Source organism: Leifsonia sp. fls2-241-R2A-40a (genome assembly GCF_030209575.1).
In the GTDB taxonomy this organism is placed as follows: Bacteria; Actinomycetota; Actinomycetes; order Actinomycetales; family Microbacteriaceae; genus Leifsonia.
Genome location: NZ_JARVRS010000001.1, coordinates 2,640,767 through 2,696,838, shown reverse-complemented (window position 1 = coordinate 2,696,838; position 56,072 = coordinate 2,640,767). Strand labels below are relative to the sequence as shown.

Annotated in this window: 57 protein-coding genes (2 of these 57 running past the window's edge); 27 read left to right on the top strand and 30 right to left on the bottom strand. The window is 70.3% G+C overall.

Features of this window, described 5'->3' with window-relative positions; genetic code table 11:
* Positions 1-821, bottom strand: the 5' portion of a protein-coding gene (locus QRN40_RS13375) for an ABC transporter substrate-binding protein (protein WP_285116171.1). Its footprint begins 484 nt before the window's first position; 821 of the gene's 1,305 nt are visible here — the first part of the coding sequence; the start codon lies at positions 819-821; the stop codon falls past the left edge of the window.
* A 330-nt stretch (positions 822-1,151) separates the two neighbouring features.
* Positions 1,152-2,183, bottom strand: a complete 1,032-nt coding sequence (locus QRN40_RS13370) for a LacI family DNA-binding transcriptional regulator (protein WP_285116170.1) — start codon at positions 2,181-2,183, stop codon at positions 1,152-1,154.
* A 156-nt stretch (positions 2,184-2,339) separates the two neighbouring features.
* Here QRN40_RS13370 and QRN40_RS13365 point away from each other — a divergent pair, with 156 nt between their 5' ends.
* Positions 2,340-3,755, top strand: coding sequence for an NAD(P)/FAD-dependent oxidoreductase (locus QRN40_RS13365; RefSeq protein ID WP_285116169.1), 1,416 nt, complete (start codon positions 2,340-2,342; stop codon positions 3,753-3,755).
* A 111-nt stretch (positions 3,756-3,866) separates the two neighbouring features.
* Here the strand turns inward: QRN40_RS13365 and QRN40_RS13360 are convergent, their stop codons facing one another.
* On the bottom strand, positions 3,867-5,474 hold the full coding sequence (locus tag QRN40_RS13360) for a PucR family transcriptional regulator (RefSeq protein ID WP_285116168.1): 1,608 nt from the start codon (positions 5,472-5,474) through the stop codon (positions 3,867-3,869).
* Positions 5,475-5,625: 151 nt separating this feature from the next.
* Here QRN40_RS13360 and QRN40_RS13355 point away from each other — a divergent pair, with 151 nt between their 5' ends.
* The 4 genes from QRN40_RS13355 (at position 5,626) to QRN40_RS13340 (ending at position 10,893) form a co-directional block, all read left to right on the top strand.
* Positions 5,626-7,122: a CoA-acylating methylmalonate-semialdehyde dehydrogenase gene (locus QRN40_RS13355; protein WP_285116167.1), complete on the top strand. Its 1,497-nt coding sequence runs from the start codon at positions 5,626-5,628 to the stop codon at positions 7,120-7,122.
* Between the two features lie 16 nt (positions 7,123-7,138).
* Positions 7,139-8,560, top strand: coding sequence for an aspartate aminotransferase family protein (locus QRN40_RS13350; RefSeq protein ID WP_285116166.1), 1,422 nt, complete (start codon positions 7,139-7,141; stop codon positions 8,558-8,560).
* Between the two features lie 111 nt (positions 8,561-8,671).
* On the top strand, positions 8,672-9,889 hold the full coding sequence (locus QRN40_RS13345) for an NYN domain-containing protein (protein ID WP_285116165.1): 1,218 nt from the start codon (positions 8,672-8,674) through the stop codon (positions 9,887-9,889).
* A gap of 68 nt (positions 9,890-9,957) precedes the next feature.
* The gene (locus tag QRN40_RS13340) at positions 9,958-10,893 is read left to right on the top strand and encodes an NADP-dependent oxidoreductase (RefSeq protein ID WP_285116164.1); all 936 of its coding nucleotides are present in this window, start codon (positions 9,958-9,960) and stop codon (positions 10,891-10,893) included.
* Position 10,894: 1 nt separating this feature from the next.
* Here QRN40_RS13340 and QRN40_RS13335 read toward each other — a convergent pair whose 3' ends face one another.
* Positions 10,895-11,218 carry a DUF7882 family protein gene (locus QRN40_RS13335; RefSeq protein WP_285116163.1) on the bottom strand — a complete coding sequence of 108 codons (324 nt, stop codon included), beginning with the start codon at positions 11,216-11,218 and terminating at the stop codon, positions 10,895-10,897.
* Position 11,219: 1 nt separating this feature from the next.
* Complete coding sequence (locus QRN40_RS13330) at positions 11,220-11,597, bottom strand: DUF7882 family protein (protein WP_285116162.1); 378 nt, start codon at positions 11,595-11,597, stop codon at positions 11,220-11,222.
* An 86-nt stretch (positions 11,598-11,683) separates the two neighbouring features.
* Between QRN40_RS13330 and QRN40_RS13325 the strand changes: the two genes are divergently transcribed.
* The 4 genes from QRN40_RS13325 (at position 11,684) to QRN40_RS13310 (ending at position 15,213) form a co-directional block, all read left to right on the top strand.
* Positions 11,684-11,929: a hypothetical protein gene (locus tag QRN40_RS13325; RefSeq protein ID WP_285116161.1), complete on the top strand. Its 246-nt coding sequence runs from the start codon at positions 11,684-11,686 to the stop codon at positions 11,927-11,929.
* Between the two features lie 48 nt (positions 11,930-11,977).
* The gene (locus QRN40_RS13320; RefSeq protein ID WP_285116160.1) at positions 11,978-13,387 is read left to right on the top strand and encodes an MFS transporter; all 1,410 of its coding nucleotides are present in this window, start codon (positions 11,978-11,980) and stop codon (positions 13,385-13,387) included.
* A 62-nt stretch (positions 13,388-13,449) separates the two neighbouring features.
* The gene (locus QRN40_RS13315; RefSeq protein ID WP_285116159.1) at positions 13,450-14,136 is read left to right on the top strand and encodes an MgtC/SapB family protein; all 687 of its coding nucleotides are present in this window, start codon (positions 13,450-13,452) and stop codon (positions 14,134-14,136) included.
* Positions 14,137-14,550: 414 nt separating this feature from the next.
* Positions 14,551-15,213: an alpha/beta hydrolase family protein gene (locus QRN40_RS13310; RefSeq protein ID WP_285116158.1), complete on the top strand. Its 663-nt coding sequence runs from the start codon at positions 14,551-14,553 to the stop codon at positions 15,211-15,213.
* Positions 15,214-15,241: 28 nt separating this feature from the next.
* Here QRN40_RS13310 and QRN40_RS13305 read toward each other — a convergent pair whose 3' ends face one another.
* Entirely contained in the window at positions 15,242-15,703 is a 462-nt protein-coding gene (locus QRN40_RS13305; RefSeq protein WP_285116157.1) for a DUF8821 family protein, read from the bottom strand.
* Between the two features lie 110 nt (positions 15,704-15,813).
* Between QRN40_RS13305 and QRN40_RS13300 the strand changes: the two genes are divergently transcribed.
* Complete coding sequence (locus QRN40_RS13300) at positions 15,814-16,359, top strand: sugar O-acetyltransferase (RefSeq protein ID WP_285116156.1); 546 nt, start codon at positions 15,814-15,816, stop codon at positions 16,357-16,359.
* 207 nt (positions 16,360-16,566) lie between these two features.
* Here QRN40_RS13300 and QRN40_RS13295 read toward each other — a convergent pair whose 3' ends face one another.
* The 3 genes from QRN40_RS13295 to QRN40_RS13285 form a co-directional block, all read right to left on the bottom strand.
* Positions 16,567-18,198 (bottom strand): cell wall-binding repeat-containing protein, encoded by a 1,632-nt coding sequence (locus QRN40_RS13295; RefSeq protein WP_285116155.1) that lies wholly within the window; start codon positions 18,196-18,198, stop codon positions 16,567-16,569.
* Positions 18,199-18,800: 602 nt separating this feature from the next.
* Complete coding sequence (gene ychF, locus QRN40_RS13290) at positions 18,801-19,874, bottom strand: redox-regulated ATPase YchF (RefSeq protein WP_285116153.1); 1,074 nt, start codon at positions 19,872-19,874, stop codon at positions 18,801-18,803.
* A gap of 55 nt (positions 19,875-19,929) precedes the next feature.
* On the bottom strand, positions 19,930-20,676 hold the full coding sequence (locus QRN40_RS13285) for a class I SAM-dependent methyltransferase (RefSeq protein WP_285116152.1): 747 nt from the start codon (positions 20,674-20,676) through the stop codon (positions 19,930-19,932).
* Positions 20,677-20,859: 183 nt separating this feature from the next.
* On the opposite strand from QRN40_RS13285, the gene QRN40_RS13280 reads away from it, so the two are divergent.
* Both QRN40_RS13280 and QRN40_RS13275 read left to right on the top strand, forming a co-directional pair.
* On the top strand, positions 20,860-21,441 hold the full coding sequence (locus QRN40_RS13280; protein WP_285116151.1) for an exonuclease domain-containing protein: 582 nt from the start codon (positions 20,860-20,862) through the stop codon (positions 21,439-21,441).
* 160 nt (positions 21,442-21,601) lie between these two features.
* Positions 21,602-22,999 (top strand): DNA recombination protein RmuC, encoded by a 1,398-nt coding sequence (locus QRN40_RS13275; protein ID WP_285116150.1) that lies wholly within the window; start codon positions 21,602-21,604, stop codon positions 22,997-22,999.
* A gap of 24 nt (positions 23,000-23,023) precedes the next feature.
* On the opposite strand, the gene glpX is transcribed toward QRN40_RS13275, so the two are convergent.
* Positions 23,024-24,025, bottom strand: a complete 1,002-nt coding sequence (gene glpX / locus QRN40_RS13270) for a class II fructose-bisphosphatase (RefSeq protein WP_285116149.1) — start codon at positions 24,023-24,025, stop codon at positions 23,024-23,026.
* A 238-nt stretch (positions 24,026-24,263) separates the two neighbouring features.
* Between glpX and fbaA the strand changes: the two genes are divergently transcribed.
* Positions 24,264-25,289 carry a class II fructose-bisphosphate aldolase gene (gene fbaA, locus QRN40_RS13265; RefSeq protein WP_285116148.1) on the top strand — a complete coding sequence of 342 codons (1,026 nt, stop codon included), beginning with the start codon at positions 24,264-24,266 and terminating at the stop codon, positions 25,287-25,289.
* A 20-nt stretch (positions 25,290-25,309) separates the two neighbouring features.
* Positions 25,310-25,948: a DUF6264 family protein gene (locus QRN40_RS13260; RefSeq protein WP_285116147.1), complete on the top strand. Its 639-nt coding sequence runs from the start codon at positions 25,310-25,312 to the stop codon at positions 25,946-25,948.
* A gap of 3 nt (positions 25,949-25,951) precedes the next feature.
* On the opposite strand, the gene QRN40_RS13255 is transcribed toward QRN40_RS13260, so the two are convergent.
* Positions 25,952-26,983, bottom strand: a complete 1,032-nt coding sequence (locus QRN40_RS13255) for a 4-hydroxy-3-methylbut-2-enyl diphosphate reductase (RefSeq protein WP_285117493.1) — start codon at positions 26,981-26,983, stop codon at positions 25,952-25,954.
* Between the two features lie 73 nt (positions 26,984-27,056).
* Here QRN40_RS13255 and xseA point away from each other — a divergent pair, with 73 nt between their 5' ends.
* The 5 genes from xseA to QRN40_RS13230 are packed head-to-tail and all read left to right on the top strand — an operon-like array spanning position 27,057 to position 31,335.
* Positions 27,057-28,343 (top strand): exodeoxyribonuclease VII large subunit, encoded by a 1,287-nt coding sequence (gene xseA / locus QRN40_RS13250; RefSeq protein ID WP_285116146.1) that lies wholly within the window; start codon positions 27,057-27,059, stop codon positions 28,341-28,343.
* Position 28,344: 1 nt separating this feature from the next.
* Complete coding sequence (locus QRN40_RS13245) at positions 28,345-28,602, top strand: exodeoxyribonuclease VII small subunit (RefSeq protein WP_285116145.1); 258 nt, start codon at positions 28,345-28,347, stop codon at positions 28,600-28,602.
* On the top strand, positions 28,599-29,261 hold the full coding sequence (locus QRN40_RS13240) for a DUF4245 domain-containing protein (RefSeq protein WP_285116144.1): 663 nt from the start codon (positions 28,599-28,601) through the stop codon (positions 29,259-29,261). The genes QRN40_RS13245 and QRN40_RS13240 overlap by 4 nt, the downstream gene beginning before the upstream one ends.
* 35 nt (positions 29,262-29,296) lie before the next feature.
* Positions 29,297-29,893: a carbonic anhydrase gene (locus tag QRN40_RS13235; RefSeq protein ID WP_285117492.1), complete on the top strand. Its 597-nt coding sequence runs from the start codon at positions 29,297-29,299 to the stop codon at positions 29,891-29,893.
* A gap of 35 nt (positions 29,894-29,928) precedes the next feature.
* Positions 29,929-31,335, top strand: coding sequence for a class II fumarate hydratase (locus QRN40_RS13230; protein ID WP_285116142.1), 1,407 nt, complete (start codon positions 29,929-29,931; stop codon positions 31,333-31,335).
* A gap of 142 nt (positions 31,336-31,477) precedes the next feature.
* Here QRN40_RS13230 and phoH2 read toward each other — a convergent pair whose 3' ends face one another.
* The 3 genes from phoH2 to QRN40_RS13215 form a co-directional block, all read right to left on the bottom strand.
* Positions 31,478-32,842, bottom strand: a complete 1,365-nt coding sequence (gene phoH2 / locus QRN40_RS13225; RefSeq protein WP_285117491.1) for an RNA 5'-3' helicase PhoH2 — start codon at positions 32,840-32,842, stop codon at positions 31,478-31,480.
* A 204-nt stretch (positions 32,843-33,046) separates the two neighbouring features.
* Positions 33,047-34,165: an aminotransferase class V-fold PLP-dependent enzyme gene (locus QRN40_RS13220; RefSeq protein ID WP_285116141.1), complete on the bottom strand. Its 1,119-nt coding sequence runs from the start codon at positions 34,163-34,165 to the stop codon at positions 33,047-33,049.
* Between the two features lie 44 nt (positions 34,166-34,209).
* Positions 34,210-34,995 (bottom strand): isoprenyl transferase, encoded by a 786-nt coding sequence (locus QRN40_RS13215; protein WP_285116140.1) that lies wholly within the window; start codon positions 34,993-34,995, stop codon positions 34,210-34,212.
* A 72-nt stretch (positions 34,996-35,067) separates the two neighbouring features.
* Between QRN40_RS13215 and trhA the strand changes: the two genes are divergently transcribed.
* The gene (gene trhA / locus QRN40_RS13210) at positions 35,068-35,913 is read left to right on the top strand and encodes a PAQR family membrane homeostasis protein TrhA (RefSeq protein ID WP_285116139.1); all 846 of its coding nucleotides are present in this window, start codon (positions 35,068-35,070) and stop codon (positions 35,911-35,913) included.
* A gap of 6 nt (positions 35,914-35,919) precedes the next feature.
* On the opposite strand, the gene QRN40_RS13205 is transcribed toward trhA, so the two are convergent.
* Entirely contained in the window at positions 35,920-36,372 is a 453-nt protein-coding gene (locus tag QRN40_RS13205) for an Lrp/AsnC family transcriptional regulator (protein ID WP_285116138.1), read from the bottom strand.
* Positions 36,373-36,468: 96 nt separating this feature from the next.
* Between QRN40_RS13205 and QRN40_RS13200 the strand changes: the two genes are divergently transcribed.
* On the top strand, positions 36,469-37,095 hold the full coding sequence (locus QRN40_RS13200; protein WP_285116137.1) for a LysE family translocator: 627 nt from the start codon (positions 36,469-36,471) through the stop codon (positions 37,093-37,095).
* A gap of 18 nt (positions 37,096-37,113) precedes the next feature.
* Here QRN40_RS13200 and QRN40_RS13195 read toward each other — a convergent pair whose 3' ends face one another.
* Positions 37,114-37,380 carry a hypothetical protein gene (locus tag QRN40_RS13195; protein WP_285116136.1) on the bottom strand — a complete coding sequence of 89 codons (267 nt, stop codon included), beginning with the start codon at positions 37,378-37,380 and terminating at the stop codon, positions 37,114-37,116.
* A 182-nt stretch (positions 37,381-37,562) separates the two neighbouring features.
* Here QRN40_RS13195 and QRN40_RS13190 point away from each other — a divergent pair, with 182 nt between their 5' ends.
* Complete coding sequence (locus QRN40_RS13190; protein WP_285116135.1) at positions 37,563-37,964, top strand: DUF4307 domain-containing protein; 402 nt, start codon at positions 37,563-37,565, stop codon at positions 37,962-37,964.
* A 124-nt stretch (positions 37,965-38,088) separates the two neighbouring features.
* Positions 38,089-38,580, top strand: coding sequence for a transcription elongation factor GreA (greA, locus tag QRN40_RS13185; RefSeq protein ID WP_285116134.1), 492 nt, complete (start codon positions 38,089-38,091; stop codon positions 38,578-38,580).
* 100 nt (positions 38,581-38,680) lie between these two features.
* On the opposite strand, the gene ilvA is transcribed toward greA, so the two are convergent.
* The 7 genes from ilvA to QRN40_RS13150 all read right to left on the bottom strand — a co-directional run bounded on the left by ilvA (position 38,681) and on the right by QRN40_RS13150 (position 45,940).
* Positions 38,681-39,940: a threonine ammonia-lyase gene (gene ilvA, locus QRN40_RS13180; RefSeq protein ID WP_285116133.1), complete on the bottom strand. Its 1,260-nt coding sequence runs from the start codon at positions 39,938-39,940 to the stop codon at positions 38,681-38,683.
* A gap of 50 nt (positions 39,941-39,990) precedes the next feature.
* Positions 39,991-41,259, bottom strand: a complete 1,269-nt coding sequence (locus QRN40_RS13175) for an AI-2E family transporter (RefSeq protein WP_285116132.1) — start codon at positions 41,257-41,259, stop codon at positions 39,991-39,993.
* A gap of 63 nt (positions 41,260-41,322) precedes the next feature.
* The gene (locus QRN40_RS13170; protein WP_285116130.1) at positions 41,323-41,922 is read right to left on the bottom strand and encodes a hypothetical protein; all 600 of its coding nucleotides are present in this window, start codon (positions 41,920-41,922) and stop codon (positions 41,323-41,325) included.
* A gap of 20 nt (positions 41,923-41,942) precedes the next feature.
* Positions 41,943-43,016, bottom strand: coding sequence for an ABC transporter ATP-binding protein (locus tag QRN40_RS13165; RefSeq protein WP_285116129.1), 1,074 nt, complete (start codon positions 43,014-43,016; stop codon positions 41,943-41,945).
* Between the two features lies 1 nt (position 43,017).
* Positions 43,018-43,833, bottom strand: coding sequence for an ABC transporter permease (locus tag QRN40_RS13160; RefSeq protein WP_285116128.1), 816 nt, complete (start codon positions 43,831-43,833; stop codon positions 43,018-43,020).
* Entirely contained in the window at positions 43,830-44,825 is a 996-nt protein-coding gene (locus tag QRN40_RS13155) for an ABC transporter permease (RefSeq protein ID WP_285116127.1), read from the bottom strand. Before QRN40_RS13155 ends, QRN40_RS13160 begins: the two co-directional genes overlap by 4 nt.
* On the bottom strand, positions 44,804-45,940 hold the full coding sequence (locus QRN40_RS13150) for an ABC transporter substrate-binding protein (protein WP_285117490.1): 1,137 nt from the start codon (positions 45,938-45,940) through the stop codon (positions 44,804-44,806). Before QRN40_RS13150 ends, QRN40_RS13155 begins: the two co-directional genes overlap by 22 nt.
* Positions 45,941-46,081: 141 nt before the next feature.
* Between QRN40_RS13150 and QRN40_RS13145 the strand changes: the two genes are divergently transcribed.
* Positions 46,082-47,287: a winged helix-turn-helix domain-containing protein gene (locus tag QRN40_RS13145; protein WP_285116125.1), complete on the top strand. Its 1,206-nt coding sequence runs from the start codon at positions 46,082-46,084 to the stop codon at positions 47,285-47,287.
* 20 nt (positions 47,288-47,307) lie between these two features.
* On the top strand, positions 47,308-47,760 hold the full coding sequence (locus tag QRN40_RS13140) for a hypothetical protein (protein ID WP_285116123.1): 453 nt from the start codon (positions 47,308-47,310) through the stop codon (positions 47,758-47,760).
* A 59-nt stretch (positions 47,761-47,819) separates the two neighbouring features.
* Here the strand turns inward: QRN40_RS13140 and QRN40_RS13135 are convergent, their stop codons facing one another.
* From QRN40_RS13135 to QRN40_RS13125, 3 genes are read right to left on the bottom strand one after another with little or no spacing between them, the layout of a single operon-like run.
* On the bottom strand, positions 47,820-48,554 hold the full coding sequence (locus QRN40_RS13135; RefSeq protein ID WP_285116122.1) for an ABC transporter permease: 735 nt from the start codon (positions 48,552-48,554) through the stop codon (positions 47,820-47,822).
* Positions 48,551-49,357, bottom strand: coding sequence for an ABC transporter ATP-binding protein (locus QRN40_RS13130; protein ID WP_502878939.1), 807 nt, complete (start codon positions 49,355-49,357; stop codon positions 48,551-48,553). The genes QRN40_RS13135 and QRN40_RS13130 overlap by 4 nt, the downstream gene beginning before the upstream one ends.
* A 36-nt stretch (positions 49,358-49,393) precedes the next feature.
* Positions 49,394-50,020, bottom strand: coding sequence for a TetR/AcrR family transcriptional regulator (locus QRN40_RS13125; protein WP_285116120.1), 627 nt, complete (start codon positions 50,018-50,020; stop codon positions 49,394-49,396).
* A 165-nt stretch (positions 50,021-50,185) separates the two neighbouring features.
* Here QRN40_RS13125 and QRN40_RS13120 point away from each other — a divergent pair, with 165 nt between their 5' ends.
* Together QRN40_RS13120 and QRN40_RS13115 are read left to right on the top strand one after the other, a co-directional pair.
* A complete protein-coding gene (locus tag QRN40_RS13120) occupies positions 50,186-50,752 on the top strand; it encodes a LemA family protein (RefSeq protein WP_285116119.1) in 567 nt (188 codons plus the stop codon).
* Positions 50,753-50,759: 7 nt separating this feature from the next.
* Positions 50,760-51,644 carry a M48 family metalloprotease gene (locus QRN40_RS13115; RefSeq protein ID WP_285116118.1) on the top strand — a complete coding sequence of 295 codons (885 nt, stop codon included), beginning with the start codon at positions 50,760-50,762 and terminating at the stop codon, positions 51,642-51,644.
* 13 nt (positions 51,645-51,657) lie between these two features.
* Here QRN40_RS13115 and QRN40_RS13110 read toward each other — a convergent pair whose 3' ends face one another.
* The 4 genes in view from QRN40_RS13110 to QRN40_RS13095 are tightly spaced (each overlapping or abutting the next) and all read right to left on the bottom strand, a layout consistent with a single transcriptional unit that may run on beyond the window.
* Positions 51,658-52,971 (bottom strand): D-arabinono-1,4-lactone oxidase, encoded by a 1,314-nt coding sequence (locus tag QRN40_RS13110; RefSeq protein ID WP_285116117.1) that lies wholly within the window; start codon positions 52,969-52,971, stop codon positions 51,658-51,660.
* On the bottom strand, positions 52,968-54,266 hold the full coding sequence (locus tag QRN40_RS13105; protein WP_285116116.1) for a type III PLP-dependent enzyme domain-containing protein: 1,299 nt from the start codon (positions 54,264-54,266) through the stop codon (positions 52,968-52,970). The genes QRN40_RS13110 and QRN40_RS13105 overlap by 4 nt, the downstream gene beginning before the upstream one ends.
* Positions 54,266-55,522, bottom strand: a complete 1,257-nt coding sequence (locus QRN40_RS13100; RefSeq protein ID WP_285116114.1) for an MFS transporter — start codon at positions 55,520-55,522, stop codon at positions 54,266-54,268. Before QRN40_RS13100 ends, QRN40_RS13105 begins: the two co-directional genes overlap by 1 nt.
* Positions 55,519-56,072, bottom strand: the 3' portion of a protein-coding gene (locus tag QRN40_RS13095) for a TetR/AcrR family transcriptional regulator (RefSeq protein ID WP_285116113.1). 82 nt of this gene lie beyond the right edge of the window; 554 of the gene's 636 nt are visible here — the last part of the coding sequence; the start codon falls outside the window, past its right edge; its stop codon occupies positions 55,519-55,521. Before QRN40_RS13095 ends, QRN40_RS13100 begins: the two co-directional genes overlap by 4 nt.

Genomic DNA, 56,072 nt, shown 5'->3' with positions numbered 1-56,072 from the left:
AGGATCATCGCGACCTTGCCGGTGGCGAAGTCGTTGACCGCCTGGACACCGTTGTCGTACTGAGCGTTCGACGGGTTGACGACCTTGTCGGTCTGCATCAGGTCGAGGTAGCGCTTGATGCCGTCGATGTTCGCCTGGCTGTCGAACGTCGGGTTGCCCTTCTTGTCGAACCACTCGCCGCCGTTCTGGGCCGAGTTGATGAACGCGAAGTGGACGTTCTCGGTGTAGCTGCCCGCTGCGAGCGAGAAGCCGTACTGCGAGCCGTTGGTGAGCTTCTTCGCGTCGGTGACCAGTTCCTCCCACGTCGTCGGGGGCTGCACGCCGGCGTCGGAGAACATCTTCTTGTTGTAGTAGAGGCCGTAGGCGAGACCGTAGAGCGGGACGCTGGTGACCGGCTTGCCCTCGGCGCCGCCGGTGGCGAGCGCGGCCTTGACGAACTTGTCGCTGCCGCCGATCGCCTTCATGTTGGCGTCGTCGAAGGGCAGGAACGCGCCGGTCGCCTGCAGGGAGGCGGCCCAGGTGTTTCCGATGTTCAGGACGTCCGGGCCCTGGCCCGACGTGACGGCGGTCTGGATGCGCGTCTGCAGGTCGTTCCAGCCGATGACCTCGAGCTTGACCTTGATGCCGGTCTGCTTGGTGAAGTCGTCCAGGACGGGGGTGAGGACCTGCTTGTCGTTGTCGAGGCTCGTTCCCTGGTTGCTGGCCCAGTAGGTGAGCGTCGCCCCGCTGGACGACCCTCCGGATCCCGAGCTGCTGCAGCCCGCGACCACGAGCGAGACCGCAGCGGCGACTGCCGCGACGGCAATGGCGCGTTTCCTCATTGTGACTCCTTCGTCTCTTGATGGGGGGCGATCCCGGCTCTGGTGCGAGAGCCGAGCGCGGGAGCGCCACGCTGAGCCTAACTTAACCGGTTCAGGTGTCAATCCTTGACTTCGCCTCGTCCGAGGGTATACCGGCTCGTCCGCCTGCCCGGCGGCTTTCGATAACGCTTCGGCGACGTTCCCGCCCCGCGGGATTCGTCACGAATCGGCGGCATTCGTGACGAATGTGCGCGATTCGTGACGAATGACGGCCCGGCCTCCCGTGGTGGCGGAAGGCGCGTCAGCGGGCGGCGCGTCAGCGGGCAGCGCAGGTCAGCGGGCAGCGGCGCGTCAGCGCGCGGCGGGCTGCGGCGCGCGGAGGCTCGTGGCGCGCGGCACGAGCCGGCTCGGCCGGGCGCGCCGGTCGAACGCGGGCTTGCCGGCCAGCTGGTCCAGCAGGAGGCGCGTCGACCTCCGGCCCTGCTCCTCCGGGTACCGGTCGAGGGCGGTGATGGGACGCGTCCCCAGCCGGCAGAGCAGGGAGTCGTCCCAGCTGACGATCGCCACATCCTCGCGCCCGGCGTGGGTGAGCGCCGTCTGGGCGCCGAGCGCCAGCAGGTCGTTGGACGTGAGCACCCCGGTGATCGACGGATCGTCGCCCACCACCGACGCGGCGATCCGCTCCCCCGCCTCCATCGAGTAGTCCGACGGGGCGAAGACGAACTCCAGCCCGAGCTCACGCCCGTGGTCGGCGACCGAGTCGCGGCGGTCCTTCTCGTGCTCGAACTCGGCGGGACCCGCGATGTGCAGTGCGCGCCGGTGGCCGAGCGAGGCGAGGTGCCCGACCAGCAGACCCGCGTCCGCCCGGGCGTTGTAGAGCAGCACCTTCCCGGGCGCGATGGTCTCGCGGTTGCCGTGCAGCACGTAGGCGAGCCCGAGCTCCTCCAGCAGCTGCGGGCGCGGGTCCTCGAACGTGATGTCGAACAACATCACTCCGTCCACCCGGGCCTCGGCGCTCCAGCGCCGGTACGCCGCGACCTCCTGGCCGGTGTCCGCCCCGACCATCCGGAGCAGCAGCGACTGGCCCGTCTCCGAGAGTTCGCTCTCGACGCCCGCAAGCAGGCTCATGTAGTACGGCTCGGCGCCGAGCAGCCCCGGATCCCGCCGCAGGACGATGCCGATCGTGTCCGAGCGCGCACGCGACAGTGCCCGCGCGGACGAGCTGGGATGCCATCCCAGCTGCTCGGCGAGGGCCAGCACCCGCTCCCGCGTCTCCTCGCTCACACCCGGCAGCCCGTTGAGCGCGTACGAGACCGACGCCTTCGACAGCCCCAGCTGGTCGGCCAGCCCCGCGATCGTCACGCGCCCCGCTCCGTTGCTCACGGCCGCCTCCCTTCCTTGGTGCGCGGCCAACATTACTTGTTCGCGCGCTCGGCGTACCTCGAGCATCGTGCATCCCGAACCGGCGCCGGACGGAATGCACGGAGCGTCCCGGCTTTCCCGACGAACGGGTGCGGGCGCGTCCGGCAGAATGTGGCCGTGAGCCCATCCCGGACCAGCACCGTCTTCGAGCGGCGACGACCCGACGACGCGGTCGTCCGACACGCCCTCGCCCCCGCCCGCCAGGCGGTGTTCTGGACGGAGGACGCGCCCGGCGACCACTACCCCCGGCTCCGCGGCGACGTCAGCTGCGACCTGGCCGTGGTCGGCGGCGGCTACACCGGGTTGTGGACGGCGCTGCTGGCGAAGCGCGAGGACCCGTCGGCCCGGGTCGTCCTCGTCGAGGGGCGGAGGATCGGATGGGCTGCCTCCGGGCGCAACGGCGGCTTCGCCGAGGCCAGCCTCACCCACGGCGACGAGAACGGCCGTTCCCGCTGGCCCAGCGAGTTCGACGTCCTGCAGCGGCTCGGGATGCAGAACCTCGACGAGATAGAGGCGACCGTCGCCGAGCTGGGGCTCGACGCGGAGTTCGAGCGCAACGGCGGCCTGGATGTCGCCACCGAGCCGCACCAGGTGGAGTGGCTCCGCGAGGCGGCGGGCCCGGACGCGACCTTCCTCGACCGGGATGCGGTGCAGTCGCTCGTCCACTCCCCCAGCTATGAGGCCGGACTGCTGCGCCACAGGGATTCGGCCCTCGTCCACCCGGCGAAGCTCGCGCGGGCACTGGCACGCGCCTGCGTGGAGGCGGGCGTCGAGATATTCGAGCGCAGCCCGGTGGAGGGCATCGGCGACGGGACGGAACTGGAGACCCCGACCGGGACCCTCCGCTCGCAGCGCACGGCGCTCGCGACGAACGTGTTCCCCAGCCTGCTGCGCCGGAACCGCCTCGCAACCGTCCCCGTGTACGACTACGTCCTGATGTCGGAGCCGCTCAGCGCATCACGGCGGGAGTCGATCGGCTGGATGGGGCGGCAGGGCATCGGCGACTCGGCGAACCAGTTCCATTACTACCGGCTGACCGCCGACGACCGCATCCTCTTCGGCGGCTACGACGCGGTGTACCACTACGGCGGCCGCGTCCGCTCCGCGTACGAGGACCGTCCGGAGACCTTCCGGCAGCTTGCGAGCCACTTCTTCACGACCTTCCCGCAGCTCGAGGGCCTGACGTTCACGCACCGGTGGGCCGGCGCGATCGACACCTGCAGCCGGTTCTGCGCGTTCTTCGGTTCGGCGCGCGAGGGACGCGTCGCGTACGCCGCGGGCTACACCGGCCTGGGCGTCGCCGCGACGCACTTCGGCGCGAAGGTGATGCTCGACCTGCTCGCCGGTCGGACGACCGAACGGACCGAGCTGGAGATGGTGCGCAGCCGCCCGATCCCGTTCCCGCCGGAGCCGGCGGCATCCCTCGGCATCAACCTCACCCGGTGGTCGCTCGACCAGGCCGACCACCGGTCCGGGCACCGCAACGCCTTCCTGCGCACGCTGGATGCGGTCGGCCTCGGCTTCGACTCCTGACGGCCGCGGCCTCTCCCAAGCTGCTGACGGAAGATTTGCGCCAAATCGTGGTTCTGCGGGGCGCAGAACCACGATTTGGCGCAAATCGAGAAACGGGACGGACGCCGGCGGTCAGCGGGAGGACGTCCGACCGCGCGCCAGAACGGCCGCGTGGAGCGCCGCGACGGTCTCGCCTTCGTCCAGGTCCATCCCGAGCAGCTCTTCGATGAGGGCGATGCGCTGGTAGAAGACCGACCGGGACAGATGGCTCGCGGCGGCGGCGCGGGTGCGGTTGCCGGGGTGGCTGAGGTACGCCCGGAGCACCTCCACCAGGTCGCCGCCGGTCGCGAGGTCGTGCTCGATGAGCGGGCGCAGCATCTGCTCCGTGTGCTCCAGCATCCGCGGGTCGTTGCCCAGGGCGTTGACCAGCCGGAGCAGCGGACGGTGCTGCACGCGCTGCACCACCGGCCGGCGGCCGAGGCGCGCCTCGGGGGGTGTGGGCGCTCCCGTCGCCAGTTCGACCGCCTCCTCCAGCGACGACAGCAGCCCGGTGATCCCGCGCGCGTCCGACCCCACGGCGACGACGGTCGCCGGGTCGTCGAGCCGAACGGATCCGGCGGCTTCGGCGATCGCCTGGAACACCGCGTCGTCGAGCCGGGCACCCGGGCGGCCGGAGACCGCGACCACGAGCGTCCCCGCCTGCTCGGGATGCCGCCCGGCGACCGCATCCACACCCGCCGACCGCGCCGCCTCGACCGCGCGCGCCGTAGCCGGCACCGGCAGCGTCCCGGACCGCAGGCGCACGGCCGCCCCGGCGACCGGACGCCCGACGATGGGGAGCCCGACCGCCTCGAAGCGGGCCGTGATGCCGCCGTCCCCCGAGAACCGGCGACCCAGCAGGGCCGCGAGCAGCGCATCGTGGCTGCGCCGCGTCCACTCGTCCTCGTCGCGATCGGACAGCCGGCTGAGCGCGAGCGCCACCGCCGCCTGCTCGAGCACGTTCGTCCGGCCGGCGGGATGCGGCTCCCCGGGAAGCCCGACGAGCCGGCCCCAGCGCATCCCCCTCGCTTCGACCGGCACGATCGTCCAGTCGCCGTCCCCCGACCGGTGCGCTGCGCGGGAGCGCTGCTCCCAGCCGCTGAGCTCCGCGCCGCGGGTCTCCGCCTCGCCGAGCTCCCCGGCGGCGGCGATCACACGGTGGCTGGTGTCCTCCAGCACGACCGGCGAGCCGAGGACGCGCGCCGCCTGCTCCACGATGAAGTCGGCCGGGCTCCCGCGCAGGCTGAGGTCGGTGAACAGGGCGTGGATGTCGTCCCGCGCGCGCAGCGCGGCCATCTGCTCGGCGATGATCCGGGAGTGCACGGCCTCCGTGATCGCCACGAAGCGCGCCTCCCGGTGCAGCACCGCGAACGGCAGCCCGGCCGCCGCGAACTCGTCGACGAGCGCGGCCGGAGCAGCGGGCATCGGCGGTCCCAGCTCGAGCACGAGGCCGGCGATCTCCGCCTCGATCAGCACCCGTCCGAGTCGCCGGAGGGCCGCGTCCTCAGCGGGCCAGCCGACGCCCGTCGCGAGCAGCAGTTCGCCGCCCGAACCGAGCCGTGCCGCCTCCGCGGTCTCGGCGACGTGCACCCAGCGCACGGGCGCATCCAGCCGGTCCCGGCCGGTCACGACCTCGGGCAGCGCGCCCGCGACCGGCTCCATCCGCAGCACCTCGCGGATCGTCGGAAGCACGGATGTCACCGGCGCCGACGCTTCCGGACGGACTGTTCGACCCGTGGCCGGGTCCCGACGATCTGCCATCGCTCGCGCCCCTCCGCTCTGTGATCATGGGGATGTAAGCCTACTGTCACCGCCGGGCAGAACGTCCGGCGAAACCGCGAGGAGGATCCCCGTGGCCCTGATCCGCCACTTCATCGCCGGCGAGGAGACGCCCGCCGAGCACACCCTGGAGCTCCGCACCGGCCCGGTCTTCAACCCGGCCACCGGCGAGCGCCAGCACGACGTCGCCCTCGCCGACGCCGCCCAGACGGAACGGGCCATCGCGGCCGCGCGCGCCGCCTTTCCGGCCTGGCGCGCCACCAGTCTGACCAAGCGCGCCGACGTCTTCTTCCGCCTCCGCCACCTGCTGACCGAGCGCCGGGACGAGCTCGCCGCCATCGTCACCAGCGAGCACGGCAAGGTGCTCTCGGACGCTGCGGGCGAGATCGGACGCGGCCTCGAGAACGTCGAGTTCGCCTCCGGCCTCATCGACAAGCTGAAGGGCGAGTTCAGCGAGCAGGTCTCGAGCGGCATCGACGTGCACAGCGTCAAGCAGCCGGTCGGCGTGGTCGGCTGCATCACCCCGTTCAACTTCCCCGTGATGGTCCCGCTGTGGATGGTCGCCAGCGCCATCGCGTGCGGCAACACCGTCGTGCTGAAGCCGAGCGAGAAGGACCCGAGCGCCTCCGTCTTCCTCGCGCAGCTGTTCCGCGAGGCCGGCCTGCCCGACGGCGTGCTGAACGTCGTGCACGGCGACAAGGAGGCGGTGGACGCCATCCTCGACTCCCCCGACGTCTCCGCCGTCTCGTTCGTCGGCTCGACCCCGATCGCCCGCTCGATCTACCAGCGCGCCTCCGGCAACGGCAAGCGCGTGCAGGCCCTCGGCGGCGCCAAGAACCACATGGTGGTGCTGGCCGACGCCGACATCGACGCCGCCGCGGACGCCGCCGTCTCGGCCGCCTACGGCTCCGCCGGCGAGCGCTGCATGGCCGTGAGCGTGCTGGTCGCGGTCGGCGACGTTGGCGACCGGCTGGTTCCCGCCATCCAATCGCGACTGGATGCTCTGCGCATCGGCCCCGGTACGGATGCGTCGAGCGAGATGGGCCCGCTGATCACGCGCGAGCACCGCGACAAGGTCGCCTCCTACGTGACCGGCGCGGCCGCCGAAGGAGCGACGGTCGTCGAGGACGGCACCCAGCGCACCTTCGACGGCGACGGCTTCTTCGTCGGCGTCAGCCTGCTCGACCATGTGAAGCCCGGGATGAAGGCGTACGACGACGAGATCTTCGGGCCTGTGCTGTCGGTCGTGCGCGTCGACACCTTCGACGAGGCGATCGAGCTCATCAACGACAACCCGTACGGCAACGGCGTGGCGCTGTTCACCCGCGACGGCGGCGCCGCCCGCCGCTTCGAGTTCGAGGTCGAGGTCGGGATGGTCGGCATCAACGTCCCCATCCCGGTGCCGGTCGGTGCGTACTCGTTCGGCGGCTGGAAGAACTCGCTGTTCGGTGACTCGCACATCTACGGTCCCGAGTCGTTCCACTTCTACACGCGGAGCAAGGTGGTCACCACGCGGTGGCCCGACCCGGTGCACTCGCGCATCGAGCTCTCGTTCCCCGGCAACTCCTGATCGAAGGCGCAGAGAAATGACCGACACCATCCAGACCGCCGCAGACTCGCGGACGGGCTACGTCGATCGGAACGGCGTCGAGCACGCGTTCGGCGACGCTGCGGCCGAGCGGCAGGTGCGCAGCGACGACCGCACCCACGTCTTCCACTCGTGGAGTGCGCAGGCGAAGATCGACCCGCTCCCGATCGCCGCCGGCGAAGGCTCGACCTTCTGGGACTACGAGGGCAACGCCTACCTCGACTTCAGCTCCCAGCTGGTCAACCTGAACCTCGGCCACCAGCATCCGGACCTCGTCGCGGCCATCCAGCAGCAGGCGGGGCGGCTCACGACCATCCAGCCGTCGATGGCGAACGACGTGCGCGGGGAGCTGGCCCGCCGCATCGCCGACGTCGCACCCGGCACCCTGAACAAGGTGTTCTTCACCAACGGCGGAGCGGATGCGAACGAGTACGCCGTCCGCCTCGCGCGCCGGGTGACCGGGCGTCAGAAGGTCCTGTCGATGTACCGCTCGTATCACGGCGGCACCGCGACCGCGATCGCGCTCACCGGCGACCCGCGGCGGTGGGCCAACGAGCCGAGCGACCCGTCCGTGGCGCACTTCTTCGGGCCGTACTCCTACCGCAGCGCCTTCCACTCGACGACGCCCGAGGAGGAGACGCAGCGCGCCCTCGAGCACCTCGAGAACGTGATCGTGCTGGAGGGCGCCACCACCGTCGCGGCGATCATCGCCGAGACGATCGTCGGGACGAACGGTGTGCTCGTTCCGCCGCCGGGCTATCTCGCCGGCGTCCGCGAGCTGTGCGACCGCTACGGGATCGTGTACATCGCCGACGAGGTCATGGTCGGCTTCGGCCGGGTCGGCGAGTGGTTCGCGGTGGATGCGTTCGGTGTGGTCCCCGACCTCATCACCTTCGCCAAGGGCGTCAACTCGGGCTACGTGCCGCTCGGCGGCGTCGTCATCTCCGACGAGATCGCGTCGTACTTCGACGACGTGGCGTTCCAGGGCGGGCTGACCTACTCCGGGCACCCGCTCGCGTGCGCGGCCGGGGTCGCCACGTTCGAGGTCTTCGAGCGCGACGGCGTGCTGGAGCGGGTGCGAGACCTGGGCTCGCGCGTCGTCGAGCCGGAGCTGCGCTCGTGGCTCGACCGGCATCCTTCGCTGGGCGAGGTGCGCGGACGGGGCTTGTTCTGGGCGCTCGAGCTGGTGCGGGACCGCGACACGCGCGAACCGCTCGTCCCGTTCAACGCGGCGGGATCGGATGCGGCGCCGATGGCGGAGGTCGCGGCGGCGTGCAAAGCGGCCGGGGTGTGGCCCTTCACGCACTTCAACCGGGTGCACGTCGCGCCTCCGCTGGTCATCTCCGAGGACGAGCTGCGGCGCGGGCTGGCGGCGATCGACGCGGCTCTGAACGTTGCCGATCGCTACGTCCGCGGCTGACCGTCCGCGCCGGGATCGGCGTGTGCGCGCGGCGTCGTCCACAGCCTCCGGGTCCTCCCCATCCCGCGCCCGCCCGACTCCACCGAGGCGGGCGCGGGATATCGTGGCAGCATGAGTGAACCCGGAGACGGCCGCGTCGCTGTCTACATCGACTTCGACAACATCGTCATCTCGCGCTACGACCAGGTGCACGGTCGCGGCACGTACATGCGCGACCGCCCGAAGTCGAGCTCCAGCCAGCCGAAGACGGGATTCGCCGAGAAGCTGGCCGAAGCGCGCGTCGACCTCGGCGCGGTGATCGACTTCGCCTCGTCCTTCGGCACGCTGGTCCTCACCCGCGCCTACGCCGACTGGTCGTCGGCGGTCAACGCCGAGTACCGCGGCCAGCTGGTCGGCCGGGCGGTCGACCTCGTGCAGCTGTTCCCGGCTGCCGCGTACGCGAAGAACGGCGCCGACATCCGGCTCGCCGTCGACGCAGTGGAGGACGCCTTCCGTCTCCCCGAACTCACGCACGTCGTGATCGTGGCGGGCGACTCGGACTACGTGCCGCTGGCCCAGCGGGTGAAGCGGCTCGGCCGGTACGTCATCGGGATCGGCGTGGCCGGATCCACCGCGAAGTCTCTCGCCGCAGCGTGCGACGAGTTCGTCAGCTACGACGACCTGCCCGGGGTCGCCCGGGACGAGGCCGCCGACGCCGAGGAGCTGGAGATCGGCGAGGTCGAGGGCAGTGACGCCGAGGTCGTCGCTGCGCACGGCAACGCCGCGACCGCTACCGCGGCACCCGCCCGCAGCCGCTCGCGGCGAGGAGCGAAGGCGGCGGCTGCCGCCGAAGGTTCCGCTGCAGATGGAGCCGCCGCCGGCGCCGTAGCCGATGGAGCTGCCGTGACCGGCGTCGGCGACTCCGGCGATGCGGCCGCGGCCGGCGAGGTGGCAGGCGGCGACGAGACACCGGAACCCGCCGAGCGCCCCAAGCGCGGCGGCCGCCGGCGGTCCGCGGCAGCGGACGTCGACACCGACGAGGAGGAGCAGGCGGAGGACCCGCAGCACGTCGCGACGCGCCTGCTCGCGCGCGCCATGCAGCTGGGCCACGAGAAGGACGACTCTCCGTGGCTGCACAGCTCGACCGTCAAAGGCCAGATGAAGCGGATGGACCCGTCCTTCAGCGAGAAGGCACTCGGCTACCGGTCGTTCAGCGACTTCATCAAGTCGCGCAGCGACCTGGTGGAGCTCGACGACAGTTCGACCGCGCAGATGCTCCGCCTCGCCCCCACTCGGCCGCGGCGGGCACGGCACAGCGGCCGGGCCACGGATCGGGTCTCCGCTTCGTGAGGCGGCGCACTTCTTGAGCCGGCACACTTCTTGAGCCCGCACACAGCCGGCCGGAGTTGACTGCGGCCATGGCACGACAGTGGAGAGCGACGCGGTGGGGTGGACCGGAGACGTGGGAGTTCGCGGAGGTCGAGACACCTGAACCCCGGCAGGGAGAGGTCACCGTCGCGGTTCGCGCCGCGGGTGTGAACCCGGCGGACTACAAGCACGTGTCGGCTCCGCGCCCCGGTCTGGAGCTACCCGTGCCGATCGGCTACGAGGTCGCCGGCGTCATCACCGCGATCGGGCCCGACACCGAGATCGCTTCCGGAGGGGGCGCGGTGGGTGACGCCGTGGTGGCGTACCGCATCCAGGGCGGGTATGCGACCGAGGTCACGGTCGCGACCAAGGATGTGTTCGCCAAGCCCGAGCGGCTCGCCGACGAGGAGGCCGCGAACCTCCTCCTGGTGGGAACGACGGCGGCTCAGATGCTGGACGTGACGCACGTGCGCGCCAGCGAGACGATCCTCGTGCACGGGGCGTCCGGTGCCGTCGGCGTGAGCATCCTGCAGCAGGCGGCGGAACTCGGGGTCCGGGTGATCGGCACAGCGGCGGAGCAGAGTTTCGCGCGGGTGCGCCGGTTCGGCGGAGTGCCGATCGCGTATGGACCGGGCCTAGCCGAGCGCGCCGTCGAGGCCGCCCAGGGGCCGATCGCTGCGGCGCTCGACACCGTGGGCACCTCCGAAGCGATCGACGTCTCGCTGCAGCTGGTCCCCGACCGTCGGCGCATCGTGACCATCGTCGACGCCCAGCGCGCCGAGCAGGAGGGAATCCTCGCGGTCTTCGGGGCGCAGCCGGAAAGCCAGGCGTTCCGCGACGCGGCCCGGGGTCGCCTGCTCGAGCTCTCCGGCAGCGGTCGGCTGCAGGTTCCGATCGCCCGCACGTATCCACTGGCGGAGGCGCAGGAAGCGCTGGCCTTCCTGGCGGACGGGCACCCGGGCGGAAAGCTCGCGCTGCTCCCCTAGCTCAGGCGCCGGGATGCAGTCCTTCTGCCTCCTGCTCGGAGATGATCACCATGCCCCCGGTGCGCTGGCTGGACTGCAGGAGTGCCTCCATCCACCGCTCGTTCAGCTTCGCGGGCCGGCTGCTGCTGAACACGAAGGCCATCGGGACTTCGCGGCTGATCCAGAGACTGACACGGCCGCCGCCCAGTTCCGCCGGGAACTGCCAGTTCAGCAGGAAGCTCTCGTGCCTCCGCAGCTTGGTGACGAGCGCCATCTTGACGTGCGCAAGCGTGCGGTCGTCGAAGTCGTACTTCTGGGACGAGTAGCCGTAGATGAGCGTGCCCACCTCATGCCCCGTTCTGACGCTTCCCGTTCTTCGCCTTGCTCTCGCGGTAGCTGCCCTGCGGCATCTCTTCGCGGATCTCCGCGCGCAGCTCATCCTCCAGCATCAGCCCCGAGTTGCTGTTCGCACGCTCGCTGAGGATGGTCAGCCAGTCCCGGTTCAGCTCCGGCAGCACGGGCTTCGCGAATACGAACTGCAGGGAGATCGACGGGTCCAGCCAGATCGACCGCAGTATCGCCTCCGGGCCGGCCGTCCGGTCCATCCAGATCAGCAGGAAGCCCTCCCGGCGGCGCAACTTCGTCTGGATGACCGCCTGCAGGTGCGCGAGCACCCGGTCGTCGAACGTGAAGCCGTCCGCACCGTCGTAGATCAGCGTTCCCACGCGACTCCCTCCCTGGTGTCAACACTTTCTCGGAACGACCGCGCGCCGTCAAGTCAGCAGTGCGTGCACCGCCGTAAAGTCCGAACATGGACGCTCTCACGCGAACCATCAAAGCGGCCCTCCTCTACGAGGACGGCCGGACTCTGGACAGCGTCGTCGTCGTTCCCCTGATCGGTGGATGCCCGCCGGGCGAGATCCGCGTCGCCACCACGTTCGCTGGAGCCCTGGCCTACGACGTGTACGAGCTGGCCGACGAGCAGGAGTACTCGTCCATGCCCGCCTACCCCTACCGCTCGACCGTCCCGGTCACCACGGACGACCTCCGCGACTGAACCGAAGGCGCGACGGCCGTCCGCTCCCGCGCGGGTAGCGTTGCCTGAGTGACTCCCCCCGCCGATCCCCGACGCCCGCGCACCGGCGCCGCGGTGGCCGTGCTCAGCCTCGGCACGCTCCTCAATCCGCTGAACTCGTCGATGATCGCTGTGGCTCTGGTGCCGCTGCAGCACGACTTCGGCGTGGATGTGACCGCGGTCACCTGGGTGATCACCTCCTTCTACCTGGCGTCCGCCGCAGGCCAGCCGCTGATGGGGCGCCTGGCCGACCGGTTCGGCCCACGCCGGCTCTTCCTGTTCGGGATGCTCGTCGTGGCGCTCGCGTGCGCCGCCACACCGTTCGCGGGATCGTTCGCCGCCGTCTGCGCCGGGCGGGTGGCGCTCGCGGTGGGCACGGCGACCGCCTTCCCGTCGGCGATCGCCATGCTGCGTCCGCTCTCGCGGGACTCGGGCGTCGGCACGCCGCGGCTGCTGGGGCGCATCCAGATCGCCAACACCTCGGGCGCGGCCATCGGGCCGGTGCTCGGCGGTGCGCTGATCACCTTCCTGGGCTGGCAGTCCATCTTCTGGGTGAACGTGCCGCTGGCCCTGCTCGCGTTCGCGGGAGCGTGGCTGTACGCTCCGCGGGACGCCGCTCGCGAGCGGACGCCTCTGGCCCGGACGCTCGCGGAATCGGACATCCCGGGCATCCTGCTCTTCATCGCCACGCTGACGTCGTTGCTGGTCTTCCTACTCGACCTGAACCCGCGGCCTCTGTGGTGGCTGCTGCCCGTCTGCGCGGTAGCCGGCGCGCTGTTCGTCTGGCGCGAGCTGCGCACCTCCCACCCGTTCCTCGACCTGCGCCTGCTCGCGGCGAACCGGCGGCTTCTGCTCGTCTACCTGTCGTTCGCGATCTTCAACGTCGTGTACTACTCGGCGTTCTTCGGCCTTCCGCAATACCTGCAGACGCACGGCGGCTACAGTGCGGGCGTCGCCGGGCTGCTGATGTTCCCGCTGGCGGCGGTCACGATCGTCGTCACTCCTCTCGCCGCCCGCGCGATCGAGGCGGCGGGCCTGCGGCCCACACTGATCACCGGAGCGATCGCCCTGGTCGTCGGCGCCGCGCTGCTGGCTGTGGCCGCCGCAACCACGGCTCCGTGGGCCGTGCTGCTGCTGACGGCGGCTCTCGGCATCCCCTACTGCGTCGTCAGCATCGGGATGAACCAGGCGCTGTTCTCGGCGGCCCGCCCGGAGGACAGCGGCGTCGCGGCGGGGATCTTCCAGACCTCGCGCTACGTCGGCGCGATCGTCGCGACCACGGTGCTCGGTCTGCTGTTCAGCGGCGGGACCTCGGCCGGGAGCTGGCTGGTGGCCGTCGGGGTGGCGACGGTGCTGGCGCTGGTGCACCTGGCGCTGCTCGTGTTCGTGCGCCCGGGGCGAGGTCGCGCGGAGCAGGCGACGCAGCCGGCCGAGGGATGAGGCTCCCCGGTGGCCGCAGATGTGCGGTGCGCCGGGAGGCCCGACGAACCTAGACTCCCCGCATGGCCCTCTGGCTGGGTGGGACGGAACTCTGGACGCAGCTGCTGCTGCTCCTCCTCGCGTTCGTGCTGTCGGCGGTCATCGGGGTGGAGCGCGAGCGCCGGCTGAAGAGCGCGGGGCTGCGGACGCACATCCTGGTCGGCCTGGGGTCCGCCCTGTTCACCCTCGTCTCGGCGTACGGCTTCGCACCGCTGGGGCTGCCCACGACGGACCCGTCCCGCATCGCTGCGCAGGTGGTGACCGGCATCGGTTTCGTCGGAGCCGGCGTCATCTTCGTCAACCGTGGAAACGTGGTGGGACTGACGACCGCCGCATCCATCTGGGTCACGGCCGCGGTGGGGATGGCCTGCGGGGCCGGCCTCCCGGTGATCGCGGTCGCCGGGACGCTGCTGCACCTGATCGCCGTGGGAACGCTCCCGACCGCCGAGCGGGTCCTGCGCCGGACCTCCGTGACCGTCCTGACGGTTCGAGCGTCGACCAGCGGCGAGACGCTCGCGCGCGTGGTCGACGTGTGCGAGGCCGCCGGCCCCCGGGCGAGCATCCACGATCTCCGGCGGACGACGGGGCCTGACGGCGTCGAGCTCCGCGTGCGGATCCGTGCGAGCGCAGCCGACACCCAGCTGCTCGCCGCGCAATTGGCCGCGCTCGACGGCGTGACGACCGTCCGGACCGGTGCGCCGGTGGAGTGAGGCCGCGCGTGCCGCACGCCTCTCGTCTCTCGCCTGTCAGGCGACGAGCGTGGCGCTCCCCGGCGGAGCGGTGCGCTGCTCCGTCCCCGACAGTGGACACAGCGGATTGCGGCAGCCCACCGGCACCGCCACCACTGCCCATGAACCGCGCGACGTCGGCACCAATCGCCGCTCGGCGGAGATCGGCCCTCCGCACGCCCTGCACACCCGTGAGTCTGCGACCATCGTGATCTTCCCCATCCGACCCGTGGCGCCCGCTTCGCCACTTCCATGGTCCGCCCGCGCGGCGCCGGAAGCAAGGGTGCTCTGGACGGTGAGGGCACGAGGTGTGCGGAATCCCTCCACAGGAACGGGCTCTCCACAGGCCGATCCCTCCCCCGCCGGTACGAGGGCGGACCCGGTAGCGTCGTCGACATGCAGATCGATGTCCCCACGTCCGTCGGCCTCGGCCGGTTGACGGTCTCCGCCGCCGAGCACCCCGCGGCTGTCCTGTGGCTCGGTCACGGCGCGGGCGGCGGAATCGACGCGGTCGACCTGTCCGTGCTGGCGTCGCGGCTGCCTGCCGAGGGGATCACCGTCGTCCGTTACGAGCAACCGTGGCGCGTCGCAGGCAAGCGCGTCGCGGCCCGCCCGGCGACCCTGGACATCGCGTGGACGGAGACCGCGCCGCGGGTGCGCGAGCTGGCGGCCGGGCTGCCGGTCGTCGTGGGCGGCCGGAGCGCAGGCGCGCGCGTGGCCTGCCGGACCGCAGCCGCAGTGGATGCGGCGGGAGTGGTCTGTCTCGCGTTCCCGTTGCATCCGCCGGGAAAGCCGGATGCGTCGCGGCTGGAAGAGCTGCTCGAACCGGTCGTGCCGGTCGTGGTGCTCCAGGGCGGCGGGGACACGTTCGGGAGCGCGGCGGCGCTGGCCGCGGAGGTCGGGGCAGCCGGAGTCGGCGCGGATGCGCGCATCCGGATCGTGGAGGTGCCCGGCGCCGATCACGGGATGAAGGTGCCGAAGGCCTCGCCGCTGGGTGCCGCGGGCGTGCGCGACCTCATGTCCACGACCGTCGGGGAGTTCGTCCGTGGCCTCCTGTGAGGCCGGGCGGGACGCCGCGACCGGACCGTCAGTATTCGCTCTTGATCACGAAGTAGGACCCGCGGATTGTGCCCGCGAGCTTCGACCGCTGGCGCGCGAACTTGAAAGCCGACAGCTCCTCCGGCACGTCCATCCCGTCGGAGAGCTTGAAGCCGACCGCGCGCTTGCCGCCCTCCGCCAGCGTGTACATGACGTTGATCGAGAGGCCCGACTCGTAGAAGACGTAGGTCATGCGGATCCCGTCGACCTCGAAGTCGGTCGCTTCGAGCGGACGCGACGCGATGACGATGCCGCGCTCGTCCTTCAGGATGCGCGCCACCCGGTCCACCGCCGCCGCTTCTTCCTCCGCGGTCCCGACCGTGAACGTGTGCTCGTACTTGTTCCGGAAGTAGCGCGCCTCGTTCGCGCGCAGCCCGGCGGCTGCGTCCGCGACCGGCGACGACTCCAGTCCGACGGTGGAGACGTTCTCGAAGTCGACGACGTAGGGCATGGTTCCTCCTGGGATGCGGCGTTCCGACCCACCGTAGCGCGGTGCCGTCGCCTTCGCTCGCCCAGGCGTGTCCGCTTCGCCGCCCGCCGTCGCAGCGCGAGGATCATGTGATGTCCGGCCTGCTCATGCGCATCCACAGCCCGGAGTTCCAGGCGATGTCCCGTCGCGTGCTCGAAGTGACCGCGCTCACGTCGCGCCTCAACGTGCTGCCCTTCGACGACGAAGCGGGAAAGGCCGAACTCTTCGCGCAGATCCTCGGCCGGCCGCTCGGGTCCGGCGTGACGATCTACCCGCCGTTCTTCACCGATCACGGCCGCAATCTCGAGCTGGCCGACCGGGTCTTCATCAACCAGAACTGCACGTTCCTCGACTACGCCGGCATCCGGCTCGCCGAGCGCGTCATGGTGGCTCCCCGGGCCACCTTCATCACGGTGGGTCATCCCGTCGACACGGCCGATCGCCGGATCTGGCTGACCGGCGGCCCGATCGACGTGCACGAGAACGTGTGGATCGGCGCCGGCGCGACCATCCTCCCCGGGGTCACCATCGGACGGGATTCCGTCATCGCCGCCGGCGCGGTCGTCGCCGACGACGTCCCTCCGCGCAGCCTCGTCACCGGGACGAAGGCGGCGGTGCGGCGGACGTGGGAGGACTAGCCCGGCATGCCGCATCTTCTCACCGCCGCCTGATGAACCGCGATCAGGGAGGAAATCGCTTCCGAGAGACCGGCCGAACGCAGGGAACGGAGGAGGTTTTCCACCCGCCCGGCGCTCATCTCCTCCGTTTTCGGCGGCGCGAGACCAGGGTCAGCTTCACGTTGCGGTGGAACTCGACCACGTCGCCGTAGGGAGAGTCAGCCCGAATCAGCAGGTCCGTAGGGCAGCCACGCCGGGTCCCAGCGCAGCGGGCCCACCGATCAGCACGACGTTGGAGATGCCGAGCCACTGGATCTCCGCCTTGGTCGCGGCAGGCACGCATGTCGACGGGGTGGTGAACAGCGGGCCCATCTGTGTGGTGGCGAGCGACGACTCGGCGAGAGCGTCAGGGAAGTTGCTTCCGGTAGCGAGGAAGGCGTTGTAGCTGGTGGGGAAGATGCTTTGGGCCACGGCGACGGCGGTCCCGTACCGGTCTGCGCCCGCCGCGCGGTCCACCCGCGCGAAGGCCCTCACACTCTCCTCCAGCTGGGGGCTGATCGCCGCTGGTCCGCCGACGAGGGTCACGTCGGTGGTCCCCAGGCGCTGCAGGGTGGCTCGGGTCGCATCGTCGATGGCGGATGCGTTTCCGTCCACGAGCAGCAGCGGCCCGATGATCGAATCGGCCGCAGTCGCCCCGGCCAGCGCGTCGGGGAAGTTGTTGGCCGTCGCCATCAGCACGTGAGGCGCCGAGGCGAAGACGGAATCCACCAGCTTTTCGGCCGTCTCCTCGCGGTTGCTACCCGCGATGCGGACGACGGTCGGCGCCAGGGCGCGCAACTCCCGTTCCACGGCATCGGAGACGACGTTGACGCCACCGACGACGATGATCTTCGACGGCTTCAGTCGCGTGATCTCTGCGGAGACGTCCGCGCGGAGCGCTCCGGGTGCCGTCAGCAGCAGAGGGCCGTTCACGAATCCGGCGACGGGCCCCGCCGCAAGGGCGTCCGGGAAGTTCGCGCCGGTCGCGACGACGACCGTCGGCGCCGAAGACGGGAAGCCTGCCTTAGACAGTGCGACCGCAGTCGCGTAACGGTCTGCACCGGCGAGGCGGGTAACGGTGACCGGCTTGGGATTGGTCACCATGACGGGCGATTCGACGACTGAGCTACGATCCGCCTTGATCAGGTCGAGTTCAGGCATCAGTGGACGGTATTGCGACGAGAAGAAGGGTGTGAAGTCGGCAGAAGGCGGCACGGTCACTGTCAGCGTGGACAGGTCGGCACTGATTCTCGGGGTGAGAGCAACGGCATCCCATGCTTGACCCATCTCGCCCTCAAGGTAGGCATCCCAGGCGCCGGAGAAGAATCCGGCAGGTCCGACGACCCGGATCGTGTCTCCTCGTTTGACCTGGACACGGTCCGTCGGCACGGCCCAGTAATCTCTATAGTCGCTGACGCGGTCACCGGTCCGCCCACGGTCCAGGGATTCATGAAGCGCTGATGGACCCGCGGTGCTGACCACAGGAATTGTTCCGCGGAGGCTGAATTCGTAATCGGGCGAAGCGTGATCACGCTCGGCGGGAGGGAACGGCACCGATGCAGCCGGAGATGAATAGCCGCGCAATTCGAACTCGTCCACGCCGGCATCCGGATGTATCACCGTCCCCGTGGAGACTCCGTTCAGCACAGCAAAGGTGACGGAGTTCGCCTTCGCATCGATTGTGGCGAATCCCGACCAGTTCTCACCGGTGGCGCCAGACAACATGAGGGTTGCCTGCGTGATCCCGCGACGCTGCCATTCCCCCGTCGGGAGGCCGAACGTGATCGACGTCGTCTGCGGGGTGATCGGGTTGTCGAGCACCGTGAAATCTCCGCTCGTCCCTCCGGTGTATGGGTCGGAAGGAACACCGATCGTGTACGTCGACGTGTTCGCAGGGGCGGCTGTCGCCGCCGAAACGCCGACGGGTGCGAATACGGCACAGATGCCGGCGACCACGATCGCTGAAATGGCCGAACGCCGATAAACCCCTGACCGCATCGGCCGACTCCCCCTGCTCAGCCGGCGGCCACGCCGGGCGACGTCAGCCTAGCGGGGATGTGGCCGGCAAAACGACGGAATGAACACGACTACCCAGTTCGGCAGCTACCCACCGTGATCGGGCGACAAAAATGAACTTCCTAGCCACCGCACTCCGGGCAGTCGAGGCGAATCGCGACAAAGCGAATTCGCAGTCTTCGCGGTCGGGATTCTGGCGAACGCCGCCTCGAAGAGCCGCGCCGAACCGTCGGCGGAGCTGAGCTTCAGCGACATGCCGCCAGCTTCTCACTACCGCCTCAATGCACCGCGATGGAGGGAGGAAATCGCCGTCGAGACCCCGCCCGAACGCAGCGAACGGAGGACGATTCCCGTCCACCCGGCGCTGATCTCCTCCGTTTTCGACGTCGAAGCGAAACCCAGGTCAGCTACACGTTGAAGCGGAACTCCACCACGTCGCCGTCCTGCATGACGTAGTCCTTGCCCTCCATGCGGGCCTTGCCGCGGGAGCGGGCCTCGGCGATGCTTCCGGCGTCCATCAGGTCGTCGAAGGAGATGACCTCTGCCTTGATGAAGCCCTTCTCGAAGTCGGTGTGGATGACGCCCGCGGCCTGCGGGGCCTTCGCGCCCTTGGGGACCGTCCACGCGCGCGACTCCTTGGGGCCGGCGGTCAGGTAGGTCTGGAGGCCCAGCGTGTCGAAGCCGATGCGGGCCAGCTGGTCGAGGCCGGACTCCTCCTGGCCGGTGGAAGCGAGCAGCTCGGCCGCGTCCTCGGGGTCCAGGTCGATCAGCTCGGACTCCAGCTTGGCGTCGAGGAAGACGGCCTGCGCGGGCGCGACCAGGGCGGCCAGCTCGGCGCGGCGGGATTCGTCGGTCAGGACGTCCTCGTCCACGTTGAAGACGTAGATGAACGGCTTCGCGGTGAGGAGGCCCAACTCGCGCACCGGCTCGAGGTCGATGGACGACGTCGACAGCGGCTTGCCGGAGTTGAGGTACTCGATCGCGGCGCGCGCGGTCTCGAGCACGACGGGCTCCAGCTTGCGTCCCTTGACCTCCTTCTCGTACCGCTGCTCCGCCTTCTCGAGGGTCTGCAGGTCAGCGAGGATGAGCTCGGTGTTGATGGTCTCCATGTCGCCGGCGGGGTCGGTCTTGCCGGCGACGTGCACCACATCCGCGTCGCTGAAACCGCGCACGACCTGCGCGATGGCGTCGGCCTCACGGATGTTGGCGAGGAACTTGTTGCCGAGCCCCTCCCCCTCGCTGGCGCCCTTCACGATGCCGGCGATGTCGACGAACGACACGGGAGCGGGCACGATGCGCTCACTGTGGAACAGCTCGGCCAGGCGGTCGAGCCGCGGGTCGGGCAGGTTCACCACGCCGACATTCGGCTCGATGGTCGCGAACGGGTAGTTCGCCGCCAGAGCGTCGTTCTTGGTCAGCGCGTTGAACAGGGTGGACTTGCCCACATTGGGCAGCCCGACGATTCCGATAGTGAGAGCCACGGTCGTCCATTCTACGGGCCGGGAGGGAGGCGCACGCCCGGCGGCCGGTGCACGGTCAGCCCTCGCGCGTGGCTCGGTAGCTGCGGGTCACGTACGGCAGCTCGAAGGTGTCGCGGCCCGCGAGATCGGGATGCTCGCGCGCCAGCCGTCGCAGCGACTGGATGACCGCGGCCTGGGCGTCCGGATCCTTGGTGATGAAGTAGCTGCGCGACCGCGCGAGGTCGAGCAGCCCGTCGACGGTCAGCGCCTGCACCCATCGCGTCTCGTGCCGCTCCAGCGGGCCGAACGGCGGCGCCAGCTCGGGTTCTGACTCGTCGTCGAACGCGGCGGATCCCGCATCCATCAGCTCGCCGAGCTCCTTCACCCAGGCGACGCTCTCGTCGCGCTCGTTCCAGACCAGTCCGATCCGGCCTCCGGGACGCAACACGCGCGCGACCTCGGGGATGGCGCGGTCGGCATCCACCCAGTGCCACGCCTGCGCGACGACCGCCAGACCGAAGGCGGCATCGGCAGAGGGGATGCGCTCGGCGGTCCCTTCACGGGCGTCGACCGACTCGACCCGGTCCGCGAGCACACGCAGCATCTCCGGCGACGGATCAACCGCCGTGACATCGAAACCCCGGTCGACGAGGGATGCGGTGAGCTTGCCCGTGCCCGCCCCGAGGTCGAGGACGGGACCCTCGATCCCCTCCGTCAGCCAGGTCACAGCGTCGGCCGGATACGACGGACGGGCGGCGTCGTAGACGTCGGCGGCCCGGTCGAAAGAGGCCGCGTGGAGGTCGCGCTGGTTTCGGGATCGCATGCCGCCGATCGTACGCGCGGGACGCCTCCCGAGCCCGATCGCGATCGTGAGGTGCTCGCAGATGCGGGCGCGCACGGCGTGCCGGGTGCAACGACGAGCACTTCGGCGAGCCCGCCGAGCCGGATGCCGCGGCGCGCGGGCAGGATGCGGGGCGGCGTCGGTGGGCCGTGTCAGCATGACGACGTGACCCTGGATTTCACCGCCATCGACTTCGAGACCGCCAACTCCTCCCCTGCATCGGCCTGCTCGGTCGGGCTGGTGAAGGTCCGGGACGGGAAGGTCGTCGACCGCGCGGGATGGTTCATCCGGCCGCCGCTCGGACACGACGACTTCCAGGAGTGGAACGTGCGCATCCACGGCATCCAGCCGCACGACGTGGCGGATGCCGCGAGCTGGGTCGACCAGCTGGCGGATCTCGTCGAGTTCGCCGAGGACGACCACCTGGTGGCCCACAACGCCGGGTTCGACATGAACGTGATCCGCGCCGCCTGCGCCGCGACGCTCGTCGAGTGCCCCGAGTACCGGTACCTGTGCAGCCTGCAGGTCGCCCGCCGCACCTACCACCTCGAGTCGTACCGCCTGCCCGTCGCGGCGATGGCGGCCGGCTTCGAAGACTTCTCGCACCACGACGCGCTGGCCGACGCGGAGGCCTGCGCCGCCATCGTCATCCACGCCGCGCGGCGGCACGACGCGGCGACGATCGCGGACCTCTCCGAGCTGACCGGCGCGCGCCTCGGCCGCATCGGCATCCCGGTCGCCGCCTGATCCGTCCCGGGTCCCGCGCCGCACGCCCGTCGCTCGTCGCCCCATCGAGTGGTGACATGATGTCGCAACTCGGCACCGATTCGCGCGATTACTCACGACTCGAACGGGACTCGCGGCGCGCGCGGCATCCAGTGTCGGCGGCCGCTGACACACTGAGGGCATGGACATCCTCGCCCTGCTCTTCGGCCTCCTGATCGGGCTCCTCGTCGGCGCGATCGGCGCGGGCTTCGCCGTCGTGAAGCTCGTGCGCTCGCGCACGTCGGCCGAGCCGGCCGCCCCGGTCATCGACCCCGCCGTCGTCGCGGCGCAGCACCAGGCGGAGCTCGCCGAGGTGCGAGCGGCGGAGGCGGCTGTGCAGGCCGAGATCCGAGCCGATCTGGCAGCGGCGCACGGTCGCGTCGACGCCCTGCAGGAGCAGGTGCGCGCCGCGCAGGAGCAGTACCGCGAGACCGTCGAACGGCACCGCGCCGAGGCGGAGGCCCGGTCGGAGCGCGAGCGCGCCGAGAGCAAGGTGCTGCAGGCGCTGGCGCCGGTCCGTGAGAGCCTGACCGACATGCAGCGCAAGGTCATCGAGCTCGAGACGCAGCGCAACCAGCAGCACGGTCAGCTGGCCCAGCAGTTGCGGTCGGCCGCCGAGTCGGAGGAGCGCCTGCGCAGCACCGCGGAGGCGCTGGCCTCGGCCCTGCGATCGAACAGCACGCGAGGCGTCTGGGGCGAGACGCAGCTGCGCAGCGTGGTGGAGGCCGCGGGCCTTCTCGAGCGCGTCGACTTCGACGTGCAGTCCAGCATCCACTCAGAGTCGGGCGCCGGCCGGCCGGACATGATCGTGCGCCTCCCCGGCGGCAAGAGCATCGCTCTCGACGCCAAGGTGCCGTTCAACGCCTACCTCGAAGCCAGCCAGATCCCGGCGACGGCGACCGGGAGCGAAGGCGCCCAGCGGGATGCGCTGCTCAAGCAGCACGTGAAGGCGGTGCGCGACCACATCACGGCCCTCGGGAGCAAGGCGTACTGGACGGGCCTGGAGGCGTCGCCCGAGCTCGTCATCGCGTTCATCCCGAGCGAGTCGCTGGTCTCGTCGGCGCTGGAAGCCGATCCGTCCATCATGGAGTTCGCCTTCGGCAAGCGGGTCGCTCTCGCCTCCCCGGTCACTCTGTGGTCGGTGCTCAAGACGGTCGCCTTCAGCTGGCAGCAGGACGTGCTGACCCAGGAGGCCAAGCAGCTGTTCGACCTCAGCCGCACCCTCTACAGCCGACTGGCGACGACGGCCGGGCACATCGAGAAGCTGGGCCGATCGCTGGAACGCACGGTGAAGGACTACAACGGCTTCGTCGGATCGTTCGAGCGCCAGGTGTTCCCCGCCGCGCGCAAGCTCAACGCCCTCGACGAGTCGAAGGTCATCGGGGCGCTCGGCGGCATCGAGGAGGCTCCGCGCGAGCTGACCGCGTTCGAACTGGTCAGCGAACTCGAACCCCGCGACATGCACGGGATCGACAAGCTGGCCCTCGAAGAGCAGGATCGCGCAGCCGAGAGCCCGCGACGCGAACCCGGGGTGGCGTAGCCCGCGCGAGCGGCCGTCGACCGCTCAGAGCTGGTCGGGCTCCAGCCACTTCGCGGCGAGGTGGTCAGCCAGCACACGGCGGGCCGTGCCCGACTTCGAGCGCAGGACGATCGACTCGGTCCGGATGATCGGACCCTTGCGCCGCACACCCTCGACGAGGCCGCCGTCGGTGACACCGGTCGCCACGAAGAACGTGTTGTCGCCCTGGACCAGGTCGTCGATGGAGAGGATCGTGTCCATCTTCAGACCCGCGGCGATGCCCTTCGCCCGCTCTTCGTCGTCACCGGGCGCCAGCATCCCCTGCATGAACCCGCCCAGAGCCTTCACCGCTGCCGCTGTGATCACGCCCTCGGGGCTGCCGCCGATACCGACGCACATGTCGATCCGCGACTCGTAGCGGGCTGCGTTGATACCGCCCGCGACGTCCCCGTCCAGCAGCAGTCTCGTGCCGGCGCCCGCAGCGCGGATCTCCTCGATCAGCCCCTCGTGCCGCGGCCGGTCCAGTACGGCGACCCGGATCTCCGAGACCGGCTTGCCCAGGGCCTTCGCCAGGGCGCGGATGTTGTCCCCGATCGGCTGCGACAGGTCCACCACCCCGCGCCCGGCCGCCCCGGTCACGATCTTGTTCATCCGGAACACGCTCGACGCATCCAGCATCGTGCCGCGGTCCGAGACGGCGATCACCGACAGCGCGTTCTGGCGACCCGCCGCCGTCAGCGAGGTGCCATCGATCGGGTCGACCGCGATGTCCACGGCCGGCCCCCGGCCGTTGCCGACATGCTCGCCGTTGAACAGCATGGGCGCGTGGTCCTTCTCACCCTCGCCGATCACGATGACGCCGTCGAAGTTGACCGTCCCCAGGAACTTGCGCATCGCATCCACCGCCGCGCCGTCGGCCGCGTTCTTGTCGCCGCGCCCGATCCACGGCGTCGCCCGGATGGCCGCCGCCTCCGTCGCCCGCACCAGCTCCATCGCCAGGTTCCGGTCGGGGTGCTGATAGTTCGTGGCGGTGTCGGTCATGCTCATGATGGGTCCTCCCGGACGGATTCGGAACGTCGTCGTCGATGCCGCCGGGAACGGGTCCCGGCGGACGCTGTCAGTGTATCCACCGGGTCCCGCGCCGTGAGGGGCCCTGCACGAACGTCCAGCACCCGCGTCCGCCGACCCGAGCCGGACCACACCGCACGGCACCGACCGGCACCGGGGCCCACCAAGCGCGTCGGTATGATGAGGGCGTTCGACATCCCCATCCCAAGGAGCCGTAATGCCCATCGCCACGCCGGACCAGTACGCAGAGATGCTCGACAAAGCGAAGGCCGGCGGATTCGCCTACCCGGCGTTCAACGTGTCGTCGTCGCAGACGATCAACGCGGTACTGCAGGGTCTGACCGAAGCAGGCAGCGACGGCATCATCCAGGTGACCACCGGAGGCGCGGACTACTTCGCCGGCCAGACGGTCAAGGCGCGGGCCACCGGCGCGCTCGCGTTCGCCAAGTTCGCCACCGAGGTCGCGAAGAACTACCCGATCACGGTCGCGCTGCACACCGACCACTGCCCCAAGGATGCGCTCGACGGCTTCGTCCTGCCGCTGATCGCCGCCTCCGAGGAGGAGGTGAAGGCGGGCCGCAATCCGATCTTCCAGTCGCACATGTGGGACGGCTCCGCTGTCCCGCTGGACGAGAACCTGCGCATCGCCGAGGACATGCTGAAGCGCACCAAGGCGATCAACGCCATCCTCGAGGTCGAGATCGGCGTCGTCGGGGGCGAGGAGGACGGCGTCAGCCACGAGATCAATGAGCACCTCTACACGACGCTCGACGACGCCATCAAGACGGTGGAGGCGCTCGGGCTCGGCGAGAAGGGCCGCTACATGGCGGCTCTCACCTTCGGCAACGTGCACGGCGTGTACAAGCCGGGCAACGTCAAGCTGCGCCCGGAGCTCCTCAAGGACATCCAGGACGGCCTGGCGGCCAAGTACGGCCACGGCCCGAAGCCGCTCGACCTCGTCTTCCACGGCGGGTCCGGCTCGACCGACGAGGAGATCGCCGAGGCCGTGCGCAACGGCGTCGTCAAGATGAACATCGACACCGACACCCAGTACGCGTTCACGCGCACCATCGCCGGCTACATGTTCCAGAACTACGACAGCGTCCTCAAGATCGACGGCGAGGTCGGCAACAAGAAGGTCTACGACCCGCGCGCCTGGGGCAAGGTCGCCGAGTCCGGGATGGCTGCGCGCGTCGTCGAGGCGACCCAGCAGCTCGGCTCGGCCGGCCACTCCGGCAAGTAGTACACGAGGAGGCGGCCGCGATGGCCGAGCAGGAACCGCAGCCGGACGAGCGGCCGCGGCCGCAGTACGGCGAGCTGGCCCCGCCCGGCTGGGTCTGGCATCCCCCGGCGGACGCCGACCGGCTGGACACGTCGCGGCCGCTGGAACGGGAGGACGACGCGCCGGCACCATACGGCGCGGCGTCCCCCGGTCCCGCGCTGCCGCAGCAGCACCAGCCGCACCAACCGCACCCGGTCGCGCCGGGCCGTCCCGCCGCGCCGCGCGAAGGCGCGCCGACCTGGAATCTGACGCTCACCGTCCTGCTCGCGGTCTTCGGCTTCTTCGGGATGTCGTACTCGATCGCGACGCTGCAGGCCATCCCCGCGTCGATGCAGCTCCTGCACAGCACCAACGGCCTCGGCGACTACACGCCGGTCCCGCTGGTGGGCACGCTCGTGCTCGTCGGCTCGATTTTGATGGTCGCGATCTGGATCGTGTCCGCCGTGATCGCAGCGCTGCTGCTGGTGAAGCGCCGGCTCGCCTTCTGGGTGCCGCTGGTCGCGGGGATCGTTGCGATGGTCGTGCTGCTGATCTTCGCGGGTGCGGTTCTCGCCACCGACCCGGTCCTCCTCGGGTTCTACAGCGGCGTCACTCCGTCGTCACCGCTCCAGACGCCGTAGGGCTCAGCGCCCGCGACCACCGAGCGCGCGCGCATCCTGCTTGCCCGAAATGTCCTTGCGGAGCTCCTTCGGCAGCGAGAACATGAGGTCCTCCTCCGCCGTCTTGACCTCCTGCACGTCGCGGTAGCCGGCGCCGGACAGGTCGTCGAGCACCTCCTGCACGAGGACCTCGGGCACGGAGGCGCCGCTCGTCACGCCGACGGAGGCGACGCCGTCGAGCCACTCCTGCTTGATCTCGCTCGCGTAGTCGACGCGGTAGGCGGCCTTGGCGCCGTATTCGAGGGCGACCTCGACCAGACGCACGGAGTTCGAGGAGTTCGCGGAGCCGACCACGATGACCAGCTCGGCCTGCTCGGCGACCTTCTTGATCGCCACCTGGCGGTTCTGGGTGGCGTAGCAGATGTCGTCGCTCGGCGGGTCCTGCAGGTTGGGGAAGCGCTCGCGGAGACGGCGCACCGTCTCCATCGTCTCGTCGACCGACAGGGTGGTCTGCGAGAGCCACACGACCTTGTCGGGATCGGCGACGACCAGCGAGTCCACGTCGTCCGGACCGTTCACCAGGGTCACGTGATCGGGCGCCTCGCCCGCCGTGCCCTCGACCTCTTCGTGGCCTTCGTGGCCGATGAGCAGGATCTGGAAGTCGTCGCGCGCGAACCGCACCGCCTCACGGTGCACCTTGGTGACCAGCGGGCACGTCGCGTCGATCGCGCGCAGGCCCCGGTCGGCCGCGGCGTTCACGACCGCAGGCGAGACGCCGTGCGCGGAGAACACGACGTGCGAGCCCGTCGGCACCTCGTCGACCTCGTCGACGAAGATCGCGCCCTGCTGCTCCAGCTCGGACACGACGTGGACGTTGTGCACGATCTGCTTGCGCACGTACACGGGCGCTCCGTACAGGTCGAGCGCCTTCTCGACGGCCACGACCGCCCGGTCGACTCCGGCGCAGTAGCCGCGGGGGGCCGCCAGCAGAACCCGCTTATGTCCGACGACCGGGTTATCCTGAAGCCGTCGCCTCGCGCCGGGAATCCGCGGCATCGGGAGGCTGATGGTTGCGTCGCTCACCCTTCGATCCTACGTGAGCCCGCTGGACACGAAATGGGAGGTACGGGTGAGCGAGACCTCGACGGTCACCATGCAGGCCGCTCCCCCGACTGTCGACGCGCCGTGGCCGGTCGCGCTGCTCAGCAGCAAGATCAAGGGATGGATCGATCGGCTCGGCACCGCCTGGGTCGAGGGCGAGATCACCCAGTGGGGCATCTCCGGCGGGAACGTCTACGGCAAGCTCAAAGACCTCGACGAGGACGCCACGATCAGCTTCACGATCTGGTCGTCGGTGAAGGCGCGCATCCCGGCCGATCTTAAGCAGGGCGACCGGGTCGTGGCTGCGATCAAGCCGAACTTCTGGGTCAAGGGCGGCACCCTGACGATGCAGGTCTACGACATGAAGCACGTCGGCCTCGGCGACCTGCTCGAGCGGCTGGAGCGCCTGCGGCAGCAGCTCACCGCCGAAGGGCTGTTCGGCATCGACCGGAAGAAGCGCCTCCCCTTCCTCCCGCACACGATCGGGCTGGTGACCGGCAAGGACTCGGACGCCGAGAAGGATGTGCTCCGCAACGCACAGCTGCGCTGGCCGCAGGTGCGCTTCCGGGTCGTGCACGCGGCGGTGCAGGGCGAGCGGACGGTGCCCGAGGTGATCTCCGCGATCCGGAGGCTGGACGCCGATCCGGAGGTCGAGGTCATCATCGTCGCGCGCGGCGGTGGCGACTTCCAGAACCTCCTGGGCTTCAGCGACGAACGGCTCGTCCGCGCGGCCGCCGCCGCGCTCACCCCGATCGTCAGCGCGATCGGGCACGAGGCCGACCGGCCCCTGCTCGACGAGGTCGCCGACCTGCGCGCCTCCACGCCGACCGACGCCGCGAAACGCGTGGTGCCCGACGTCGCGGAAGAGCTGGCCCGCGTGCAGCAGGCCCGCTCCCGGATCGGCACTCGCGTCACGCATCTGATCGCGCACGAGATCGACCGCATCGGGCACCTGCGCACGCGACCCGTGCTCGCATCCCCCTCCTGGATCGTGGATGCGCGCGCGCAGGAGCTCACCCGTTACGTCGCGCGCGGCACGGAACTGGTCGACCGCTGCGTCGAGCGCGAACTCACGCGCGTCGCCGAACTCCGCGGTCAGCTGCGCGCGCTGTCCCCGCAGGGCACGCTCGACCGCGGCTACGCGATCGTGCAGACAGCGGCGGGTCACGTCGTGACCGATCCGCAGGAAGCCGCCGAAGGAACGGCGCTGCGCCTCACCGTCTCGGGCGGTTCGCTGGCCGCGACCGCGGGCGCTCCCCTGGTCTCGCCGGCACATCATCCACAGGCCCCAGCGGACCCCCAGCGCGGCAAATAGAATGGATGCCATGCCCACCACCGAGACGTCCCCCGCGGGGGATCCGCTCAGCACGCTCAGCTACGAAGAGGCGCGCGACGAGTTGATCCGCGTCGTCACCGAGCTGGAGCAGGGCACCACCACCCTCGAGGAGTCGATCGCCCTCTGGGAGCGCGGTGAGGCGCTCGCCCGCCACTGCGAGGAGTGGCTGATCGGCGCGAAGGCGCGGCTCGACGCAGCCCGCGCGGGCGCCGCCGTGGGAGCCGTCGACCCCGAATGAGCCCCCGCAACAAGCCCGCGGCGGTCGTCGCAGAGCTCGGCCGCCCGGAGACCCCCGAGGAGACCGCGGCCCGCAAGGCCGAGAACTCGGCGAATCACCGCAACCGTCAGACGGTCAACAACCTCGTCTATTCGCTGATCGCCACGCTGGCCCTCGTCGCGATCATCGTGCTCGTCGTCCCGCGCGGCAATCCGACGGCGACCAAGCCGTCGGTCGACTACACCTCGATCGCCCAGCAGGCGAAGGGCAGCGAGCCGGACGCCTTCCTGGTCCCGAAGCTGCCGTCGGGCTGGACGTCGAACAACGCGGAGCTGCGGACCAAGACGGCGGACAAGGTCGACTCCTGGTACATCGGCCTGATCACGCCGAAGCAGCAGTTCATCGGCATCACGCAGGGGTTCGGCGCCAACGACAGCTGGGTGTCCGACCAGGTGGCCAAGTCCCGCATCAAGGACACCCGTGAGATCGACGGCGTCACCTGGGATGTGTACGACAACCGCGCCGCCGGTTCGGGCAGCAACGGCAACGTCGACTACGCCCTGGTCACCACGGCGGGCGACAGCACGATCGTGGTGTTCGGCACCGCCGTCGACGCCGAGTTCCGCACCGTCGCGTCGTCGCTCGCCCCCCAGATCCGCTCACTCGGAGGAGGACAGTAGTGCCCACCACTCGCCCAGGAAAGATCTGGACCGCCATGCTCGACGGCAACGCGCGCTTCGTCGCGGGCGAGCCGCAGCATCCGCATCAGGATGTGACCCGCCGCGAGACCGTCGCCGGCGGCCAGGAGCCGGTCGCCGCGATCTTCGGCTGCGCCGACTCGCGGCTCGCGGCCGAGATCATCTTCGACATGGGCCTGGGCGACGCGTTCGTCGTCCGCAACGCGGGTCAGGTCGTCTCCGACTCGGTAATCGGGTCGCTGGAGTACGCGGTCGCGGTGCTCAACGTCCCGCTCATCCTCGTGCTCGGGCACGACAGCTGCGGCGCCGTCGCGTCGGCCATCGCCTCCCAGGCTGCGGACGCCGATCCCCTGCCGCCGCACATCGCCAACCTGATCGCTCCGATCGTCCCGGCTGTGCACCGCGTCGCCGGAGAGGGAGCGGTCGACCCGGACGCGGTCGACGCGTCCGAGGTCGGTCGCGAGCATCTGCGCGATACGGTGTCGGAGCTGCTCGCGCAGTCCGAGATCATCTCTTCCGCGGTCGCCGAGAACACCCTCGCGATCGTCGGCGCCAACTACCGGCTCGCGGAGGGCCGGGTCGTCCCCGACGTCGTCGTCGGCTTGCGCGACTGACACCAGCTCCCGCCAACAGAAAGGAAATACACACCGTGGTGGACACCCAGGCGGACGCCGAATACCGCATCGAGCACGACACGATGGGCGAGGTGCGCGTCCCCAAGTACGCCCTGTACAGCGCGCAGACGCAGCGCGCGGTCGAGAACTTCCCCATCTCGGGCTCGGTGCTCGAGCCGGCCCAGATCGCCGCACTGGCGCGCATCAAGAAGTCGGCAGCACTGGCGAACGCCCGCCTCGGCGTGCTCGACCAGGACGTCGCGGAGGCCATCGCCTCCGCCGCGGACGAGGTCGCCGCCGGCGCGCACGATGCCGAGTTCCCGATCGACGTGTACCAGACCGGTTCCGGCACGTCGTCGAACATGAACATGAACGAGGTGCTGGCGACCCTCGCCTCCGAGCGCCTCGGCCGTCCGGTGCACCCGAACGACCACGTCAACGCGTCCCAGTCGTCGAACGACGTCTTCCCGACCTCGGTGCACATCGCCGTCACCGGTGCGCTGACCGACGAGCTCATCCCCGCGCTCGACCACCTCGCGGTCGCGCTGGAGGAGAAGGCGGAGCTGTGGGCGGAGGCCGTCAAGAGCGGTCGCACGCACCTCATGGATGCCACGCCCGTCACGCTCGGCCAGGAGTTCGGCGGCTACGCCGCGCAGATCCGGTACGGCATCGAGCGCATCCGCGCCGCGCTCCCCCGCGTTGCGGAGGTCCCCCTCGGCGGAACCGCCGTCGGGACCGGCATCAACACCCCGCTCGGCTTCCCGCAGCTCGTCATCGAGCTGCTGACCGCCGAGACGGAGCTGCCGATCACGGAGGCCCGCAACCACTTCGAGGCGCAGGCCAACCGCGACGCGCTGGTCGAGGCGTCGGGCGCGCTGCGCACGATCGCGGTGTCGCTGACGAAGATCTCGAACGACCTGCGCTGGATGGGCTCCGGCCCGAACACCGGACTGGGCGAGCTCCACATCCCGGACCTGCAGCCCGGTTCGTCGATCATGCCCGGCAAGGTCAACCCGGTCATCCCGGAGGCGGTCCTCATGGTCGCCGCCCGCGTGATCGGGAACGACGCGACGATCGCCTGGAGCGGCGCCTCGGGCCTGTTCGAGCTGAACGTGGCCATCCCGGTCATGGGAACCGCCCTGCTGGAGTCGATCCGTCTGCTCACGCAGTCCAGCAGGGTGCTCGCCGACAAGACCATCCGCGGACTCGAGGCCAACCTCGAGCGAGCCCGTGCGTTCGCCGAGTCGAGCCCGTCGATCGTGACGCCGCTCAACCGTGTCATCGGCTATGAGGCGGCCGCCAAGGTCGCCAAGCACGCCGTCGCCAAGGGCATGACCGTGCGCGAGGCCGTCATCGACCTCGGCTTCGTCGACCGCGGCGAGGTCACGCTCGAGCAGCTGGACTCGGCCCTCGACGTCCTCTCGATGACCCACCCCGGCTGAGCCGCCCTCGGCCCGCCTGAAGCGCCCCGGATCCTCCGATCCGGGGCGCTTTCCTGTGTCGATGGGAAACGGAGGAGCCGCCGAGCACAGGAAAAGCGCCCCCGATCCTCACAATCGGGGGCGCTTTTCCTGTGCTCGTGGGCTAGGCGACCTCGTTGGCCTCCAGCATCTCGGTGACGAGGGCGGCGATGGCGGATCGCTCGGAGCGGGTGAGCGTCACGTGGGCGAACAGCGGGTGGCCCTTGAGCGTCTCGATCACGCTGGCGACGCCGTCGTGGCGGCCGACGCGCAGGTTGTCCCGCTGGGCCACGTCGTGGGTGAGCACGACGCGCGAGTTCTGTCCGATCCGGCTGAGCACGGTCAGCAGCACGTTGCGCTCCAGCGACTGGGCCTCGTCGACGATCACGAACGCGTCGTGCAGGGACCGGCCGCGGATGTGCGTGAGCGGCAGCACCTCGAGGATCCCGCGGTCGAGCACCTCGTCGAGCACGTTCTGAGAGACGAGAGCGCCCAGGGTGTCGAACACCGCCTGGCCCCACGGGTTCATCTTCTCGCCCGCGTCCCCGGGCAGGTAGCCGAGCTCCTGGCCGCCGACCGCGTACAGCGGGCGGAACACCATGATCTTCTTGTGCTGCCGGCGCTCCAGCACCGCCTCGAGCCCGGCGCACAGCGCGAGCGCCGACTTGCCGGTGCCGGCGCGTCCGCCGAGCGACAGGATGCCGATCTCCGGGTCGAGCAGCAGGTCGATCGCGAGTCGCTGCTCCGCCGACCGGCCGTGCAGACCGAACACGTCACGGTCGCCGCGGACCAGCTTGACCTCGCCGTCCGCGACGACGCGGCCCAGGGCCGAGCCGCGGTCGGAGTGGATGACGAGCCCGGTGTTCACCGGAAGGCCCACGGCCTGGTCGGTCCGCATCCACTCGTCCTCGTAGAGCGCTGCCATCTGGTCGCTGCCGAGGTCGAGTTCGGCGAAGCCGGTCCAGCCCGAGTCGACGGCCTGCTCGTGGCGGTACTCCTCCGCGGCGAGGCCGATCGATGCGGCCTTGACCCGCAGCGGGAGGTCCTTGGAGACGACGGTGACGGCGAGTCCGTCGTTGGACAGGTTCAGGGCGACGGCGAGGATGCGCGAGTCGTTGTCCCCCAGCTGCATGCCGCTGGGGAGGACGGACATGTTCGAGTGATTCAGTTCCACCCGCAGGGATCCGCCGTCGCCGACGGGGATCGGGAAGTCGAGGCGCTCGTGCTGCACCCGCAGATCGTCGAGGTTGCGCAGCGCCTGCCGCGCGAAGTACCCGATCTCGGGGTCGTGGCGTTTGCCTTCCAGCTCGCTCACGACGACGACCGGGATCACGACAGCGTGCTCCGCGAAACGGAAGATGGCCTTCGGATCCGAGAGGAGGACCGACGTGTCGAGCACGTACGTGCGCTCACTCGTCTTCGCTGCCCCTGCTTCCGAGCCGTTCGACCGGGTTGCTGCCTGTCGGGTTGCTGATTCCGCCACGACCACTCCCACCCCGCCGCTCCCTCGGGAGCCGGCGGATCTCACTGGCGAGACGGCCGCTTACGTTCCGAAACGAACTTACGTGGCCGTCTCGATCGGGCGCGGTGCCCGATGGGTTGAACCTACGCCCGGCCACCGACACCACTTCGAGCCCTGGCCGCGTGTCGTGTTTCGTTCAGATGAACATTCGCCCCCAGTTCGGGGAACGGGTCAGCTCACCGACGCGTACGACGTGAACGCGGCACGCAGCATGTCCAGCGTCTCCGTGCCCGTCCCCGCGTGGATGCTCAAGCGGACGCAGGTGGGCCGCACCGACGCGGAGACACCGTGGTTGTGAAGGGATGCGCCGAGCGCCGTCAGCTGCTCGGGGAGCGGCTCGAGGACGACGATGCCGGCGCGCTCGACGGGGCTCCGCGACGAGCTCACGGGAACCGCGAACTCGTCCGCGAGTTGCAGCACCTGCTCGACGTTGTCGGCGACGGCGGCCGCGACCGCCTTGACGCCGACCTCCGCGACCTCCTCCAGCGCCGCGGCGAACCGCGCTTCGGCGACGAGGTCCGGGTTGGAGACCGAGAAGGCGCCGGCGCCGCGCACCGGCTCGAGCACCTCGTCCCACGGCTGGTCCGGTCCCGAACCGGTCCAGCCACTGAACACCGGAGTCAGGTGGTGGATCGCGCGCTCGCTCAGCGCGAGGAAGCCCGTGCCCCAGCCCGCGCGCATCCACTTCTGGCCGCCCGAGACGACGACGTCCGCGACCTCCCACGGCGCATCGACCACGCCGAAGCCCTGGATGGCGTCCACGATCAGGAGGCGGTCGCCGATCACCTGGCGGATCCCGTCGATGTCGGCCAGGTACCCGGTGCGCGAGTCCACCAGGCTCACCATCACCGCGGACGTGCTGTCCGTGAGCTGCTCCCGGATGCGCGAGGGCGTCACCCGGCCGTTGTCGGTCTCGAGCCAGGTCGGAGTGATGACCCGCAGAGCCTGCGCAGCGCGCTCGGCGGCGTACGTGAGGGACGGGAACTCGGCGAGGGACAGCAGAACGTCGCCGCCGGTCAGCCCGAACGCCGCGTGCAGGAGGCCGCTGGACGCGTTCGGCTGGAACACGACCTGGTCGGCGGGGAACCGCGTCAGCGCGCTGACCGCATCGCGCAGCCTCGCGTCCTCGGCGCGCATCCGCTCGATCGTGCCGAAGCGCGCCTTGGAGAGGATCTCGTACTGCCCGATCGTCTCCGCCCGCACGGTCGCCGACAGCGGGCCGACCCGGCCGTAGTCCAGGTAGCCGGGCTCTTCGCCGAACCCGCGGGCAAACTCTTCGACCGTCGTCACGGTTCGATTCTTCCGCACCGCGCCGAGCGCGGCGAAATCCGCGGTCAGCCGCCGAAGCGGCGGTGGCGGCGAGAGTAGTCGCGGACCGCGCGGAGGAAGTCGACCTCGCGCAGGTCCGGACCCAGCGCCTCCACGAAGTAGAACTCGCTGTGCGCGCTCTGCCAGAGCATGAAGTCGCTGAGCCGCTGCTCCCCCGACGTGCGGATGACGAGGTCGGGATCGGGCTGGCCGCCGGTGTAGAGGTGCTCGCCGATCAGGTCGGGCGTGAGCAGGTCGGCGAGCGTCTCCAGGCTGCCGCCGTCGGCGTGGTGCGCCGCGACGATGCTGCGCATCGCGTCCGTGATCTCCTTGCGGCCGCCGTAGCCGACGGCGAGGTTGATGTGCATCCCGGTGTTGCCCGCGGTGCGCGCCTCGGCCTCGGCGAGCGCCTCCAGCAGCCGGGGAGGCAGCCCGGTCGCCGATCCCACGTGCTTGACCCGCCAGTCGCGGTAGCGGGACAGATCGCCGGCCAGCTGCGCGATGATCTCGATGAGGTCGCCGAGCTCCCCGCTCTCCCGGTTCGTGAGGTTGTCGGAGGAGAGGAGGTAGAGGGTGACGACCTGGATGCCGAGCTCGTCGCACCACTCCAGGAACTCGCGCATCTTCGCGGCGCCCGCACGATGACCGTGCGCGACCGTGGTGAGGCCGGCCTGCCGCGCCCAGCGGCGGTTGCCGTCGATGATCATGGCGACGTGCTTCGGGAGCGCCTCGCGGTCGATGTCGCGCCGAAGTCGTTTCTGGTAGAGCCCGTAGAGCAGGCCGCTGGCCGCGGGGGCTCCTCGTCTGCTCACGGTGCTACGTTAGCGCGGCGCGGGCGACCCGTCTCACAGCATCCGGGCACCGTCCTCCCCTACGCTGGGTCCATGTCGCCCCGAAAGACCCCGGACTTCGGCACGAGCGGCGCCCGCCGCGCCTCCGAAGACGTCGGCGAGCTCCTCGAGGAGCCGTCGACGCATCTCGATGCGTCCGACGCCGCCGTCCAGGCGGACGAGCGCGAGGCGCGCGACGGCGGCCCCGACCTCCCCAACATCCCCCTGCTGGACGCCTCCCCCGCGTTCCCCGACGAGGTCAAGCCGACCTGGCGCGGGTGGATCCACGCGGCCACGTTCCCGGTCACGATCGTCCTGGGCATCGTCCTCATCACCCTCGCGCACGGAGCGCCGGCGAAGTGGGCGTCGGCCGTCTTCGTGCTGACGTCGATGCTGCTGTTCGGCAACTCGGCGCTCTATCACCGCTTCAACTGGCGGCCGCGCACCAAGATTATCCTCAAGCGGATCGACCACGCGAACATCTTCCTGCTCATCGCGGGGACGTACACGCCGCTCGCCGTGCTGGCGCTGCCGCCGTCGAAAGGCATCCTGCTGCTGACGCTGGTGTGGGCCGGCGCCCTGATCGGCATCGGCTTCCGCGTGTTCTGGATCGGCGCACCGCGCTGGCTCTACGTTCCCATCTACGTCGCCCTCGGCTGGGCGGCGATGATGTACATCGTCGACCTGGTGGATGCGAACGTCGCGATGATGGTGCTGGTGCTCGTCGGCGGCATCTTCTACACGATCGGTGCGGTCATCTACGGGATGAAGCGTCCGAACCCCTTCCCGGGCCGGTTCGGCTTCCACGAGATCTTCCACACGCTGACCGTCCTGGCATTTCTGTGCCACTGGACGGCGACACTGCTCATCGCGATGCACCCGGCGTACAACGCGGGCTGACGCCGCTCAGGTGGGCAGGGCGCGGCGTCCCGTGACCTGTTTCATGACCAGCGTCGACGACAGCTTGCCGACGCCGGGGAGCGCGCCGAGCGGCCCGTCGAAGAGCTCCTGGTACCCGGTGAGGTCGGCGGTCAGCACCCGGAGCATGTAGTCCGGGTCCCCGAATAGGCGCTCGGCCTGCACGATGTTCGGGATGGCGAGCACGCCCTCCTCGAACGCGCCGACGGTCTCCGGATCGGTGCGGTCGATCGTGACGAAGACGATCGCCTCGAAGTCGAGGCCGACCGCCGCGGGCGAGACGACGGCGCGGTACTGCTCGATGACGCCGTCGCGTTCGAGTTCGCGCACCCGGCGGTGGCACGGCGAGAGCGTGAGGCCCACCCGTGCGGCCAGGTCGGTGAGGCTCAGCCGGCCGTCCTCTTGCAGCGCAGCAAGGATCTCCCTGTCTATCGCATCCATGCAGCAGATCCTTTCACGAATCGTGCCGCAGCGCACCGAAGTCGCAAGCACTTTCGGCCTCCCACGCCATACCTTTCCGGTGAGAGGAGGAGATCGATGGATCCGGCACTGATCATGGGCTTCTGGGACGTTGCGGCGCTCCTCGTCTGCACTCCGGGCGCCGACTGGGCGTACGCGGTCACAGCCGGCCTCGGCGGCCGGGCGCTCCTGCCGTCGATCGGCGGCATCCTGTTCGGCTACGCGCTCGTCGTGGTCGCGGTGGCGGTCGGGCTCGGCGCGCTGGTCGCGGCGAACCCGGTGCTGCTCGACGTCCTCACGGTCGCCGGCGCGCTGTACCTGCTGTGGGTGGGGATCAGCGGGCTCGTGCGTTCGGCGGGTCCGCTTGCGGCGCAGGCTGCCGACGGGTCGGCCTCTCCGCTCTCGTCGTTCCTGCGGGGCGCGGGCGTGAGCGGATTCAACCCGAAGGGGCTGCTCGTCCTGGTCGCGCTGGTCCCCCAGTTCACCTCGGTGCACGGCTCGTGGGCGCCTGCCGCGCAGATGCTGCTCCTCGGCGGGCTGTTCGTCGCGACCTGCGCGGTCGTCTACCTGACCGTTGCCGTACTGGCCCGGCGGCTGCTGGCGGCCCGGCCGCGCGGAACAGTCATCCTGGCACGGGTCTCCGCGGTCGCGATGACCCTCATCGGGCTGTCACTGCTGGTGGAGCGGGTGGCTCAAGCGTTCTGAGACGCCGGGCCGCACGGCTCAGCGCTGCGGAGCCTCCGGCTCGTCGCCGCGCTGATCCGCCTGTTCGGCATCCAGCTTCTCGGCGATCTCGGCCCGGTAGCGCACGCGTCGGATGCGACGCACCATGTCGAGCACGAGCAGCACCACGGCGATGGCGATGAAGAACGTCACGACGAAGCCGAGCACGCCCGGGGTGACCGAGTCGTCGCTCGGGGCACCGGACGGCGTGGGCGCGGGAGTCGCAGCGAGCCGGACGGACAGGTGCAGGAGGGCGTCCGCGATCATTCGGGCATCACACCGGCGAACAGGTCGGTCTCGGGCATCTCGTTCTCCACTTTCGACCAGGCCGCCGACCGGCGGGCGCCGGCATTCACAGCTTTCTCTCCTAGTCTTGTCTCAGCCTACCGTCGCCCGGCGGGAGGCCTCTGACGCGGGAGGGTTCAGCTGAACGGCAGGGCGGTGCACGCATGACGGCGACCCCGACGCTCGACACCCGTTACGGCCGCACCCGGGACCGCAAGCGGCGCGACCGCTGGCTGCTGATCGGCGGAGCGGTGGCGGTCGTCGCCATCGTGACGGCGTGGGTGTTCTGGGCCGGATGGGACAACGACCAGGCGAACCTCGAGACGACGGACACCGCCTTCACCATCCCGGACGACCAGCACGTCGACATCACCTTCACGATCAACGCGCCGGTCGGTACGCCGGTGACCTGCGCGATCCAGGCCCTCAACGAGGACTTCGCGATCGTCGGCTGGCGGATCGTCGAGTACCCCGGTTCGACCTCCCGTGTGACCACGCACAGCGAGGCCATCCGCACCGTCATGAAGCCCAATACGGGTTTGGTCAACACCTGCTGGCTGGCCTAGTATTGTGCGGATACGCCCCGGCATCGCCGGGGCGTCGACTTTAGCACCGGTACCGAACCGGCCCCCTGTGCCCACGGTGCTATCTCAACTGCAGGCGACAGCCGCAGGCACGAAGGAGTTCATCATGTCTCAGGAGCCTCAGGTCACGTTTCTGACCCAGGACGCGTACGACCGTCTCTCGGCTGAACTCGAGGAGCTCAGCATCAACGGCCGCAACGAGATCGCGAAGCGCATCGAGGCGGCCCGCGAAGAGGGCGACCTCAAGGAGAACGGCGGCTACCACGCGGCCAAGGACGAGCAGGGCAAGATCGAGGCCCGCATCGTCCAGCTCACCAACCTGCTGCGCAGCGCCACCGTCGGCGCCGCCCCGGAAAGCCACGGCGTCGTGGAGCCGGGAACGGTCATCACCGCGACGGTCGCGGGCGACGAGACCGTGTTCCTCATCGGCAACCGCGAGATCGCCGCCGGAACGGACCTCCCGGTGTACAGCGAGCAGAGCCCGCTCGGCGCCGCCATCCTCGGCCTCAACGTCGGGGACAAGACCGAGTACACCGCCCCGAACGGCCGCCAGATCGCCGTCGAGGTCACCAAGGTGGAAACCTACCTGGGCCAGTAGCAACTCGTAGCCCGGCCCATAGCCGCCGAGCACAGGAAAAACGCCCCGGATCCGCTTGGATCCGGGGCGTTTTTCCTGTGCTCGGGGGCCAGGGCGGCGGCTACTCGTCGTCTACCACGGGGTCGTAGCCGGCGGCTCGGAGCGCGTCGATGACGTGGCGCCGGTGGTCGGTGCCGCGGGTCTCGACGCTCACGTCGAGCTCGACCTGGCTGAGCTGCATCCCGCGCCCGTGGCGGGTGTGCAGCACCTCCACCACGTTGGCGTTGACACCCGCGAGGATCTCCGCGATCCGGGCGAGCTGGCCCGGTCGGTCCGGGAGCATGATCGTGAGCTTGAGGTAGCGGTCGGAGGCGGCGAGCCCCTGGCTGATGACGCGCTGCATCAGGAGCGGGTCAATGTTGCCGCCGGACAGGATGGCGACGGTCGGGCCGTCTGCCTGGATCGCTCCGGCGAGGATCGCCGCCACCCCCGCGGCGCCGGCCGGCTCGACCACGAGCTTCGCGCGCTCGAGCAGCATGACCATGGCGCGCGCGATGTCGTCCTCCGACACCGTCACTACCTGGTCGACGGCGTCTCGGATGATCTGGAAGTTCAGCGCGCCCGGGCGGCTGACGGCGATGCCGTCCGCGATGGTGGCGACGAGCGAGATGTCGGTCGGCTCCCCCGCGGCGAGCGAGGGCGGGTAGGAGGCCGCGTTGGCCGCCTGCACGCCGATGATGCGGACGGTGCGCCCTTCGGCGGCGGCGCGCTGCTTGACGGCACTGGCCACGCCGGAGATGAGCCCGCCGCCCCCGATGGGCACGATGATGGTGGAGACGTCGGGCACCGCCTCGAGGATCTCGAGACCGAGCGTGCCCTGGCCGGCCACCACATCCGGATGGTCGAACGGCGGGATCAGCACGGCACCCGTCTCGGCCGCGAAGTCTGCGGCGGCGCGCAGCGTCTCGTCGACGTAGCCGCCGCTCAGCACGACGTCAGCCCCGTAGGCGCGCGTCGCCTGGAACTTCGGGATGGCCACCCCGACGGGCATGAAGATCGTCGCGTGGATGCCCAGCTCGCGTGCCGCGAACGCGACGCCCTGCGCGTGATTACCGGCCGAGGCCGCCACCACCCCGCGTGCGCGCTCCTCGGCCGTGAGCTTCGACATCCGGTTGTAGGCGCCGCGGATCTTGTAGGAGCCGGTGCGCTGCAGGTTCTCGCACTTCAGCAGCACCGGCGCACCCAGAAGGTCGGTCAGGTAGCGGGAGCTCTCCATGGGCGTCGGCTGCGCCACGGCGGCCACGATGGCGCGCGCCGCCTCGAACTCGTCCAGGCTGGGGCCGGCGAACGGGGTGCGCGTGTGATCGGTAGCGGTTGCCACGGGCCCAGCCTAGCGGCGGTCGTATTCTCCGGGCCGCATGGGGCCGCGGATCAGGTGCGGTCCTGCGGCCGGCGCACCGTCCGCGGCACCGTCTCCCAGATCGCTCGGTCGGGCGCGTCCGTCCAGGGAACCGCTGAACCGGGTGAGCGCCAGGCGCCGCTCGAGATGTAATGCACCATCACGTTCAGCACGGCGACGAACGGCACGGCGAACAGCGCGCCGGGGATGCCGGCGAGCAGCGATCCCGCCGCCACCGAGAGCACCACGGCGAGCGGGTGCACCTTGACGGCGCTGCCCATGATGAGCGGCTGGAGCACGTGGCCCTCGATCTGCTGCACCAGCAGCACGACGCCGAGCATGATGAGCGCGAACACCCAGCCCTTGAACACGAGCGCGATGAAGATCGCCAGCGCGCCAGTCACCACGGCGCCGACCACGGGGATGAACGACCCGAGGAAGACGAGCACGGCGATGGGGATCACCAGCGGCAGTCCGAGGAAGAACGCGCCGAGGCCGATGCCGAGCGCGTCGATCGAGGCGACGAGCACCTGCACCTTCGCGAAGTTCCGCAGGGTCACCCAGCCCGCCTTGCCCGCACCGTCGACGGCCGGACGGGCGTTCTTCGGGAAGACGCGGACGATCCACGCCCAGATGCCCTTGCCGTCGATCAGGATGAAGATGGTGCTGAACAGCACCAGCAGCGCCCCGGCGAAGACGTGCCCGAGGGTGGAGCCGACCGAGAGCGCCCCGGAGAGGAAGACCTGCCCGTCCTGCTGGATGGACTTCCCGAGCGACGAGAACGCGCTGCCGATCTGAGCGTGGCTGAGTCCGAGCGGCCCGGTGGTCAGCCAGTCCTGCAGCCCGTTGAACGCCTGGACCGACTGCTTCTGCAACTGTCCGGCCTCACGCGTCACCTGCCAGATCGCGAGGTAGAACAGGCCGCCGACGATGATGACGAGCGTGATCAGCACCGCGAGGATCGCCAGCCATTTCGGCCAGCGGTGCCGCAGCAGGAAGTCCTTGAACGGCACCAGGAGTCCCCCGAGCAGCACGGCGATCAGCACCGGGATGACGATCAGCTTCAGCTGGATGACGAGGAAGATGACGACCGCGATGACCGCGCCGACCAGCAGCAGCCGCCACGACCAGGCACCGGCGATCCGCATCCCGCGCGGCACCGCCTCGTCGATCGACTCGGCGCGATCCCCCGGCTCGCGGCCACGGCGCGGGAACCACGGACGCGCAGGCACCCGGTTTCCCACCGGGCCGGCGCCGGGCGCGGTGACGGGCGGCGGGACGGGTCGGTCGGTGTCAGACATGCCCGTCAGTGTAGGCCGCGGCCCCCTCGGATCAATGGAACCGGGGCGCCGCGACCAGCCCCTTCACAGTTGGATGATGAGGGGCGGATACTCGATGGCCGTGCGGTACCACTGCCACGTGGACCCGCCGGTCTGCTGGATGGAGGCGTACGTCACCTGGGTCGCCGGGACCTGTCTGAGGCCGACGACGACGGCGACGTTCCCGTTGACGGTTCGCGGACCTGTTCCGGTCGGCGTGGTGCCACCCGCATAGCCGCCGACGTTCAGGTTCACACTGCCGTTCGCCGTGATGACGAACGTCACCACGTAGTCGGAGACCGCGGTCGCGCCGTAGTCGCCCGGCGTGAAGTGGACCGACACCCCCGGACCGCCCGACGGTGTCGGCCGGTTGGTGAACGAGGCGTAGGGCGTTCCCGTCGTGTCCGTCTGCATGATGTCGGACGCGATCAGGGTGAGGTTGGTCCGGCCCTTGCCCACCGTGTGGGTGGGGCTGATGGTGTCGATGGGCCGGAACCACGGGAAAGTGATGACATCGTTCACCGAGTAGCGGTGCGCGATGTCCGTGAGGGACAGGGTCTTCTCGAACGTTGCGGGGTCGATCAGCTCAGCGACTTCTGGGTCCTCCCCCGCTCGTTCCCCCATTTCGGGAGTCTCGCTGGACATGCGCGGACTCTACTCGGGGGTCAGCCGGCCGCGACAGACCGTTCTGCGACGGTGACCGGCGACCCGGTGAGCCCGATCGCGACGCGCTCTCCGGCCTCGGGCCGCTCCCGCGCTCCGTGCTGCAGTGCCAGCTCGGTGCCGTCCTCCAGGCGGACCCGCGTGCGGCGCAGCGCCCCGAGGAAGCTGGTCGTGAGCACGACCGCGGGGATGCCGCCCGGCGCGAGCAGCACATCCTCCGGCCGGAGGTACGCGGTGACCGGGCCATCGGCGACCGGGGACGCCAGGGGCACCTCCTGGCCGAGGACGTGCAGGCGGCCCGAGACGACCGTCCCGTCGACGCGATTCGTCAGACCGACGAACTCGGCGACGAATGCCGTCGCCGGGCGGTCGTAGAGCTCCTCCGGGCTGCCGATCTGCTCGATCCGGCCCGCCCGCATCACGGCGACCCGGTCGGCGACGGCGAGCGCCTCCTCCTGATCGTGGGTGACGAAGAACGTGGTGATGCCGAGCTCCGTCTGGATGCGGCGGATCTCGTCGCGCAGCTGCACGCGCACCTTGGCGTCGAGCGCGGAGAGCGGCTCGTCGAGCAGCAGGACGCGCGGTTCGGTGACGAGGGCGCGGGCGAGGGCGACACGCTGCTGCTGGCCGCCGGAGAGCTGGTGGGCGTAGCGGCCGGCGTGGTGGTCGAGCCCGACGAGTTCGAGGGCTTCGGCGGCGCGGCGGCGCCGGTCCGCGGGGGCGACCTTGCGCATCCGCAGCCCGAACTCCACGTTCTGTCCGACGGTCAGGTGCGGGAACAGCGAGTACGACTGGAACACCATCCCGAGGTCGCGGCGACTGGTCGGCTCGTCGGTCACGTCGCGACCGTCGATGAGGATGCTGCCGCTGTCGACCCGTTCGAGCCCGGCGAGCGAGCGCAGCGCGGTCGTCTTGCCGCAGCCGCTCGGGCCGAGCAGGGCGATGAGCTCGCCCGGCGCCGCCGCGAGGTCGAAGCCGGAGAGGCCGACGCCGCCTCCGAAGTCGCGAACGAGGTCGCGCAGCTCGACGGTCGAACCGGTGCGGGAGGAGAGCAGGGGCGTCTCGAGGGCGGTCATGTCAGCCTTTCGCGGCGCGTCGCCGAACGCTCACGAGGCGGTCGACGACGACGAGGAGGAGGAACGCGAACACCAGCGCCAGGAGCGCGAAGATGACCGCGACGAAGGGGTCGGACTGCGACACCAGCAGCAGCGAGGTCTGCAGGTTGACGCGGGAGAGCAGCGAGGCGATGGTGAACTCGCCGAGCACTACCGCGACCGAGAGCGCGGACGCGGCGAGGATGCCGCGGCGCAGGTTCGGGACGAGCACGCGCCCGAACACCGTCCCCCAGCCCGCGCCGAGGGAGCGGGCGGCCTCGCTGAGGGTGATCATGTCGACGGCCGCGACGTTGCTCTGGATGGCCCGGTAGGCGTACGGCAGCACAGTGATGCCGTACGCGAAGGCGAGCGTCCAGGCGCCGGAGCCGAAGACCTCGGTGACCACCGCGTACGTCGGCGCCAGTCCGACGACCATGACGATCGCGGGGATCATGATCGGCAGCAGGCAGATCGCCTCGAGCAGCCGCCGCAGTTTGGGGAACCGGAGCTCGACGAGGACGATCGTGGGGAGCAGCACCAGCAGCACGATGGCGACGGTCACCACCGCGAGCACCAGCGAGTTGCCGAGCCCCTGGTACACGCGGTCGTAGCGGGTCGTCTCGCCCGAGAACACCGCCGCCCAGCGGTCGAAGTTGTAGACGCCGGGCTTGGCGGTGCGGAGGGTGAACTCCACCATCGAGAACAGCGGGATGAGGAAGAAGAGCCCCAGCGCCGTCCAGATGATCGCGCGGACGGCGGGTCCGGGACCGAGGCGCAGCGGCTGCGCGGACCGGCTCATCGCTGCCACCGCGCCGTCCGTCGCACGAGCGCGGAGTAGCCGAGCATCACGACGACCATGACCAGCAGCATCCCGAGTGCCATCGCGCCGGCGAGGTTCGCCCGGCCGAGCACGGTCTCGCTGATGAGCGCCTGACGGATCTGCAGCGACACGATGTTGTTGGCCTGGCCGACCAGGGCCGCCGCGGTCGCGTAGGACGAGAACGCGTTGGCGAACAGGAGCAGCAGGCTGCCGAGGAACGACGGCAGCAGGATGGGGCCGCCCACACGCGTCCAGTAGGTCCAGCGACTGCCGCCGAGCGTCGCCGTCGCCTCCAGCCACTGCGGCCGCAGGCCCTCCAGCGCCGGCATGAACGTGATCACCATGAGCGGGATCTGGAAGTAGAGGTACGGCAGGATGAGTCCGGGCACGGTGTACAGCCACACGCCGTTCTCGTAGATGTTGATGTGGGCGACGTTCCGCAGCAGCACAGTGACGAGCCCCTGGGCGCCGATGGTCGCGATGAAGGCGAAGGCGAGCATGACCCCGCCGAACTGGGCGAGGACGCTGCTGGCCGAATCCACCAGGGAGCGTGTCACGCCGCCCGTGCGCGAGCGCAGCATGGCGAAGCAGAGCGCGGCGCCGGCGATCGCGCCGACGATCGCCGTGACCGCGGAGAGCCAGAAGGCGCCGAAGAAGGAGCCGGCGATCGCCGGCTCGGCGAGCCCGGACAGGTTCGACCAGGTGAAGCGCCCCGCCTCGTCCGCGAAGCCGCTTCCCACGGCGACCACGGTCGGGATGGCGAGGAACACCACCACGTAGAACGCGAACGGGGTGAGCCCGAGCACGGCCGCGACGCTCCTGCCGCGCCGCCGGCCGGCCCGCGCACCCGCGGGCCGGGCCGACGGCTGCCGCCGGGACTCCGAGTCGGAGGTCCCGGCGGAAGCGCGTCCGACCGCAGGCGCCGCAGCGCCCGTGACGGTGTCAGTCATCAGCCGACCGCGTTCGCCCACTTCGAGCTCAGCAGCGTGCCGGCGTCGGTCGCCTGCTTGTCGCTCATCACGGCCACCTTGTCCAGCGTGCCCGGGAACTCTGCCTTGTCGAGCGTGCCCGCCTTCTCCATCGCGTCGACGCGGGCCGGGTAGGCGCCGCCCTTCAGCCAGGCGTTCTGAGCGGCGTCGCTGTAGAGGTACTCCTCCCAGAGGCGTGCCGCCGCCGGGTGCGGGGCGTCCTTGTTGACGGCCTGGTTGTAGTAGCCGACGTACGCGGTGCCCGGGAGCACGACGTACTTCCAGTTCACGCCGCCGCCCTTGATGGTGTCGGAGGTGGCGTAGCCCTTCTGGTTGAACGACCAGTCGAGCAGCACCGGGGTCTCACCGGAGGCGATCGTGTTCGGCTTGCCGTCGGCGGCGTTCCAGTTGCCCGCCTTCTTCAGCTTCGAGAACCACTCGACGCCCGGGGTCAGGTCGTCGAGCGTCCCGCCGTTCTGCAGCGTCGCGTAGGCGACCGCACCGGCCGCGGCGGCCGCCTGGGTCGGGTTGCCGTTCAGCGCGACGGCGCCCTTGAACTCCGGCTTGAGCAGGTCGTCGAAGGACTTCGGAGCGGTCTTGATCTTGTTCGCGTCGTACCCGACGGCCATGACGCCGTAGTAGCCGACCTTCCAGAGGCCGTCCTTCTCCTTCTGGGTGTCCGGGATGTCGTCCCAGCCCGCCGGCTTGTACGCCGCGAAGTACTGCGTGTTGGCGAGCGCGACCGAGGAGCCGATGTCGAAGGTGTCCGGAGCGGTGTCCTGGCCCTTCAGCTTCTTGGCGGCGTCGATCTCCTCCTGGCTGGAGGCGCTGTCCTGGCTCGGGTTGATCGTGATGCCGTACTTCTTGGTGAAGCCATCGAAGATCTCCTGGTAGTTCGCCCAGTCGCCCGGCGTCGCGATGATGTTGAGGGTGCCCTCCTTCTTCGCGGCGGCGACCAGCGCATCCATCCCACCGGCCGACTTCGCGTCGGTGGCGGTGGCGATCGAGGCGTTGTCGGTGGAGCTGGCGCTCGCGCCGCCGGAGCAGGCGGAGAGCGAGAGTGCGACGACGGCGGCCGCGGCGGCGAAGCCGGCGACTCGTGCGCGCTTGTTGATCACGGGTTCCTCCAGTGCAAAGGTGTCGACCGGGCGAAGCACCCGGTCGTGGGTCACGGTAGAAAGGCCAGGCGTCCGGGCGGTCGCGTGCCGGTGACGGGACGGTGAACGTCGCGTGTCCGAGGTTGTCGGTATGGTCGGTCCGTGGTTGAACAGGTCTCCCCCGCGCTCGCTCGTCGCATCGCGCTGGCCGCCCAAGGGTTCGGCCGGCCGCGGCCGGCCGTGGTGGGCGCACGTCAGCTCAACGCGCTCGTCGACCGTCTCGGGGTGCTCCAGATCGACTCGGTGAACGTGTTCGAGCGCAGCCATTACCTGCCCGCCTTCGCCCGGCTCGGCGGCTACGACCGCACGCTGCTCGATCGGCTGACCTTCGACGCGCGCGGCCCGCACACCGAGTACTGGGCGCACGAGGCCGCGTTCATGCGCAAGGAGGACTGGCCGCTGTTCGCCTGGCGGATGCGCGACTACCGCGAGCGGTACGGCGGGCCCGGGAGCTGGTACGAGGTGAACGACGGGACCGTGGAGTGGCTGCGCGGCGAGCTCGCCGCGAGCGGCCCGCTGCTGGCGGGCGACATCGAGCACGACGCGAACCACCGCACCGGACCGTGGTGGGGATGGTCGGAGGTGAAGCGGGCGCTCGAGCGGATGTTCCTGTTCGGCGAGGTCGCGGTCGCGGGCCGCACGCGGTTCCAGCGGCGGTACGCCCTCACCGCCGACGTCCTGCCGGCCAGCATCCTCGACCGGACGGTGAGCGACGACGACGCGATCCGCGAGCTGCTGCGCCGTGCCGCCGTCGCGTACGGCATCGGCACGGCGCGCGACTTCGCCGACTACTACCGGATCAAGGGCCCGCGGGTCGCGGTCGCCCTGCAGGAGCTGGAGGACGCGGGCGAGCTCATCCCGGTGCAGGTTCCCGGCTGGGAGAGCGCGGGCCGACCGCTCCGGGCGTGGATGCACCGCGACGCCCGCAAGCCACGGCAGATCGAGGCCGCCGCCCTGCTGTCGCCGTTCGACCCCGTGGTCTGGTTCCGAGACCGGGCGCTGCGGATGTTCGGCTTCCACTACCGCATCGAGATCTACACGCCCGCCCCGAAGCGGGTCTACGGCTACTACTCGCTCCCGATCCTGCTCGACGACGCACTGGTCGGTCGCATCGACCTGAAGAGCGACCGGCAGGCCGGCGTGCTGCGCGTGCAGTCGGCGTGGACGGAGCCGGACGAGCCGCCGGTGACGCTCGACCGCCTGGTGCCGCTGCTGCACGAGACGGCGGCGTGGCAGGGGCTGGAACGGGTCGAGGTCGCGGACGGCGCCCGGGGAGACCTCGCTCCGCTGGTCGCGGCCGCGCTCTAGCGGGGAGTAGGGTGCGGGGCATGACGTCACCGCTGGACTACTTGGACGAGGACGGGGCCGACGAGGCCGACTACGAGTCGCCGATGCGCGAACTGTACGCGTACCGCGACGGCGATACCTGGCTGGACGGCATCGTCACCGGGGTGCGGCCGCACGGCGCCTCGGACGGCAAGACCCTCGTGCAGTTCGACGAGCGGCTGTGGGTTCCGGCCCGCGAGGTGAAGCGGTCGGATCACTACATCGCGGTGCTGCTGAACCCGGACTCCGAGGTCTACGCCGAGGTGCCACAGTCGTACGTCGACGGGCAGCCGAAGGAGATCATCCGCGACGTCTCGGCCCTCGGCGACGGCGACAACGTCGGCACCGAGTGGGGCCTGCTCGACGAGCCGCCGACAGGCACGCGCGTCCGCTACCGCTACACCGGCACCGCCGAGCTGCAGGTCCCGGACGACGTCGACGAGGCGACCGCGTAGCTGCGGCATCGTCGGATCGTCGGAGATACGGGGGGCAATCTCTGACGGTACAGAAGCGGCTACGCCGTGCGCCGCTGCAGGGTCAGGGCGCTCAGGACGATCGCGGCGAGCGCGAAGGCGCCCAGGATGAGGAGCTGGCCGCCCACGTAGGCGGCATCGTGCGTGTCGCCGGCGACCGCGTTGAGCGCATCCACCGCGTGCGACAGCGGAAGCCAGTCGCTGATTTCGCGGAGCCCGGCGGGGAGCTGGTCGCGCGGAAGGAAGATGCCGCCCAGCAGGATCTGCGGGAAGACGAGCAGCGGCATGAACTGCACCACCTGGAACTCGGTGCGGGCGAACGCGCTGGCGAACAGGCCGAGCGTGCTGCCGAGCACCGCATCCGTCACGGCGACCGCGACGAGCAGCCACGGGTCGCCCTTCACATCCAGCCCGCACACCCAGATCGCGTAGGCCGAGGCGAGCAGCGCCTGGACGATCGCGAGCAGCCCGAAGGCGATCGTGTAGCCGAGGATGAAGTCCCCTCGTCCGAGCGGCATGGACAGCAGCCGCTCGAGGGTCCCGGTCCGCCGCTCGCGCAGGGTGGTGATGGATGTGACCAGGAACATCACGATGAACGGGAACAGCGCCAGGATGGCCGGACCGATCGTCGCGAACACGGTCGTGTCGGTGAAGATCCACGCGACGAGGCCGATCAGCAGACTGGGCACGACCAGCAGCAGCACCACGGTGCGCGGGTCGTGGCGGATCTGGGTGAGCACCCGTCCGGTGGTCGCCAGCGTGCGCGTCGGGTTCATCGTGCCTCCTCCGGACGTGCGGCATCCGTGCCGGCGTTCCCATCTGTATCCGCATCCGCACCCGGCAGGGCGTGCCGGGCGTGGTGGCGGAGCAGCGCGAGGAACGCGCCCCCGGCGTCGTCCGCCCCCGTCTCCGCCAGCAGCTCGGCTGGGGTCGCGTCGGCGAGGACCGCCCCTTCGCGCATCAGGATGAGGCGGTCGCAGCGGCTCGCCTCATCCATCACGTGGCTGGAGACGAGGAGGCTGGTCCCCGCCTCCGCGAGCCGGTGGAACAGTCCCCACAGCTCGACCCGCAGCAGCGGATCCAGCCCGACCGTCGGCTCGTCGAGGACGAGCAGGTCGGGCGAGCCGAGGAGCGCGGCGGCGAGGGACACCCGGCTGCGCTGGCCGCCGGACAGTGTCGACACCAGGCGACGGGAGTGGTCGCCCAGGTCGGTCGCCTCGATGGCGCGCTCGACGTCGTCCTTCCCCGCTCCGAGCACCCGGCGGAAGTAGTCCAGGTTCTGCCGGATGGTCAGGTCGTCGTACACGCTCGCCGCCTGCGTGACGTAGCCGACCCGGTGACGCAGCGCCGCGGATCTCGCGGGCTGCCCGAGCACCGAGACGGTCCCGCCTTTGATCTTCTGCACACCGACGATGGCGCGCATGAGGGTCGTCTTCCCGCATCCACTCGGCCCCAGAAGCCCGACCACCTGGCCGCGCGGAATGTGCAGGTCGAGCGCCGGGATGACGTCCGTGCGCCCGCGACGCACGTGCAGCCCCTCGATCAGGACGGCAGGCTCGACCGCATCCGACGAATTCATCATGTGCTGAATTATTCGCCTCCCGCGGCCCCGTCGTCAAGAGAGCGTCGAGCCGGATCCTCCGAACAGGTGGTACTGCAGCACCGGACCGACACGGCGCACCAGCTCCTCGGCCGGAGTGCTCGCGATCGGCTCGACCTGGAGCCCGTAGCGCGTCATCATGACCCCGACCAGCTGGGATGCCGCGAGCTCGCCGCGCAGGGTCGCATCCGGCTCGTCGGAGAGGGCGGCCAGCTTCGACAGGACCTCGCGCGACAGGAACTCGCGCACCATCCGGGTGCCGGGTCCGCTGCCCAGGATGGTGCGCAGGATGACGATCATGCGACGCGCGGACTTGTCGTCGTCGAGCTGCTCCAGCAGATACCGCACCAGGGACTCGCCGACCGCCTCCCTCGGCCCGGCGAGCACGATCTCGAGCATCCGGTCAGGGCGCAGGGGCGCCTCCAGCGTGGCCGCGAACAGATCCGGCTTGCCGTCGAAGTAGTGGTGGACGAGGGCGGAGTCGACCCCTGCGCGGCGCGCGATGGCACGGAGCGACGCAGCCTCGTAGCCGCGCTCGGCGAACTCCTCCGCCGCGGCGCGGAGGATGCCGGCTCGTGCCGAAGCCGCGCCGCGCTCCTTGCGCGGCCGGCCGGGGCGCCGTCGTTCCGCCAGCTCACTCACGCCCCCATTCTGCACCGGCCGGGGCCGTGTGCGCCTGCCTGTCCGAGGGCGAGGCGGTTGCTTCGAGTGTGATGGGAACGGAGTGGGAGGCCGCTCCGCCAAAGCTAGGATGTGGTCTGCGCATCTGCGTAACCCGGCGCTAGGTACACAAGGAGTTCTTCGAACATGGAATGGCTCATTCCGGTCATCATCATCGTCGTCATCGTGGCGATCATCGGGATCTATCTGTGGGCCACCTACAACTCCCTGGTCACCCTGAAGGTGCGTGTCGACGAGGCGTGGAGCGACATCACCGTCCAGCTCAAGCGGCGCGCCGACCTCATCCCGAACCTCATCGAGACGGTCAAGGGATACGCCGCGCACGAGAAGGGCGTGTTCGAGTCGGTGACGCAGGCGCGCGCCGAGACGCTCTCCGCGCAGAGCCCGGGTGAGGCGTCCGTCGCCGAGAACCACATGCAGACGGCGCTGAAGAGCATCTTCGCGGTGGCCGAGGCCTACCCCCAGCTGCAGGCGAGCCAGAACTTCCTGCGACTGCAGGCCGACCTGGTCGACACCGAGGACAAGATCCAGGCTTCACGCCGGTTCTACAACGGTGGCGTCCGCGAGTTCAACACCAAGATCAGGGTCTTCCCGAACAACATGTTCGCCCGGCGCCTCGGCTTCACGGGCCGCGATTTCTTCGAGGTCGACAACCTCGCAGCCATCGCCGAGCCCCCGCGCGTCCAGTTCTAGGGCGTAGATGTACAGGGCGATCGCCAGGAACAAGCGCAACACCGTCTTCATCATCCTGCTCTTCCTGGTCCTCATCGGTGCGCTCGGATGGCTGGCGGCGTACATCTATCAGAGCTACACGATCCTCGTGGTCGTGGTCATCGGGGCCGTGCTCTACGCGCTCTTCCAGTACTACTTGGCGAGCAGCCAGGCGCTGAGCATGTCGGGCGCCATCCCCATCCAGAAGGCCGACAACCCGCGGCTCTGGAACGTGGTCGAGAACCTGTCGATCACGACGGGGACCCCGATGCCGGCGGTCTACATCGTGAACGACCCGGCGCCGAACGCCTTCGCGACCGGTCGTGACCCCGAGCACGCGTCGGTCGCCGCGACCACCGGACTGCTCGACATCATGACCGACGCCGAACTCGAGGGCGTCATGGCGCACGAGCTCGGGCACGTCCGCAACTACGACATCCGGCTCGGGATGATCGTGTTCGGCCTGACCGTCGCGATCGGGTTCATCGCCGACATCTTCCTGCGGATGGCCTTCTTCGGCGGCAACCGGAACAACAACAACGGCGGCGGCAACCCCGTCGTCCTGGTGTTCGGCCTGGTCGCCGCGATCGTCGCGCCGCTGGTGGCGACCCTCGTCCAGCTGGCCGTCTCGCGGCAGCGGGAGTACCTGGCGGATGCGACCGGCGCCATGACCACGCGTCACCCGGACGCCCTGGCGAGCGCGCTGCTCAAGCTGGAGGCCTACGGCCGCCCCATGCGGAAGCAGAACTCGTCCATGGCTCACCTGTGGATCAACGACCCGCTGAAGCCCGGCCTCATGGCGCGACTGTTCTCCACGCACCCGCCGATCCCCGAGCGCGTCGAGCGCCTCGAGGAGATGGGCGGCAGCTTCTGAGGGCCCAGGACTTCTAGGGGCCGAGGACGCGGCGCAGGTACGCGTTCTCGAAGCGGCGCTCGGGATCGAGCCGGTCGCGGACCGCGAGGAAGTCGTCGAAGTGCGGGTACAGCGTCCGCAGGGCGTCCGCATCCCGGGTGTGCAGCTTGCCCCAGTGCGGTCGGCCCTCGTGGGCGACCATGATCTCCTCCACGGCGCCGAAGTACTCGCGATGGTCCTCCCGGTAGTACCGGTGCACGGCGATGTAGCCGCTCGCGCGTCCGTGCGCGGTCGACAGCCAGTTGTCGTCGGCTGCCGCGCTGCGGACCTCGATCGGGAACGAGATGCGCCAGCCGCGGCGCTCGATCAGCGCCTTCACCTCGGCGAGCGCAGACGGGACCGCCTCCCGCGGCAACGCGTACTCCATCTCGCGGAAACGCACCGTGCGATTGGTGACGAAGACGCGCGGCGAGTGGTCGGTGAAGTCCCGGTTGCCGGTGAGCCGCTGCGCCAGGCGGCTGAACGGCGGGACCGCGGCCGGAGCGACCGTGCCGATGGCGCAGACCCCGCGGTAGAGGCCGTTCGCGAGCAGCTCGTCGTCGACCCAGCGCCCGACGGGATGCAGCGGCTTGCGTTCGGCGGTGAGCGGCAGGCGGGTGTTCGTCTTGGTGAGGGCCGTCTCGGTGTGCGGGAACCAGTAGAACTCGAAGTGGTCCTCCGCCGCCGATCGCTCCCCATAGCTCTCGAGGGCCGCCTGCAGCGGCTCCGGGCGCTCGACGGCCTGGAGCAGGTAGGCCGGAACGCACTGGATGGTGACGTCGACGATCACCCCGAGGGCGCCGAGCCCGAGTCGGGCCGCCGGGAGCAGCTCGGCGTTCTGCGTCTCGTCGATGCGCAGCAGCTCGCCGGTCCCGGTGACCAGCGTCAGGCCGACGATCTGGGTGGCGAGACCGCCGAACGATCCGCCGGTCCCGTGCGTGCCGGTGGAGGTGGCGCCGGCGATCGTCTGCCGGTCGATGTCGCCCATGTTCTCGAGCGCCAGGCCGTGGGGCCCGAGCAACTGCGGCAGCTGGTGCAGGCGCGTCCCGGCGGCGAGCGTCACGCGCCCGCGTTCGAGGTCCACATCCACGATGCCGCTGAGGTCGTCGAGGTCGAGCTGCACTCCGGGAGCCACCGCGATCCCGGTGAAGCTGTGCCCGGCTCCGACCGGCTTGATGCGCATCCCCTTGGTCGCGGCCGCCAGCACGGCCCGCTGCACCGCTTCCGGGGTCGCCGGGCGCTCCACCCGCTGCGGGCGCACGGCCTCGGTGCGGCCCCAGTTGCGCCACAGGCCGCCGGCCGCCGTCACAGGAACACCCTGCCGTCGCCCCGGTACGTGGGCGCGACGCCGACGACGCGGGCGCGGCCGTCGACCGTGTCGACCAGCTGGAACCCGTCGACGTGCTCGCTCAGCTCCCCCGACTTCGTGTGCCGCAGCCACACGCGGTCGCCGATGCGCATCACCCCGGCCGCCGCTCCCGTCAGCGGGGTCTGCACCTCGCCCGCCATCTCGCGCGCCACCATCGACAGGCCGGTCGGCCACTCGACCTTCGGGAGCCGGTCGGCTCCGGGAGGGCCGGACGCGATCCAGCCGCCGCCGAGCAGCACCGCGGTCTCCGCATTCGGCCGCCGGACGACGGAGAGGGCGAAGGACGCCGCGGGTGCCGGATGGAAGCCGCGGTAGGTGTCGAAGAGGTGCCCGCCGAACAGGCCGCTTCCGGCGGCGATCTCGGTGACCGACTCGTCGGAGGCGGTGAACTCGATCGAGCCCGTCCCGCCGCCGTTCACGAATTCGAGCTCGGCGAGACCGCGGACCGCCGAGACGGCCTCCCCTCGGCGGCCGAGCAGCTCCTCGCGCGAGTTCTTCTGCACCCAGCGCAGCGTCGCGCCCCAGGCGGGCTTGCCGGTCGGGTTGTCGCCCTGACCGGCGATCTGCGCTTCGTACCCCATCATCCCGACCAACGCGAACCCCGGGCGTCGGACGATCGCCTCGGCGACCGCGCGGACGGACTCCGCCGAGTACAGCGGGGAACGGAACACGCCGACGTGGCCGAGCACCGGGGCCTGCCACGACGAATCAAGCTCGAGGCACAGACGGATGGTCTCGCGCTGCGCCGGCGGGACGACCGCGTCGATGAAGTCCAGGTGGGCGACCGAGTCGACCATGAGGGTGACGCGCGACGCCAGCTCCGGCGAGGCCGCCAGCCGCGCGATGGCCGCGCGGTCGGCCGTCGGGTACCCGACCACCACATCCTCGATCGCGGGGTGCTCGGCGTCGCCCTCGGCGAGCCACAGCCCCTCGGGGAGCGTGTAGGCGAGCACGCCCGCGTACCCGGGGAGGGCGAGCACCGCATCCAGCACCGAGCGCACGCGCACCGACTTGGAGGCGACCCGGATCGCCTTCGCGGGCCGGCCGGCGCCGGAACCGCTCGCCGCGCGGCGCAGCAGGTCGTGCGCATTGTGCCGGAGCGCCGGCAGGTGCAGCACCGCGAGCGGAGGATCGAGCCGCACGGTCGCGGCCGAGAGCGACGGCCAGAACACGTCCGGCGTCGTCCAGGTACGCTCCGCTGCGACGGGCGGAGTCGAGAGGTCGAGGTCGGTCATCAGCGCACCGCTTTCACTCGGGCGACCGCGAGCGCGCCGGCGAAGGCGAACACGGCCGAGAGGACGAAGAGCCCCGCGAAGCCGCCCAGGGCGGCGACGATCATCGCGCCGAACAGCGGCGCGACCGCCTGCGGGACGGCGAGGGCGATGTTCATGATGCCGAGGTCCTTGCCGCGGCTCTCGGGATCGGGCAGCACCTGGGTGGCGAGCGCCTGATCGACCGACAGGAAGCAGCCGTAGCCGATCCCGAGCAGGCCCGCCGCGATGATGGCGACCGACAGCTCCGGCACGAAGGCGAGCAGCAGGGCGGCGATGCCCTGCACGGCCGACGAGGCGAAGACGAAGGCCTTGCGCCTCCCGAGCCGGTCGGAGAGCCGCCCGAGCACCAGCGAGGCGATGATGACGAACACCATGTAGACGAGGATCAGGATGAGGAGGTCGTCGTCGGCATTCGGGTCGCGGAGGCCGAACTCCAGGAAGTAGAGCAGCAGCGACGTGCCGAACGCATTGCCGAAATTGACGAGCACACGGCTGAGCAGCGTCCAGCCGAAGTCGGGATGCTCGCGCGGGCTGATCCACAGGCCCTCGATCACGCCGCGCAGCGACATCCGCTCCCGCAGCTCCTTCGGCAGCACCGCGTCCGGAAGGAACAGGAACGGCAGCACCAGCAGCAGGAGGAGGACCGCCATGGCGGTGTAGCCGACGAGTGCTCCGGTGAAGACGTAGGTGACGAGCGCGACGCCCAGGATGATGCCGATGGCCTGAGGTGCACTGATCCAGCCGCTCACGTAGCCGCGCTGGTCGACCGGGACCTGGTCGCTGATCGTCGCGGTGAGAGCGGCGGTGAGGATGCAGAAGCCGGTCAGCGCGAGCGACCAGAACACGCCCATCCCGACCATCGTGGTCTGCAGCCCGAGCAGCACGAGCGAGACGGCGAACACCACCGCGCCCGCCGCGATCCACGGCCGGCGGCGGCCGAACCGGCTCGTCGTGCGGTCCGAGAGGGCGCCGGTCAGCGGGTACGCGACGATCGCGCAGACACCCGAGATGCCCGAGATCACGCCGAATGCGATGACGTTCTGCACCCAGTCGTCGGTGTTCAGGCGGGCCTGCACCTGGTCGGGCAGGAGCTTCTGGATGGGCGCGAGCTGCGCCATCCACACCCCCAGCCAGCCGATGGCGAAGGCGGCGATCCACCGGCCCGGGACCTTGCGGACCGGTTCGGCGAAGACAGCGGGCGTCGTGGTGTCCGTCATCGTGCTCCTGCGTTCGTGGTGGGCTGCCGGACCGGCGTGGCGAGGGCTGCGAGCGCGTCGGCCGCGACGTCCATCACGGCTGCCGCCGCGGCGTCGTCGCGGGTGACCAGCCAGCCGACGGTGAGGCCGTCGGTGAAGGAGACGAGGATGCGCGCGATCTCGTCCACCGGCCGCGTCCACTCGTGCGCCGTGAGCCGCGCTGCGTCGGCGGCGGCCTGCGCGGCGACCTCGTGGTAGCGCGCGTACTGCCGGCGGGCGAGCGACTCGAAGCCGGGCTCGCGCAGCGCCCACTGTGTGAGCTCGAACATCGCCTTCTCGCGGTCGGGGTCGGCGCAGACGCCGTCGAAGTAGTGCTGGAGGCCCGCGCGGATCGCCTCGCGTATCCCGATCTCCCCGGCGTCGCCGGAGAGCGCGGGCGCCAGGTCGGTCTGCTCGCTCTCGACCGCCGCCTCGATCAGTTCGGCCATCAGCTCGTCGCGGGAGGAGAAGACGTAGTGGAAGCTCGCCAGCGGCATCCCGGCTTCTCCGACGATGCGGCGCGTCGTCGCGG

Coding starts and splice junctions, on each gene's coding strand:
- QRN40_RS13255 (WP_285117493.1), bottom strand. CDS start 26,983: ATGCCGCGGATTCCCGGCGCGAGGCGACGGCTTCAGGATAACCCGGTC.
- trhA (WP_285116139.1), top strand. CDS start 35,068: ATGTCGCCCCGAAAGACCCCGGACTTCGGCACGAGCGGCGCCCGCCGC.
- QRN40_RS13100 (WP_285116114.1), bottom strand. CDS start 55,522: ATGACGGACACCACGACGCCCGCTGTCTTCGCCGAACCGGTCCGCAAG.
- QRN40_RS13345 (WP_285116165.1), top strand. CDS start 8,672: ATGAGTGAACCCGGAGACGGCCGCGTCGCTGTCTACATCGACTTCGAC.
- QRN40_RS13310 (WP_285116158.1), top strand. CDS start 14,551: ATGCAGATCGATGTCCCCACGTCCGTCGGCCTCGGCCGGTTGACGGTC.
- QRN40_RS13260 (WP_285116147.1), top strand. CDS start 25,310: ATGGCCGAGCAGGAACCGCAGCCGGACGAGCGGCCGCGGCCGCAGTAC.
- QRN40_RS13235 (WP_285117492.1), top strand. CDS start 29,297: ATGCTCGACGGCAACGCGCGCTTCGTCGCGGGCGAGCCGCAGCATCCG.
- QRN40_RS13200 (WP_285116137.1), top strand. CDS start 36,469: ATGGATCCGGCACTGATCATGGGCTTCTGGGACGTTGCGGCGCTCCTC.
- QRN40_RS13340 (WP_285116164.1), top strand. CDS start 9,958: ATGGCACGACAGTGGAGAGCGACGCGGTGGGGTGGACCGGAGACGTGG.
- QRN40_RS13175 (WP_285116132.1), bottom strand. CDS start 41,259: ATGTCTGACACCGACCGACCCGTCCCGCCGCCCGTCACCGCGCCCGGC.
- QRN40_RS13325 (WP_285116161.1), top strand. CDS start 11,684: ATGGACGCTCTCACGCGAACCATCAAAGCGGCCCTCCTCTACGAGGAC.
- QRN40_RS13305 (WP_285116157.1), bottom strand. CDS start 15,703: ATGCCCTACGTCGTCGACTTCGAGAACGTCTCCACCGTCGGACTGGAG.
- QRN40_RS13140 (WP_285116123.1), top strand. CDS start 47,308: ATGACGTCACCGCTGGACTACTTGGACGAGGACGGGGCCGACGAGGCC.
- QRN40_RS13240 (WP_285116144.1), top strand. CDS start 28,599: ATGAGCCCCCGCAACAAGCCCGCGGCGGTCGTCGCAGAGCTCGGCCGC.
- QRN40_RS13120 (WP_285116119.1), top strand. CDS start 50,186: ATGGAATGGCTCATTCCGGTCATCATCATCGTCGTCATCGTGGCGATC.
- QRN40_RS13285 (WP_285116152.1), bottom strand. CDS start 20,676: ATGCGATCCCGAAACCAGCGCGACCTCCACGCGGCCTCTTTCGACCGG.
- QRN40_RS13105 (WP_285116116.1), bottom strand. CDS start 54,266: ATGACCGACCTCGACCTCTCGACTCCGCCCGTCGCAGCGGAGCGTACC.
- QRN40_RS13170 (WP_285116130.1), bottom strand. CDS start 41,922: ATGTCCAGCGAGACTCCCGAAATGGGGGAACGAGCGGGGGAGGACCCA.
- QRN40_RS13115 (WP_285116118.1), top strand. CDS start 50,760: ATGTACAGGGCGATCGCCAGGAACAAGCGCAACACCGTCTTCATCATC.
- QRN40_RS13245 (WP_285116145.1), top strand. CDS start 28,345: ATGGATGCCATGCCCACCACCGAGACGTCCCCCGCGGGGGATCCGCTC.
- QRN40_RS13315 (WP_285116159.1), top strand. CDS start 13,450: ATGGCCCTCTGGCTGGGTGGGACGGAACTCTGGACGCAGCTGCTGCTG.
- QRN40_RS13135 (WP_285116122.1), bottom strand. CDS start 48,554: ATGAACCCGACGCGCACGCTGGCGACCACCGGACGGGTGCTCACCCAG.
- greA (WP_285116134.1), top strand. CDS start 38,089: ATGTCTCAGGAGCCTCAGGTCACGTTTCTGACCCAGGACGCGTACGAC.
- QRN40_RS13300 (WP_285116156.1), top strand. CDS start 15,814: ATGTCCGGCCTGCTCATGCGCATCCACAGCCCGGAGTTCCAGGCGATG.
- fbaA (WP_285116148.1), top strand. CDS start 24,264: ATGCCCATCGCCACGCCGGACCAGTACGCAGAGATGCTCGACAAAGCG.
- QRN40_RS13275 (WP_285116150.1), top strand. CDS start 21,602: ATGGACATCCTCGCCCTGCTCTTCGGCCTCCTGATCGGGCTCCTCGTC.
- QRN40_RS13190 (WP_285116135.1), top strand. CDS start 37,563: ATGACGGCGACCCCGACGCTCGACACCCGTTACGGCCGCACCCGGGAC.
- QRN40_RS13165 (WP_285116129.1), bottom strand. CDS start 43,016: ATGACCGCCCTCGAGACGCCCCTGCTCTCCTCCCGCACCGGTTCGACC.
- QRN40_RS13205 (WP_285116138.1), bottom strand. CDS start 36,372: ATGGATGCGATAGACAGGGAGATCCTTGCTGCGCTGCAAGAGGACGGC.
- QRN40_RS13195 (WP_285116136.1), bottom strand. CDS start 37,380: ATGATCGCGGACGCCCTCCTGCACCTGTCCGTCCGGCTCGCTGCGACT.
- QRN40_RS13350 (WP_285116166.1), top strand. CDS start 7,139: ATGACCGACACCATCCAGACCGCCGCAGACTCGCGGACGGGCTACGTC.
- QRN40_RS13160 (WP_285116128.1), bottom strand. CDS start 43,833: ATGAGCCGGTCCGCGCAGCCGCTGCGCCTCGGTCCCGGACCCGCCGTC.
- QRN40_RS13130 (WP_502878939.1), bottom strand. CDS start 49,357: ATGAATTCGTCGGATGCGGTCGAGCCTGCCGTCCTGATCGAGGGGCTG.
- glpX (WP_285116149.1), bottom strand. CDS start 24,025: ATGAGCATGACCGACACCGCCACGAACTATCAGCACCCCGACCGGAAC.